This is a genomic window from Acinetobacter sp. TUM15064 (assembly GCF_008980265.1).
GTDB lineage: Bacteria > Pseudomonadota > Gammaproteobacteria > Pseudomonadales > Moraxellaceae > Acinetobacter.
Genome location: NZ_BKFU01000024.1, coordinates 1 through 48,712, shown reverse-complemented (window position 1 = coordinate 48,712; position 48,712 = coordinate 1). Strand labels below are relative to the sequence as shown.

Sequence of the window (48,712 nt, the reverse complement as noted above, 5' to 3'; positions counted from 1 at the left end):
TAATCTCTTTATACTCATTTTCTCTTAACTGCACCAACTCCTGTATTTTCTGCATATTATCAACAACAAATTTTAAACTTTCCATATTTGTTTCCAATAAATCATTAAAACTATCTAAATGTAATAAAAAGTCTCTTGCGAAGATTCCCCACTTATTTAAAGGATTCTGAACAATTTGAACACCAAGAGCTTGTTTTGTTTCAGCAGTAAGTTCTGAGTAAGAAGTACCAACCCAACAATCCTGTGAACACTCACCTAATGGACTCAGAATAACTGTTACTAACTGCTTTTGATCTTGCGAATCAGGCTGTGCTTTATTAATCATAGCAAGAGTTTTATTTCCCCAACTCACATAATCTTTAAATGGATTATTTTGTATATGATGAACTTTCACTTCAACAATGACTAAAGCCGTATCCGTCTCAAACCAAAGATCTATTCGGTTACCTTTATCAGTGCTTTGCTGTGTTACTACTCTTAAAATTTCACCAAATTCAAATTCCGAATATTTTTCATGATATTTAATTGCTTCAACAAAGCCATTATAAAAACTCGATCCCAACCCATGTTTTTCATTTGGATCTAGAAAAAAAGCTAATAGTTCTGTAATCGGATTCTCATGATGATTTTTTAAAGCAGTATCGAAAATCGTCATTTCTCGCTCAGGCATTTTATATTTCTGTGCCTTCAACAAGAGATTTTCATATTTATTTATTAACTGATCATCTAAGTCCTGCATATTCCCCCCTTCAAATGAACTAATTAAATTTGCCAATATAGTTAAAAAACTAAAGTATATTTATGCAAATATTACGCGTAACTAAGCATTTTCATATTACTGAAGGCTTTTTTTATATTGAACAGAATCCACAACACAGAGTACTTTCGTTGAGTGATGTGCGGTATGTGACCTAAACAACTCACTACATTTAATCTGTACTGATTTACCCTCATTCTTAAAAAGGGATAAATATCGAGGGTCACTATCAACCAACTGAATAAGTTTAGTTTTTACTAAACCTTCTGTACCATCAACATTAATTTGCTGATCTAAGGTCAAAGCAATTTGATTACCCCCAAACACTTCTTGATTTGGATGTAAGCTTTTAATTCTAAGTAATTTTCCAGTTATGATTGCAGGTTCATCATAATAAAAAGTTTGTGCTTGGCTAAACATTGGCACAAAAATGAGCAATGCCATTAAAAGCTTATTCATTTACTACTTCTCTATAGTTTTAAAGTGATTAATTTAGAAGTTGGACAACAATTGAATTTACTTTGAACTTTTAGATACTTCATATAACAGTTTCAATCGTTCAACAGTCATCGGTATACCATTTTCCTGTCGATGCAGCATTGCATGGCAATTTGGGCAGACTGGCATTAAATCAGTTTCAGGATTGACCTCGTAACTTTCGGAAATTTGATGTAATGGCGTGATGTGATGCACATGAATAAAATCTTTGGCGAAAGTGCCATAAGTTTCTGCAAAACTCATCTTACAAATTTCACAGCGTGTTCCATGAATTTCTAAACATTTAGCACGAGCTTCAGGATTACGTTCATAGCGATTAACTTGAACAGTTTGCTTTGCACCTTCAGGAAAGCTTTTATTTTCAGTATCAGCTTCATCTGGGTAATTTGTAACAATAAGCTCGTTATTAAACTCATTCACAATATGCGCTAAGAAGATGCGAATAGGGTCATTAGAGTCTTTATCTCGATCTGTACGGCGACCTTGAATTGGAGCATCACGGATTAATTTGTTCTCGACAAAGTAATCAAAAGATAAAGTAGCTTTATCGACTTTTTTCAATTTTTCAAAAACAGCATAGCCCTTAATGCTATTCAGCTGGGTTCTATCTTTCCAAAATGCTTTTTGTGCAAGAGGATATTCTGATGGATCAGCATGCCCAATCACTTTGAATTGATACAAAACTTTAGATATTGGTTGAGTCACATAGACATAAACAATATCGTTAATTTGTAGGCCTTTACCTTCAGTTGTTGCTGAGTTTTTCCAATAAATTTTAGGTAAAGCATCAAAGGCTTTTTCTAAATCAAATTCATCGTAATTAACAGTAACTAACCAATTCGCCATAACAATTCCCCTTACACAAACATCTGCTGCAACAAACCTTTTTCAAATGTTTTAGTTATGCAAATACTTTAACTAAATAGCTTTAATACTGAGCTTCACACTTAACTGCTTTCGCAGGTGTAATATTTTTTGCTGAAACCAGTTGGGTTAGACCAATATTTTTTCCCATTCGGATCGACTCGTAACGACAGGCCATTAATATCAGAAAGACGGTACTGTTTTTCCTGCGGCAGTGCTTTTTTACACATCACATCAGTAAGCGACATATCTTTGTCCCACATAATTAAACTTATTTAGTGGGTCAAATTGTCCCAATATTGACCCACACAAAGCAAAAATAGGGTCAAATCGCTTAGGACAGCACCGGACAACACAGCCAATAAAAAAGCCCTTAAACATTGAGTTTAAAGGCTTTTTTAGATTCCAATGGATTACTTCGGAAAGAATTTTGGTGGAGGTGGCGGGAGTTGAACCCGCGTCCGCCAGCACTACGCTCGAGAATACTACATGCTTAGATATCGTCTACTGTTTTAACTCTTTGTGACCCGACGAACAGGGTACAAATCGCGATCCTCTTAATTTAGTACAAAACCCCGAGGCTTGGTTTTATACGGACTTGTGTGCGTGCGCTTCAGTCGGACTCTCTAACCACAAGTATTCGGAGAGGCGGACAAGCTGCCCTTAGGCAGCTAGAGCGTATGATTCGTCGTTTGCGACTAAAAAATGCAAATTTGATTTACGAGAGAAAATGCGCTCTCGACATGCATCTATGAGTTTCATCACCAGCGTCGAAGCCAGAAACACCCCCAAAGTAGCGCCAATCATAGCATAGTTGCCAGAAAATACGATCTATTTTCTAAATAAACACACATATTGATGCGCTTAATTACATAATTGCGTTAATATTTTGGTTTTCAAGTCCAACAATAAAATAATTTATGAGCTACTTACTTGCACTCGACCAAGGAACCACTTCGAGTCGTGCCATTATTTTCAATGAACAAGGTCAAGTTCAGGCAACGGCACAACGCGAAACACGCATACACACCCCTCAATCTGGCTGGGTTGAACAAGATGCCCAAGAGATTTGGAGCTCACAAATTGCCGTTGTACAGCAAGCACTCGCCTCGGCTCGCATCCTTGCCAAAGACATTCAAGCCATTGGTCTCACCAACCAAAGAGAAACGACTGTCGTATGGGATAAACGCACAGGGCAACCACTTGCACCTGCCATTATTTGGCAAGATCGTCGTGCTTTTGAATGGTGCAACCAACTCCTTCAGCAAAACATGAGCCACAAAATTCAATCCAAAACAGGGCTTCGAATTGATCCTTATTTTAGTGCTGGAAAATTGGTATGGTTACTTGAACATGTCAACGGTCTCCGTAAATTGGCGACAGAAGGTCATGTAGCTTTTGGTACCATTGACAGTTGGCTCATTTGGAATCTGACTCAAGGCGCAAATCACGTCATCGAAGTTAGTAATGCATCTCGTACCATGCTGATGAATTTGAGTACCCAGCAGTGGGATGAAGAGCTATTAGAACTCTTTAATATTCCATCTACACTACTTCCTCAAATTATCAATTCAGATACCTATGTGGCCGATACTGCAACAGGACTACTTGGAGCCAATATTCCAATTACAGGGATTTTAGGTGACCAACAGTCTGCGCTGTTTGGCCAGTCTTGCTTTGAAAGTGGTACAGCTAAAAATACTTATGGCACGGGTTGTTTTATGTTGTTCAATACGGGGGACACTGTTCAGTACAGTAAAAATAAACTGCTTTCTACACTTGGCTGGAAAACGCAAAATCAAACCACTTATGCCTTAGAGGGTAGCGTATTTATGGCAGGAGCAATTGTGCAATGGCTACGAGATAATTTAGGCATTATTCAAAAAAGTGGCGATGTCGAAAAGCTGGCTTGTACAGTTAAGGATACCGATGGCGTTATCCTTGTCCCTGCTTTTACTGGACTTGGTGCGCCACATTGGGACAGTGAAGCTCGTGCATTACTATGTGGAATGTCACGTGGAACCAACAAAGCCCATATTGCACGTGCAGCTTTAGAATCTATTGCCTTCCAAGTCTCAGATGTACTGACCGCCATGCAAGCCGATATTCAGCAACCACTCAAAGAATTACGTGTCGATGGCGGTGCGAGTCAAAATGATATGCTTATGCAGTTTCAGGCAGACATTTTAAATGTGCCTGTTTTACGCCCTAAAATGCAAGAATCTACAGCATGGGGAGCTGCTGCCATGGCAGGTTTAAGGTCTGGTATCTTTTCTAACTTAGATGAAATTGCACAGTCTTGGCAACTTGAGCGTGCATTTGAACCCCAAATGAGCTCAGATCAACGTGATTTTCACTTACAGCAATGGCAGTCTGCATTAGAACGTGCAAAGTCTGAAATTTAATTCCTAATTCTATCGAATAAAATCTAGGGTTGAAAAAGAACATGCCAGTCAGTTCCTTAACTGACTGGCATGTTCTTTTTTAGGTGATTTTTTATGGTCTCAGTGTGCATGCCCTCCACCACCGACACCCAATTTAGGTTTAGGGCAAAGCCAAATAATGGCAGCAGCGAAAAGAAATACTAATGCTAAGATCAGAAAAATATAGTTTGCGGATAAGGTTAATGCTTCTTTATCGACTAGACTGGAAATATAAGCTAAAGCACTCTCCGAACTCATCCCCTGCTGTATTAACAGGGATTGGGTCTGGTCTGTATGTAAACTACCTACCATTTCACTACGTGCAACTTTAGTATGGTCATCCCAAATGGTAACAGCAACCGATGCCCCAATTGCCCCTGCCATAGTTCTTAAAAAGTTCATTAAACCTGCGGCAGATGCCATTTCATGTGGCAACACAGACGATAATGCCATATTCGACAGAGGAATAAAGAAGAAAGGCACAGCAAAACCTTGCAAGATTTGTGGTAATGCCAATGCGAAAAAGTCTGCATCTGTGGTCCAGAATGAACGCATCAGCGTCACCCCACCCAAAATACTCAAACCAAAACTCGCCAGTGCGCGTTGGTCATATTTGGTTGCTAGCTTTGCCACAACTGGCGACATGGTTAAACTACCAAACCCCATAGTTGCAGTTAAATAACCTGCCCAAGTTGCGGTATAACCCAAATTGATCTGTAGCCACTGTGGAATCAGCACAATACTGCCGAAAAAAGCACCAAAACCAAAGGCCAATGCTAAAACAGAAATAGTAAAACTACGGTATCTAAAGATTTGGATATTCACCACTGGATGTCGTTCGGTCAGCTCCCAAATGGTAAAGATCACCAGACCAATCACAGCGGTTAAAGCCAATACCACAATCACAGGGCTATTGAACCAGTCACGTTCATGCCCCAGATCGAGCATGAGTTGTAATGCCCCAATCCAAAGCACCAATAGCAATAAGCCCCCCATATCAATTTTCAGTTTTGCTGTTGCTGTTTCTGCTGGTTTTAATAAACGCATTGCTGCAAATGCACAGAAAATACCGACTGGAATATTGATAAAGAAAATCCAATGCCATGACATGTTGTCACTGATAGTTCCGCCTAAAATTGGACCCAGAATTGGACCAACCACTGTCGTCATTGCCCACATACCCATCGCTTGAGATTGTTTCTCAGGAGGGAAAATTCGCATCAGCAACATCTGACTAAGTGGCATGATCGGACCACCAAATAGACCTTGACCGATTCGGCAAAAAACCAACATTTCTAAACTGGTTGATAAACCACACAGTACTGAAAATACCGTGAAGCCTATTAGGCTTAAAATGAAAATTTTGACCCCACCGAAACGACCTGCAAGCCATCCCGTTAAAGGAACGCATATTGCCTCAGCCACAGCATAGGAGGTGATCACCCATGTCCCTTGCGAACTCGATACAGCAAGGCTTCCCGTAATATGAGGCACAGAGACATTGGCAATCGTCATATCTAGCACGACCATAAAGTTGGCCAAAGCAAGAACAAAGGCTGCCAGCATGAGGCGACCACCTTTTAAGTCGCCATAGGGAACGTAGCTATTCATAAGCAACTACTTCGATTTCAAGTCGATTTGAGCTTCCATAGATAAGCCAACACGTAAAGGATGCTCAGTCAGTTCTTTGGGGTCAAGTTGGATACGTACTGGCAAGCGCTGTACGACCTTGATCCAGTTTCCTGTCGCATTTTGAGCAGGAATCAATGCAAAGGCAGAGCCCGTACCGCCTGAAAAGCCCAAGACTGTGCCATGAAATTCAACCGAATCCCCATATAAGTCTGAGGTTAGAATAGCCTTTTGACCTGGACGTACATTTTCAAGCTGACTTTCTTTAAAATTCGCATCGACATATAACTGTGAAATAGGAACCAACATCATGAGCACTGAACCCGGTGCCACACGTTGTCCAACTTGGATTTTCCGGCTTGTCACCACACCATCAAAAGGCGCTTTTATTTCTGTACGTTCTAGGTCTAACAAAGCTTGTTTTAATTTTGCTTGTGCCACTAAAACATCAGGCATCGAGTTTTCATTGCTACCCTGAATTAAGGCTTCATTGGCAGCCAAATTGCTTTGCGCCGCTTTTTGGCTCGACTTTGCTTGAGCTAAACCAGCCTGTGCCAAGTTATAGCCGGCTTGTGCATTATTGAATGTGGCTTGTGCAGTACTCAACTCTTCTTTGGAAATTGCCCCTGTTGCACTCAACTGCTGGCGACGATTCAAGTCATCCTGTGCTTTATTTAGCTCAGCTTGGGCTTTAGCCACTTGCGCTTCAGCACTGTGAATGGCGTCATCACTTACAAAGACTTGCGAGTTTAAAGAGCTACTGTTGGCGGCACTTTGTTTATATTGGCGCTGTGCTTTAAGTAATTCAGCTTGAGCTTGGGCTACAGCAATTTCAGCATCACGATGATCCACTAAAACCAGCACATCACCTTTTTTCACATTCTGAGTATCACTGACCAAGACTTTTTCAACTTGACCTGTCACCATAGAGGTAATGGATGCCGTTTCTGCACCCACATAAGCATTGTCTGTAGAGACTGAATGTTGAAAAAACAGTTTCCAAACCAAGTATAAAACGGCAGCAATAATCAGAATTAGAGCAACAAAAGTTAAACTTTTCTTCCGTTTTGCTTTCAGTGTTTGATCACTAATTTGATTGGCTGTATCAGTATCTGGCAGTGTATTTGAGGCATCTGTCATTGATTTTTCCTAAATCTAACAGACTTGGTCAGCCGGCATCATCCCTTCTAAAGGGACATCAGACAAAAAACTTGTCTGCATTGGTGTCGATGAGAAAGTCACTATAAAATTTGATGCATTTTACGATTAGATAATCATATTTTGAGAATATAATTTGTAACTGCACAGTCTTTTTTAGTTTTTAGCACCCAACTTCCTGCTGAGTGCTATAAATTTCACTTAATTATTAATCATTTAGTCATATAGACCTAATATGCATACGAAGCAATAGCTGTTGCAATCGCTCGATCTTCATCATTCACCATAGTCATACGCATCGTACAACCTTTACGCCCCAATCTCAGGGTTTCAGCACGTGCAATAAAATATTTTCCACGTCCCGGCGCAAGATAATCAACCCGCATATCTACTGTCGCTAAACGTGATACTTTTTTGATGGTATCTGCAATCGTGTCAGGTTCGGCTTTTTTATACAGCTCCCCCATCGCCACAATACCACCAACACTATCCAAAATCGTTGCAGCCACGCCACCATGTAAAATTTGGAACGCGACATTACCAATTAAGTAATCCTGCATATCTATATAGGCTTCAATCTGTCCATTGACTACACGCATGCTCATACTGTTGTGCTTAAAAAATGGCGATGCATTAAAAGCCTTGACCAATTGCTCAAAAACCACATCAATATCCACTTTCGCTCCTAAGTGTATGCTGCCCGTCCAGCTTTTTTCACCACTATTCATAACACCCTGCTTTAGCATGCAAACAATAAAAACCTATCCAAATCTGCCCAAAACCACCAGATAGGTCTACAATACTGACCTAGTTTAATACTGATTATCGAGATTTTTATGACCTATACGTTCAATCGTCCCGCGTTTCCCGCTACTCGCATGCGTCGTATTCGTAAAAATGAACATCTGCGCTCTATGGTCCGTGAGACTCATTTAACGCCAGATCATCTCATCTATCCAGTATTTGTCCTGCCAGGACAGAAGCAAACCCAAGATATTCCCAGTATGCCAAATATTCAGCGCTTATCTGCTGACTTACTTGTCAAAAAGGCGGAGCGTTTACTTGAACTTGGTGTATCGAAACTCGCACTATTTCCAGTAACTCCTCAAGAAGATAAAAGCCTCAGTGCCGAAGCAGCATGGTGTGAAGATGGTTTGGTTCAAAACACGCTACGTCTGCTCAAAAAAGAATTGCCTGAAATGGTGCTGATTACCGATGGTGCACTTGATCCATATACCACGCATGGTCAAGATGGCATTATTGATGAAACAGGTTATGTACTCAATGACGAAACCGTTGCGGCACTGATTAAACAAGGCTTAAGCCACGCGGAAGCGGGTGCTGATATTTTCGCACCCAGTGACATGATGGATGGTCGTATCGGTGCCATCCGTCAAGCCTTTGAAGCCAATGGCCATATCTACACCTCGATCATGGCCTATTCAGCAAAATATGCATCAAGCTTCTATGGTCCTTTCCGCGATGCAGTCGGTTCATCGAGCAACCTTAAAGGTGGCAATAAATACAACTATCAAATGGATGTCGGCAACCGCGCAGAAGCCCTACATGAAATCGCCCTTGATATTCAAGAGGGCGCGGATATGGTAATTGTCAAACCGGGTATGCCGTATTTGGACATTGTTCGTGAAGTCAAAGACACTTTTGGCGTCCCGACTTTCGTTTACCAAGTCAGTGGTGAATATGCCATGCTTGCCGCAGCCATTCAAAATGGTTGGTTATCGGACAGCGTGATTATTGAATCACTGATGAGTTGCCGCCGCGCAGGTGCCGATGGCATCTGGACCTATTTTGCAGAAGAAGCGGCACTCAAACTGAAAGACATGAAGTAAAAGAAATACACCAGAAGGATTGAGTTGCAATGCATATTGCCATTATTGGTGCAGGTATCAGTGGATTACTGACAGCGCTTGAGCTGATTGAACACGGTTGTTCAGTGGAGATTTTTGACCAACAACAAGCAGGACAAGCGGCCTCATGGGCAGGTGGAGGTATTCTCTCTCCGATGTACCCGTGGCGCTATCCACAAAGTGTCAATGACCTCGCCAAATATGGCAAAAGCATGTATCAAGCATGGAATGAAAAAATTAGCCCCGTTTCAGGGATAGATTTTGAAATCCATGAAACAGGTATGCTAATTTTTGACGAAGCTGATTTTGATATTGGTCTAAATTATAAAGAACAACATCAGGAACCGATGCAGCAGTGTGAACTTTTACAACGCACGCAACTGGAACAGATCAATCCACGTATTTCAACGCGCTTTCAACAAGCCATCCATTTTCCACAGTTAGCTAACGTCCGCAATCCCCGACTGCTCAAGTCGATTGTGGAATATCTCAAACAATTATCACAAGTCACTTTCCATGAGCAAGCATGGGTACATAGGTTTGACATAGTCAATCAGCAAGTTCAAGGGGTAAAAACTGCTGATGGTCAAAGTTATCATGCAGATCATGTGGTGATTGCAACAGGCGCATGGTCACAGCACTGGTCCGAACAACTCCAATGCAGCATTCCAGTGAACCCTGTACAAGGGCAAATGTTGCTGTTTAAAACCCCTGAAAACTGGCTCCCAACAATGTGTATGAATCAGGTCATGTATCTGATTCCACGTTTAGACGGTCATATCGTTTGTGGCTCAAGCATGGCGGATGTCGGTTTTGACCAACGCCCCTCCCTACAAACCCAACAAAATATTTATAAAGCCTGCTTGGACATGGTGCCAGAACTGGCTGATTTCCCAATTGTGAAGCATTGGGCAGGTCTACGCCCAAGTTCACCAACAGGCGTCCCTTATATCGGAGCATTTCCTGAAATTTCCAATCTTTGGGCAAACTTCGGCCACTATCGAAATGGTCTGTGTATGGGACCCGCATCTGCACGGCTACTGCGTGAGTTAATGTTAGAGCACCCATTAACTGTTGATGCGACTGCCTATACTCCAGAACGTTTAGCACATTTTGCGTGATGATGACTTCACCACAATCACGCTTTGGGCTGAATGAGATGAAGCAATGCTTCTTTTAAAGTCGGATACTTAAACTCAAAGCCTTGATTGCTCAGCGCTTGCGGACGGACAAACTGACCATTTAACACCAGTTGAGACTGCTCGCCTAAGAGCAATTTCAACACAAAAGCAGGCAAAGAAAGTAAAGGTTTACGTTTTAGAATTTGAGCTGCGGTTTGTGCAAACGCCGACTGGGTGACTTTTTCTGGACTGACGACATTAAAGACCTGCTCAGTCGTTTCATGTAGCATCAAAAACTCGATCGCTCGCAACACGTCTTGAATATGCACCCACACCACAGGTTGTCGTCCTGAACCAATTCGAGCACACAGATTCATTTTAATCGGAAACAACATTTGCGGCAGAATGCCCGCCCCGCGTCCAAAGACCACCCCCAAGCGGATGATTTTGGTATTTTGCGTTGTGTTTTGCCGAGCAGATTGCTCCCACTTTTGACATAACTCCGACATAAAAATCGACTGCGGTGGAGACTGTTCTGTACAACGTTCTGTCCATTGTTCAGTCGGGTCAATACCATAATAGCCCACCGCTGAGCCTGAAATAATGCATTTCGGTTGGATATTTCTTTTGGCTAGATACTGATAGAGTGTTGTCGTCATTTCAACACGACTGGCAATCAGCTTTTGTTTGCGGGCATCTGTCCAACGCCCTTGAGCAATACTTTCCCCCGCCAGATTTACCACATAATCAATTCGATCATGTTTCAATTCATCCAACGTTTGAATCCAGATTAAATGTGGATGTATTTTTGAAAGATTCTTCTGCCGACTTAAACCAATGACTTCATAATCTTTTTCTAATAAATAATTAAGCAAGTTTGAACCAATAAAACCACTCGCTCCTGTCACCAATACACGTTCTTTTTGCATAGCGTGATCTCAAATGATACTTTTCATCAGACTATAGCATTTAGAAGAAAGCTTTACGATTAAGCGACAATTTTTGCCGCCATACGTTCTGCTTGTTTGCCATAGAACCAATAGGTCAGCAAACAAAGTGGAATGGCAACCAGTAAAAACATAATTACGATAATCGCGACAAACTGTGGCTGTTGTAGATAAAGCATAAAGTTTTGTCCCACTTCAGCATCAGCTTGGGCAAAAATGAATAAACCAAGCAAGAGAAACGCCAAGTTATAGCCCCAAAATATCAGACTAAAACCCAAAGTAAATTTTTTACGTTCAGCTTGGGTCGGTGCACGGCGCTGTTGTTTAATAAATTTTTGGAGCACCCAAATCATAGCCACCAAATACGGTACAGCTGTTAATACACCGCCCAAACCTGTAGGTAGCAGTGCTGCTAACACACCGCATACGCAGCTAAAAATAAAACACAAGAAAAAAAACCAAAGAAAATATCGTGTTAGTGATACCATAGCGCTGCTTACAACCTAGCTAAAAACTCATTATAAAAAAAATTCAATTTTTTTTCATTTTCATGTCAACCAATTGAAGTTGAGTTGCGTTAAATAGGGTACAAGGTCGCAGCAACCGTCAAAATATTGTACCGGCATCCACAATACGTACGGTGACCTTTCCTAGAGCAATAAGATTGGCTCCAAATTTAAATGTTGTTAGCAGCCAACATTTAAACGTGAAGCAGTTTTCTTTGACCGACGATTTCATCATCACTCGAATCGTCGGTCTTTATTTTTTGGGCAACTGATTTTTTAGAACTTCCCCACCATCAACAGATGAGGAAGCAAAGAATAGATTAATAATACGTTAAATGTTGAACAGCAGACTCATCTTGAATAACGTAGCCATTTCGTCCTTGTTCTTTAGCCAAGTATAAATTTCGATCTACTTCTTTTAAGAAGGTCATTTTGTCATGATTAAACATAGGCACAATTGTCTTTACTCCTAGACTGACGGATAAACGCTGATCTAATGGCGATGAACTGTGACAAATATCGGCTGTCCGAATACTCTGCAAAATACGTTCTACAATTTCAATGGCAGCATCTTGCGATGTATCAGGTAAAACCAAAATAAACTCTTCCCCACCAAAACGTGCAACTAAATCACGTGGACGCGACACATTTTTTTTCAACAATTGTGCAATTTGTTTGAGGCATGCATCCCCCAAAATATGACCATTATAATCGTTGTACTGTTTAAAATAGTCGATGTCTAATAACATTAATGTCAGTGGTTTCTGCTCACGCTGCGCATTAAGCCACTCACGTTGATAGCAATCTTCAAAGAACCGACGGTTTGCAATACCCGTAAGGCCATCTTGATACGAATATTCTTCCAATTGCTTTTTCAGCGTTTCTAACTCTTGTTCCTGTCTTTTGCGCTCAGAAATATCGAACATGAATCCGACCAGACTGTCCACTTCCCCATCGGGCTTTCTAACCACGTGAACCACATCGCGGATCCAAATATACTCCCCGTTAATGGTCAGCGCACGGTAATCTGCCTCATGGTCGACACCAGAAATCGACTGTGCCACGCAAAAATCAACCACCCATGCCCGGTCATTTTCATGCATACGCATTGCCCAGTCTTCAACAGTTCTCCATGAATCCTGTTTCCAACCTAATACTTTTTCAATTTGTGGGCCAATATAACTAAAAGTTTTGGTTTCCCAATCTATGCTCCAAGGAATAGCAAGTGTTGATTCAATCAGCGTCTTATACACCAGATCATTGACGATACGGGGCGAATTGAAAATAGAATCAGACATAGTTATTTTCTCCTTATACCCAGTCTTACTCGATAAATGATTTATTGTTTTTAACCTTCTTCATAAATCATTGTTATAAATTATTGAAATTGAATACTTAATCAATTTTTACATTTTTTTATGCATACGAAACGATATACAATTTCATTCAGATACATAATAGCTCATAAAAAGAACATTTTTTAATCATATTTAATCTTTTTACTATAGTGTTAATCAAACACATCCATCACTTTCCTTTTCACATAATAATCTCGCCATTTCTCGGTGTCATGCAACTTATAACTATCAGCCCAATCATCTACGTCAAGGTTTGACGTAGAGCTGATGATTATCCTTCGAAAAAGTTTGATTTATGTTAGCTTATAACTCTATTGCGTTTTGAGCTTGGGGCATCTATGGCTGTTCGTTTTTTTCATACATCGGATTGGCATCTGGGACAGTTCTTTTATAACCATTCCCGCCAGTATGAACATGAACAGTTTTTAGCATGGTTACTACAACAAATCAGTGAAAAACAACCGCATGCTTTACTTATTGCAGGAGACATTTTTGATGTCATCAATCCTGCATCCAGTGCACAGAAACAACTGTACCAGTTCTTAGCCGATGCGCATGCACGTGCCCCCCACATGCAAACGCTCATGATTGCAGGCAACCATGACTCAGGCTATCGCATTGAACAAGTTGAACCTTTACTGGCGAAATACAATGCCAAAGCAGTCGGTGTCATTCATAAAAATACTGAACAACAAATCGACCTTGAACATTTATTGGTGCCCATTTTAGATGAACAACAGAATATTGTGGCATGGTGTCTGAGCCTGCCCTTTTTACGCCCCGCTGAAATTACAGGCGTTAATGAACACACCACCAATAGCCAAAACGCGATTGCCTATTTGCATCAACAACTGATTGCCGAGGCCAAAGCCCGCAAAACAGCAGATCAAGCCCTGATTTTAATGTCTCATGCACATATGCAAGGTGGCGAAACCTCAGACTCTGAACGTCCGATTGTGATTGGTAATGAAGAAGCACTCTCAACAGCATTATTTGATGAAATCATTGACTATGTAGCACTCGGGCATTTACATAAACCGCAAAAAGTCAGTGAAGAGCATATCCGTTATAGCGGCTCACCTATCCCCCTGTCATTTAGTGAAATTAACTACAAACATCAAGTTCTTGAAGTGACACTTGACCCCGTACAGAAAGATGCCTCACGTTTCCAGTTAAATGTACTCGCTATACCACGTAGTATTCAACTGCATAAAATACGGGGGGAGTTAAATGAGGTGCTGGACAAACTCAAAGCCTTACCAGCAGGTGAAATTGAGCTGATTGATCAACGTGAATATGTCGATATTGAATATCATACAGCTGTTCCGCCTCAGCCCAATTTAAGACAACAGTTTGAAGATGCACTGCCTAAAAATCGTTATCGTTTAGTCCGTATTTCACGTCAGTACTTAGCTACGGAGCAAGACCCCAATGCCCCCGCTAAAGTAAGTTTAGAACCACCCACACCAGAAAAACTGTTTCAGCAAATTTGGGAAAAACAGGGTTATCAGCATGATACCGCTGTGCTACAGGATTTTATGAGTTTAATGCGTGAAGCTGAACAATCCCTTGAAGATGGATACGAGGCTTAAAGGTTTACTATGAATATTGTTTCCATTCGAATAAAAAACCTTGCTTCACTTTCTGGCGAACACTTGATTGATTTTGAAAGTGATCCTTTAGCCAGTGCAGGGCTTATTGCCATTATAGGGAAAACAGGTGCAGGCAAATCTACCATTTTAGATGCAATGTGTTTGGCACTGTTTAACCGTATTCCACGCCTCAAAGACAGCGATGGAAAAATTCAAGATGTCGATGGCTCAGAACTACTCACCAATTCCCCACTGACCGTACTGCGTCGTGGTACCGCGCATGGTTATGCTGAACTTTGCTTTATTGCACAAGACCAAAAACGCTATATCGCTCGATGGGAATTGAAACGTTCACGAGAAAAAGCTGACGGGAAACTACAAAACGTACAGCGCTATTTAAAATGTGTCACCGATGGTGTCGTTGTTGCGGATAAAGCCAAAGCCGTCGATGAAAACATCAAACGTATTACCCAGTTGAGCTTTGAACAATTCACGCGCGCTGTTCTACTGGCACAATCCGAAGTTACTGCTTTTTTAAAAGCACGAGACAATGAGCGCGGCGAATTATTGGAATATCTCACCAATTCGGCTATTTTTGGCAAAATTGGACAACTGGCTTATGAGAAAACCAAACTGGTCGCGACTCAGCGCAAAGAGCTAGAAAATGTATTGGGTCATATTGAACTGTTAACCGATGAGCAAGTTGCAGAACTATCCGCACAATTCCAACATAGTGACCACAGCTATCAACAACTCGAAGCCCAAAAGTCACAACTGCAAAAACAACAGCAATGGTTTGAAAGCAAGCAGAAACTCGACAGTGAAATCATCATTAAACAACAACTGGTCGAAGCACAGTATAAGTTACAACAGGAATTAAACCCTGAGCGTGAACGCTTGGCTCGTTTAGAGATCTTCGCTGAAGTTCGACCTATGCTGTTCCAACAACAACAGCTACTTCAAACCAAACAACAACTGCTGCCCCGCCTGAAAAAACAACAACAGTTATTTGATCATTTACTCACGCAATTTGAGACTGAAAAAGCTCAATTCATGCAAGCTGAAACGGCAGTGAATGAACTACAACAGTTTGAAAGTACCCATCATGATGCATTGAATGATGTACGTAAATGTATTCAAGAACGTGATTTTATCGGGGCTGAGTTTAAGAAAGCTCAGGAAAAATTGCAGGCTTTAGAACAGTCTAAACTGCCCCTAACCCAGCAACAACAAAAGCTTGAACAGCAGATTCAGCACATTGAGCGTCAGCAAACCGAGTGTAAGCAGCAACTGGAAAGTTCACAACAGTTTACAAGCTTAGACCAAGGCCTCAGCGCCCATGTCCAACAACTCGAACAGTTTATTCAACAATACCAAAACATTGAATATCAACTCGGGCAACAAGCTCAAGTAGAACAGCAACTGTCAGCACAAAAGGTAAAATTACAACAGTCCATACAACAGTTTGGTCACATCGAAGAACTGGAAGTTAAAATTGCGCAAGCACAGCAGCAACGAGAGTTGAAGATCAATCAGCTCAGTCAAATTGAGCAAATTCAGCAAAAAGTTCAACAGTTTTTTGAATTGAAGACTGATATTGCACAACAGCAAGAACAGCTCAACAGTGCTCAAACTCAGCAACAAGCCTTACAACAGCATACGCTGCAAGCGGATCAGGCTTTTCAATCAACCAAAAGTGAACGCATCCAACTACAACAAGTTTTACAACAGCAACGGCTTTTAAATGCTGAGAATGTTGAACATTTACGTGCTGAACTCCAAGAGGGCGAACCTTGTCTTGTCTGTGGAAGTACATCACATCCTTATAAAATGGAAGATACTGCGCTCTCCAAAGCCCTGTTTGAGCTTCAACAACAGCAGGAACAACAAGCAAACCAAAAAGAGCTCGAAAGCTTTCAAGCTTGGCAGCAAGCACAGCAACAACTCACCAAACTCAATGCAGAAATAGAACAACGCAAAACACTAATCCAGCAACTTTCTGAAAAAATCAGCCCATTACAAAGCGTGCTGATTGCACACGGTAAAACAGCAGATATTGCACTCGACCTGACACAAACAAAATCAGAAATAAACATGCAATTTGAGCAGATCATTCAGCAACATACGCTCGATCTACAGCAACTCAAACAGCAATCTGAGCAGTGCCAACATAATATTAAAACCCAGCAATACTGCATCCAAAACATTCAACAGACTGAACACTTGCTACACACAGCAAATAGTTTGCAAAACCAAGTTCAACACATTGCCCAGTATTTATCTGATGCTGAAAAAACAGTTTGGCAACAACAGACTAGCTTGGCTGCACAGCAACTGTTAGTACGTCTAAAGACTCGTGCACAGCAACTAGAACAACTGGAACAATGGCGTCAGCAACTCGATCAGACCAATCAACAGTTCAAGACCAATCAACAGAATCTTGATCACACGAGCCAACACATCAGAGAAACCGCTGAACGGCTTAGTGAGATCAAACAAAAAGGACAGCAGAATACAGAAATAGCCAATCAATTGATCCAACAGATGACAGGCTTAACGGGTATTAAAGCCAACGAATGGCTTATTCAACACGATCATCGGCGCCAACAGACACAAAGCCATTACCAACAGATCAAGCAACATTTTGAGCAATTACGTCATCAATTTGAGCAAGACAAAAGTCAGCTAGAACAACTTCAAGCACAATTACAGCAAAACCAAAGTAGTGCAGATGATGTGGAAAATACAATCCAGCACTGGCTCAAAGAACATCCTGAGTTTGAACTGCAAGACTTAAAAACGCTTGCTGAAATTAACCCTGCACAAGTGCAACAGATCCGTCAAAAATTACAGCATGCTGAACGCCTACTGAATGAAGCCGATGCTGCTTTGAAAACCATACAAGAACAATTGCAAGAACATCTCAAGTATCAACCTGAGATTGATCCACTACAGTTAGAGCAACACATGCAGGAGCATCAGTCTGCACTCAATAATCAACTTGAAATACGCGATCAGCTCAAACTGAAACTTGAGTTACATCAGCAAAATGTGGTGAAACAAAAACAATTTGTCGATCAAATTCAAAACATTCAACAAGAAGAACATCGTTGGGGGAAAATATCAGGTCTGATGGGCGATGCTACGGGCAAGAAATTCCGTGATTATGCGCAGCAATATAACCTTGATATTTTACTGGAACATGCGAACCAACAGCTCAACCAACTCTCACAGCGTTATACCTTAAAGCGTTTGGATCACTCGCTCAGTCTAGCTATTATTGATCATGACATGGATGGAGAAACCCGCTCCGTTGCATCACTCTCAGGAGGCGAGTCTTTCTTGACTGCCCTTGCCCTATCTCTTGCCATCGCCAATATGGCCTCGGGCTCAATGAAAATCGAATCGCTGTTCATTGATGAAGGCTTTGGGACTTTAGATGCATCATCGCTACACATGGTCATGAATGCTCTCGATCAACTACAAAACCAAGGCCGTAAGGTGGTGCTGATTTCACACATCCAAGAAATGCATGAACGTATTCCTGTCCAAATCCAAGTTAAAGCTCTAGGCGCAGGTGCCAGTACCATTGAGGTGGTGGGATAATTTCAACTTTTTTAATGATCAAAGTTTGATCTTTTTTTTAAGATACAGTTCCCTGCTAAAAATAATAGGAGCATCCTACTTAATGTAAGTGCTCCCACTAAACGCCATTTTCAATAGAGAAAGCAGAACGCCAACTTTTAATCCGCTGGGAATGCTTTTGGTGGTGGTGCATATTTAGATGCATCAGTTGCCTTGTCCACTGCCGTAGCAGACTCTAACGGATAAATGACTGTACCAATCACACCTGTGTTTTGGATTGAACCGTGGTCTGAGTTTGCCGCATAAGCATCTTCAGGTCGACTAAAGGTAAAAGATGCCACCGCGGAGTCGCTCTTACGGAAACCTTCAATGATCAGCTCACCCTGTGGACGAAGCACATAACCTGAGTTGCTACGAGATGCCGAACGCCCATTAATCACATCTAAACCATCTACACTGGCAACCACTTCAAAGGTGCTATTGCTATGGTTTTGGTATTTGAGTTGATAACTTTGTCCATCTTTGCCAGATAAATAATACTGCTGACCATCTCGAAATAAAGGCAGTGGACGCTGTGCATCATTTATAATTGAAAAACTGATTTTTCCGGCCGCCAAAGAAATACTATTCACCGCTTTGCCTGTATATGTTTTACTGGCATAGCGAACTTGTGATTCAGCAATTGGACTGCTGGATAAACGTTTTAAATTCACTTCTGTTACGTTTGAACGAAGCTCATCACCCCATTTCGTACCCAATTTTTCAGCTCGAGAAACCGTCGCGTTTAATGCTGTTGGTTCCGCTGTCACTTCCTCCATGTGAGTATTTGTACTACTACACGCTGCCAAAAATAAACTCAGCATCAGAGAGAGAAATAAATAAATTTTTTCCATTTTTGGTTTCATCCTAAATGCAGTTTTTATCATTGTCAGAGTGTCTGTTCCAATAACTCAGTAACTTAAATCTACAAGCAATTCAATCAGTTTAAATGAAGCCTATTTTTTCAGCAGCGTTTTAGTTTTATAAAATTGTAAGTTAAGTCTTCTCAGCATATTTGAATACCAAGAAGCTTTTTTGACCTTAATGCCTCAACAACTCAATGTCGTGAATAGTCTCTCGCCCCAAACAAAGCTGTTCCAACACGCACCATGGTTGAACCCGCAGCGATTGCCTCATTCATATCTGCCGACATCCCCATACTAAGCGTATCCCAGTCTTCTGGATGTGCATGCTGTGCTTTCACTTGCTCAAATAGCACTTTCGCCGCCGTAAAAGCCTGCACATTGTTTGGTGCTGGAATGACCATCAAACCACGCAGTTTGATGTGAGGCAACTGACTAATGCTTTGTACCAGCTCAGCAACCTCGTTAGGTTGACAGCCATCTTTGCTGTCCTGACCATCAATGTTAACCTGTAGACAAATATTTAAGGCTGCTTGGGTGGCAAGTCGCTGAGTCGATAACCGCTCAGCAATAATTAAACGATCTACCCCATGCACCCATGCAAATTTTTCAGCCAAATGTTTGGTTTTATTGCGTTGTACATGTCCTATAAAATGCCATTCAATATCTAAATCCTGTAACACCTCAATCTTCTGCAGAGCCTCTTGCAGATAGTTCTCACCAAAGGCACGTTGACCGCAAACGTACATGTCTCGTAACACTTCACTTGGATGTGTTTTCGAAACGGCTAAAAGCTGCACAGATTGCACATCACGCCCTGAAACCTCACAGGCCTGCTGAATTTGGGATAACACATGTTGACGTGAGTTTTGCAGGATATTCATTGACGAGGGTCTCATTTCAGTCATCTTTTTTGCTTTGCCTTTCAACAAACTGTTGGTTAAGTTGTTTGAAAGCCTTATTATTCTATCAAAATAATTAGCATTTATATGATCTCGGGGAAATTATGGATATCACAGAATTACTAGCCTTTGCTGCTAAGAACGGGGCGTCAGATTTACACTTATCTGCGGGTATGCCACCGATGATTCGTGTCGATGGTGAGGTTCGTCGAATTAATTTACCAGCTTTAGAACACAAAGAAGTGCATAAGTTGGTTTATGACATCATGAATGACAAACAACGTCGTGATTTTGAAGAATTATTAGAAACAGACTTTTCCTTTGAAGTCCCGGGCATTGCACGTTTCCGTGTGAATGCATTCAACCAAAACCGCGGTGCTGGTGCTGTATTCCGTACTATTCCATCCAAAGTTCTGACTATCGAAGACTTGGGTATGGGACAAATCTTTAAAGATATTTGTGAATTTCCGCGTGGTATCGTACTGGTAACAGGTCCGACTGGTTCGGGTAAATCAACTACACTGGCCGCTATGGTTGACTACATTAACGACAACCGTTATGACCATATTTTAACCGTTGAAGACCCCATCGAATTTGTGCACCAATCAAAAAAATGTCTCGTGAACCAACGTGAAGTGCACCGTGACACACATGGCTTTAATGAAGCACTACGTTCTGCTCTGCGTGAAGACCCTGATATTATTCTCGTAGGGGAGATGCGTGACCTTGAAACCATTCGTTTGGCTCTCACAGCAGCTGAAACAGGTCACTTGGTCTTTGGTACATTACATACCACCTCTGCTGCAAAAACGATTGACCGTGTGATTGACGTATTCCCTGCTGAAGAAAAAGACATGGTTCGTGCCATGCTATCTGAATCGCTACAGGCCGTCATTTCTCAAACCTTACTCAAGAAAAATGGCGGTGGACGTGTTGCCGCGCATGAAATCATGATTGGTATTCCTGCCATTCGTAACTTAATTCGTGAAAACAAAGTGGCACAGATGTATTCTGCTATTCAGACTGGTGCAAACTACGGTATGACCACACTGGATCAAAGTTTGAAAAACTTAGTCACTAAAGGGGTGATTAGTCCACAGACCGCACGTACTGCTGCTAAACAACCTGAAACATTCTTATAAGAAAACAATGGATTTGGGGTAGAGATATGGATTTTAACGACTTACTCAATTATATGATTCAACAAAAAGCGTCAGATTTATTTATCACCGCTGATGTTGAACCTTCAATGAAAATTAACGGTCAAATTGTGCCTGTAGCTAAAGGCAAACTGACAGGTGATGTCGCAGGACAACTGCTGAACTCCATCATGAGCGAGAAGCAGCGTAAAGAATTTGCGGATACACGTGAGTGTAACTTCGCGATTATGAATCGTGATAAAACTGCGCGTTTTCGTGTCAGTGCCTTTCAACAACGTGATATGCCTGGTATGGTTTTGCGTCGAATTGAGACCAAGATTCCAACCATGGACGAGTTAAAACTTCCACCTGTACTCAAAGAACTAGCGATGACCAAACGTGGCATCATCATCTTTGTGGGTGCAACAGGTACAGGTAAATCAACCTCGTTGGCTTCAATTATTGGGTATCGTAACCAGAATTCGAAAGGTCATATCATTACCATTGAAGATCCAATTGAATTTATTCATGAACATGCAGGCTGTATTATTACCCAGCGTGAAGTCGGCATTGATACGGACTCTTTTGAAATCGCGCTGAAAAACACCTTGCGTCAGGCACCTGATGTGATCCTGATTGGTGAGATTCGTTCCCGTGAAACCATGGATTATGCAATTGCCTTCGCGGAAACGGGGCACTTGGTATTTGCAACACTGCACGCCAACAACGCCAACCAAGCCATCGACCGGATTATTCACTTCTTTGAAGCAGACCGTCATAGCCAATTGTTTATGGACTTATCTTTAAATCTTAAAGCGATGGTTGCTCAGCAGTTGATTCCAACACCTGACGGTAATTCACGTCGTGCTGCCATTGAAATTTTGATTAACTCACCGTTAATTTCCGATTTGATCCGTAAAGGCGAAATCCACGAAATTAAAGACTTGATGAAACGTTCTCGTGAACTTGGTATGCAAACCTTTGACCAAGCCTTGTTTGATTTGTACAAAGCCAAGCAGATTACCTATAAAGATGCGCTGAAACACGCTGACTCACCAAACGACTTACGTTTACAAATCAAATTATCAGAAGAAGGCGGCGATCGTCTATTGCATGCCAGTGCAAATATCACGTTTGATGGACAAGCTTAATTTTATTCCTTCAAACTAAAAAAAGGGCTTCTCATGAAGCCCTTTTTTATATCTTAGATGAACATCTTACTTTTTACGTAGCGCGTCTTGGCATTCAGTAGCATCACAATAACCGTACAGGTTCAACGAGTGTCCCGTTAAAGTAAAGCCATGTTTTTCAGCAACTTCATGCTGCTCGTGCTCAATCACTTCATTCGTAAATTCAACCACTTTGTTGCAGTTTTGACACACAATATGATCATGATGATCATCTTGCATAATTTCAAAAACAGAGTGGTTATTTTCAAAGTGATGGCGCTGAATAATACCCGCTGCTTCAAATTGCGTTAACACGCGGTAAACAGTTGCTAAACCGACATCTTCACCTTGTTCAAGTAAAGTCTTATAAATATCTTCCGCACTTAAATGGTGTTGTTTTGAATTTTCTAATAGTTCTAATATTTTAATTCGTGGAAGTGTAACTTTAAGTCCAGCTTTGCGTAGATCTTGATTTGAAATTGGCATGTAAAAAGGTCTCTCAACAAATTTAAAGTTAGAATATGCAACAAAGTGTAGATGCAGTATGATCTATCCGTGGCTCAATTGCATCATAATTAATTTGGGATAGTGTAGCAAAATGCAAAAAATCATGTTGACGTTATTCGTCACTTCACTGCTCGCAGGTTGTTCGACCTTGGGCGTTTATAAAGTTGATATTCCTCAAGGTACACCATTAACTCAAGCACAAGCGTCAAAAATACAAGTTGGCATGAGCCATCAACAAGTTCGCTTTTTACTTGGCAGCCCTACGCTTTCAGATCCAATGAATCCACTACGTTGGGACTACATCTACAATTATACCCCAGGAACCTATGCTAAAAAAGCCAAGATTCCTGCTGCGCATGGGCAACACCTGCAAATCTACTTTGACTCAAATGGTATTGTCCAAAAAATTGAAGGCTTAGAAAGCATCCCTGAATCTCAGCCAGGCTTACCAGCATCGAAAGAAGCGATTCTAAACGCGCCCCCACTATAAAGCCTTATAATAAAAAAGAAACCCCTCAACTGAGGGGTTTTTCATATCACTTCGATTGTTTTAAGCGATTGCCTTTGGCAAAGCGCCCCACAGGGTTATTTTCTGCACGTATCCGACGAATATCTTTAGGATTAATGCTTAAAGCTCGATAAATTTCAACGCGATCCCCAGCTTGTAATATCTGCGCATGCTCTTTCAAACGAACACCAAAAATACCCAGTTGTAATGGCTCTGGTAATTCAACTTGAGAACAAATACCGCTCAGTTGAATCGCATCCAATGCCGTCATCCCCTCAGCAAACGGAACCCGGAGATGAAACTGCTGGTTTGCTGTTGCATAAGCAACCCAGACGTAGTGAAGCTGGCTCATTAGATCAATTTTCCAAGCACAGCCACAATAGCCAATACAATAGAAACGGGTAAGATCACACGCACCGCAATACGCCAAATATTATAAAAAGCTTCATTGCTAAAGTTCATTGACTTACGTAAATGGCTAATTTTCATAATCCAACCAGCAAAAATGGCATAAATCAAACAAATCACTAAGCCCCAAAGCATCAGTAAGATGTTAAAAATCGGACCAGTCGCTGGAATCAACCAAACCAATGTCGCAGCCAGAAGTATCAACCATTGAATGACCACATTCAGTTGACGCTGTGCCAACTGTTCACGTGCCATCTGCAACAACACGGCCGCCGCTGCAACTGCAGTCAACGCAATGGCATACGCAGGTAATGCTGCTTGTACTGCAAAAAATGCAAAAGCAACCACGGCTAAAATTTGTGCAATCCAAATGGGTAGAACCGTCTTGCTTGCAGCATCTTGCTGTTGAACCTGTAGCAGGCTATTTTGCCAGTACAGACCGAGTCCTAAACCACTTGCCACTAATGCCAATACCGTAGCACTGCCCCATTCTGAGAATTCAACAGGCGTCACTTGCCATTCAGCCGTACTTACTCCAGAGACATTGGCTACGACTAATGAAACGATTACACCAATAGCCGTTAAGGCTAAAATTAGCTTCCGTGGTGCAAAAGACAAAGCGATGGCAACCACAGCCAAACCACCAAAAATCACGGGTGATGTACTATCTGGCAGTGCATATTGATTCAGGAGCTGTGCAGCATTAGAGAGCATGCCACCTGCCAAGAAAGGAATAAAGACAACTGCAAGCCAACCCACAAGACGCCAAGTTTGTGATGCATCTGCATCACGGGTTAAACTTGATAATGCGTTTAATGCCGTAGTTTTTGAACGCTTTGCTAAGGCAATTTCTAAATAACACACAGGTAAAGCCAAGATCAGCATGGTAAATAACCAGAGCAACCAAAAGTCGAGCTGACGTTCAACCTGAATTCCCACCAAGGGTGCAAGTGTGGCAATAATAATAAATGATAAACAAAATGCCATCAGCGGCGATAACCATCGTGACATAGCATTGTCTTGCATGATGCGTTCCTTCAATAAGTCTTGCGCTATTTTGCCTTGCTCTCTTATGAAAATCAAAAACAAAAAGCAAACCACCAAAACTGATGATTTGCTGCGCTAAATAGAATTAAAATTTATTGTTTTTATCCCTTGTTATGCTCACTTATGAAAAGAAGCGAGCAAACCAGTTTTTCCCTTTTTTCTTTTCTTTTTCTTTGATGATCCCCATCATGTTTTCTTTCACTGCCCCGACATAGTCAGCATCATCGTGTTGAATATGATTAATCAGCCATTTCGACAATACTTCATGTAACTCAGCTTCAATCGACTGTCCTAACTCAAAACGGTCACGATAAGATTCAATTTTTTTAATAAATAAATCATGCACACGCTTATGTGGTACACGGTATTTATAACCCGCCTCTTCTTGAAGAGATTCTTCAAAAGTAAAATGAGATTGTGTGTAATCAATAATATTTTCTAGAATTTGCTTTACACGTGCACGATCAGTATCAACATCAATTGCTTCAATTTCATTAATGTAATCTAAAATACGACGGTGCTGATCGTCAATCACATCGATACCAGTATTATATTCTGGAACCCACTTCATTATCATTCCGACCACCCAATAAAAATTAATAGATTAATTACATGAATTAATCATATCGGTTAGTGATGAAAATAAAAGTGAATCAATTTAGTAGGGTTTCTGATATTAGCATCATATTCAACATAAGTGATTATTTTATATCAAAATATTAATTTAAACCCGAGCAAAAGAATAAGTTATTTTTTAACCAATTTATTATTTTTAATACACAAAAAATAATAAAAACATGCTTAACATTATTATCAGCATGCTTTTATATTTTATCTATTTTGGAATAATTTAATATTGATCTGCTTTGGTCACTCTTTTTAATGATGGGTCTTTAGCTTCCCGGACTAAGCGTTCTACATGCGTCATTTCATGCCGTATCGCTTTGCCATATTGAAATAAAATCATTTCCCCTGGTGCAAAGGCCGTCCATGCTTCATTTTGAGTTAAAGGCTCTGTAGTAATCACAGCGACTCGATCCTCTGCAGTAGTGACTTGACTAAAATCCACTTCAACATCAAGGTCAATCAATTGCGCGGGTTTAAATGGGTACTCTCGCACCAACCAATGCAGTTTGGTAATAGCGTAACTAAAAAGTGCCTGCCCATTAGACAAACAAAAATTGAACGTACCATGTTCCGCAATCCGTGGAGAAATATCGGTTAATAAATCAAAAACTTGATCTAAACTTGGCTCAACATAACCAAATTTGTTCACTAACTGATCTAGCAAATAACAAAATGCACGTTCACTGTCAGTATTCCCCACAGGGGTAAAACGTCCTGACAGCACAGGATCAAAGTCATGCAAATCGCCATTATGCGCAAAAATCCACTGTCGCCCCCATAGCTCACGGCTAAATGGATGTGAGTTTTCTAAGTTAATTTTTCCCTGCGTCGCTTTGCGGATATGGGCAATCACATTGCGTGATTTGATCGGATAGTTCCGAATTAATTCAGCAATCGGTGACTCAACTGCAGATTGATTATCAACAAACAAACGACAGGCTTTATTCTCAAAAAAAGCAATTCCAAAACCATCACAATGATCTGAGGTAATCCCCGCCCGCTGCGAAAAGCCTCGAAATGAAAAGGTAATATCAGTCGGTGTTGCACAATTCATTCCGAGCAGTTGGCACATAATCTTGATCTTATTTCAAACATATTTATTTATGATGGTTTTATTGTGCATGAGTCCTGACTGGCTTGCAATTCACAATGCTTCATAACCCGAACACATTCGGGCATAAAACCATATTTATAAAACGTATAGGCTTAAAAAAAGCCTCCGAGGAGGCTTTCAAAATACTTAGTGTTTACTGCGGTTGGTAATCAATGTACCCACACCATGATCGGTGAAAATCTCCAACAGTGTTGCATGTGGCACACGACCATCCACAATATGCGCGCTCACCACACCACCTTTCACCGCATCTAGTGCACAGCCCACTTTCGGAATCATCCCGCCGTAGATCACGCCCGTTTCAATGAGACGGTCAACTTCTTGAGTGGTTAAACCCGTAAGTAGGTTTTTATTTTCATCTAAAACACCTGAAATATTGGTCAACAAAATCAGCTTTTCAGCACCAAGGGCTTCAGCTACTTTTCCAGCCACCAAATCTGCGTTGATGTTGTAGGTATTGCCCTCTTCATCCACACCTAAGGGTGCAATCACAGGAATAAAATCACCACTGCTAAACATCTCCAATACATCAGTTTTAACACTGGTCACTTCACCGACTAGGCCAAGATCAATTTTTTGTACTGTGCCATCTTCCGCAGTTTTTTCCATCAGTAACTTTTGTGCACGCAATAAATTACCATCTTTACCCGTTAAACCAATGGCACGACCGCCATGTTGGTTAATCAAGTTCACGATAGATTTATTCACACTACCACCCAACACCATTTCAACCACTTCCATGGTCGCTGGATCGGTCACACGCATACCATCAATACGGTCAGACTCACGTCCCAACTGCTTTAAAAACGAGTCGACTTGTGGACCTCCGCCATGGACTACAATTGGGTTCAATCCAACGGTTTTTAACAAAACGATGTCACGTGCAAACGAGCTCTCAAGCTCAGGATCGGTCATTGCATTGCCACCATACTTTACAACTAGCGTTTTTCCAGCAAAACGTTGAATGTACGGCAAAGCTTCAGTCAGAACCTGTGCTTTGTCGAGGCCAGTATGTTGATGTGGCATGTGCCTCTCCTTAATGGGCGTCTAATATGTCTTGTGCAATCTGCGGATAATCTGCCGTCAGCATGTGCACAAAGCTATGGCGAATTTGATTGAGCCGCTGATCACTGTCCGCGTCGAAACGCACGGTAAAATACTCGCCCGTATTCGATGCTCGAATAATGCCAAATCCGTCCTCAAAATCAAGTCTTACACCATCAATTTTACTGATTTCTGCTTGAAAGTGCTGACTTTGTTTTTCCACATTTTCTAAAACCAGCGCAGGTGAAATTTGATGGGTACTGATATAAATATCTTCAGTACTCGAACGTTCTGGGTAATCTGCCAGAGCTTCTGATAAAGTTAGCTGATGTAAGTTTAAATATTCCAATACTCGTAGTGCAGCATACAAACCATCGTCATAACCGAAACCACGCCCATCATTAAACACATAATGCCCAGCATACTCACCGCCAAAGATAGCTTGTCCTTTAGACTGCGCCAAATACTTACGTAGAAATGAACTACCTGTGCGAATCATTTTGGGAGTTCCCTGATGAGCCAGTACTGTGTTGCGAACCATCGTGGAGCATTTCACATCGAACACGACTTCATGCTCGGGATGTTGAGACAAACACATTTGCGCAAACAGTGACAGTAACCGATCAGCTGAAATAATCACTCCGTTTTCATCAATTAAAACAACACGGTCTCCATCTCCATCAAAGGCAATACCGATATCCGCATGCTGCTGTTGCACGGCGTGACGCAGCAGTTCTAGATGTTTGGCTTGAGATGGATCAGGGGCATGTTCAGGAAATTCACCATTGGCCTCGCAGCGTAAAGGGTGAACCACACAACCTAACTTTTTTAGAACCAAGACTGCACAACGCCCCGCAGATCCGTGTAGCCCATCTACCACCACCTTAAATGGTCGAGCTTGGGGCTGCAGTTGGATATCACTCAATAATGCATCTTGATAAGCTAAACAATATTCAGGCACGACCTCATGTGGCAACATCTGCCAGTTCATTTCTGCATGACGATCCAAGCACGCATTTGTATCGTATGCCACTTGCTGAATTGTTTCAGGTAAAGGAGGTTCACTCTGCACAATCCATTTAATACCATTATCCGACTTCGGGTTATGGCTGGCTGTCACCATAATGCCATTGCCGTCAAACTGACGCGCTGCAAAATACAATACAGGGCTGGCGCAACAGCCTATATCATGTGCTTCTAGCCCCTGTTTAATACATTCTTGATAAATAATTTCTGCAAATGCGGGACTGCTTAGCCTAGCATCATAACCAATCGCTAAACGGGTTTGGCCAGCATTTAAATATTGCATCGCTAGCGCCTGCGCAATGGCACGAATCAACTCAGCACTCATGACATCCAATTTGCCACGAATATCATAGGCGCGGAAAATATGTGCAGGGAAATTCGGCTGATAATGCATAGTTCTAACTTCTAATCTGTTCATTTCGAGCAGCTCATTTTCAACTGCCCTTGTTTTTATGGCTTTGTGCTTTTTTTAATTTTACTCAGGATTCAAAAACGAGGTGTAACTTTTTATGAACTAAAAATGAGCACTCAGCATAGAAACAATAAAAGCCCCTCAGATGAGAGGCTTTTTTACATTTTCACGGACCGTTTAGTTTTGACCTGTATGTCCAAAACCACCTGCACCGCGTTCTGTCGCTTCAAATTCTTCTACAATATCAAACTGTGCCTGCATCACAGGTACAAGTACATACTGTGCAAGTCGCTCGCCTGGTTCTAAACTGAATGCCGTTTGACTACGGTTCCAAACTGAAACCATCAATTCACCTTGGTAGTCCGAATCAATTAAACCCACCAAGTTACCTAAAACAATACCGTGTTTATGACCTAAACCTGAACGCGGTAAAATTAAACCTGCAAAATGTGGATCTTCAATATAAATAGATAAACCCGTTTTGACCAAAACCGTTTGTCCCGGTTCAATGACAGTCGCAACATCTACACATGCACGAAGGTCTAAACCTGCTGAACCCGTTGTCGCATAAGTTGGCATTGGCCATTCATTGCCTAAACGTGAATCCAACACTTTAACCTGAACTTTCATTCTATTCTTCCTCGTACAATAAATTTCAAAAATAAAAAAATTAGCGTTTAATCAACGCACGTAAATTGTCTAAATAGTGCTGCGCTTGTAATTTCGGATCGACATTGCCCGCCAGTTTCTTTTTCCGCCCTAGCCATTCCAACTCATCTTGCGGCAACTCATCCAAGAAACGACTTGGTGTCATTTGCTTCATCTGCCCGCCCGCTTTGCGTTGTTCTGCCAGCGTAATAGTTAAACCCTGACGCGCACGAGTAATACCCACGTACATCAGGCGACGCTCTTCCTCAACCGTATCTGCGGCAATCGAGTTTTTATGCGGCAGCAATTCTTCCTCAAGACCAATCAGATACACATATGGAAACTCAAGACCTTTGGATGCATGTAACGTCAACAAGTTTACTTTGTCGGTGTCTTCTTCTTCTTGTTGCTGCTCTAACATATCCAGCAACACCATTTTACGAATCACACTTTCAATGTTTTTCTCATCAACATCTTCAGCACGGTTAATCAAACTTTGAATACTGCTATACAGTACTTCAATATTATCTAGCTTGGTTTTTTCCTGTGCAGGCGTCGCCGCAGACTCTTTGACATAGTCGATATAACCCGCTTCAACCATCATCTTGCGGATAATCGGCACTGGTTCATCATCCTCAAGCAACTCACGAGTGAAGGTGGTAATGAAGTCTGCAAACTCCGCCAACTGCGTGGTGGCTTTTTTAGGAATCACCATGGTGAGACGCTGATCACCCGCTGCTGAAAGCAAAGACAAATGATTTTCTTGAGCAAATAAACCCAGTTTTTCTAAAGTCACAGGGCCAATGGCGCGTTTAGGCGTATTGATGATCCGTAAAAATGCACTGTCATCTTCTGGGTTAATAATGACACGCAAATAACTCATCACGTCTTTGATTTCAGCACGCGCAAAGAACGACTGACCGCCTGATAACTTATATGGAATTTGCATCTGACGCAGTTGTGTTTCCAGTGCACGTGCTTGGAAATTACCCCGATACAAAATGGCATAATCTTTCCAATTTTTGCCATTCATCAATTTATGCGTAATCAAGTCTTTCACCACGCGCTCTGACTCATCGTCATCATTGCGACACGTAATCACGCGAATGACTTCACCATGGCCTTTATCTGACCACAGTTTTTTATCAAAAATATGTGGATTATTACCAATCACGGTATTGGCCGCTTTTAAAATGCGACTGGTCGAACGATAGTTCTGCTCCAGTTTAATCACTTTTAAATTGTGAAAGTCTTCTTTGAGCAAAGCCATGTTTTCAGGCTTAGCCCCACGCCATGCATAGATGGATTGGTCATCATCGCCCACTGCGGTGAACTGCCCCATCACCCCCACCAGTAATTTCACCAAAATATACTGTGCAGTGTTGGTATCTTGATATTCATCGACCAATAAATAGCGAATGCGATTTTGCCAGCGTTCACGAACTTCTGCATTTTCCTGTAAAAGACGCGTCGGCATCACAATCAAGTCATCAAAATCGACCGCATTATAAGCACGTAAATTACGTTCATATAGTTGATACAAATGCGCAAACTGAACATCTTCAGCAGTTTCACAAGTGGTGTGTGCTTGCTCAGGTGGAATCAGATCGTTTTTCCAATCTGAAATCATCTTCATGGCTTTCGCAATCAGCTCTTTACTTTCCGCACCAGATAAATTGTCACGGTGCATCAAGTCCATCAAAATACGCTTACAGTCGTCTGCATCTAAAATAGAAAAATTATTTTTTAATGGTGTGTGTTTCAACTCTAAACGCAACATGTTTAGGCCGAAGGTATGGAAAGTCGAAACTGAAAGGCCTTTTGCCTCTTCGCGTGAAAGTAATTTAGTGACACGTTCTTTCATTTCGCGTGCTGCTTTATTGGTAAACGTCATCGCTGTGATGCGATACGCTGGAATACCGCAGTGTTTCACCAAGTAAGCAACCTTACGGGTAATCACCGAAGTTTTACCTGAACCAGCCCCTGCAAGTACTAACAAGGGTCCTTGAGTATATTTCATGGCTTCAAGTTGCTTGTCGTTTAACTGACTTGCCAGTGACATAGTCTTTCCTCTATTTCATTCCGAGCTCGATTATAGTCATCTCCACTCAAGATGCATAATGCAAATTCACATTTTAATCGTCATAAAAAAACCACCCGAAGGTGGTTTTTCAGTCTTCAATAAAAATTATTGAATTGCGTAGATGCTGATTTCTACACGACGGTTTTGCTCACGGCCTTCAGCAGTTGCGTTAGACGCGATTGGGTTTGCTGAACCTTGACCTTGCGCATTAATACGTGTTGTAGAAACACCTTGAGATGCCAAGTAGCTTGCTACAGATTGCGCACGCGCTTGAGACAGCGGAATGTTGATTGAGTCATTACCTGTACTGTCGGTATAACCTGTTACAAGAATACCGCTCTTGTTATCTTCAGTTAAAGTTTGCGCAACTTTGTTCAACGTTGAATAGAAGTTTGGCTTGATGTTCGATTTGTTGGTATCAAACGTAATGTTACCCGGCATGATTAAACCTACAGAGCCATCTGGATTACGGTTAACTTCTACACCAGTACCCGCCATTTGTTGACGAAGTTTTTTCTCTTTATTGTCAAGGTAAACGCCCGTTGCACCACCTAATACAGCACCAATCGCTGCAGCACGGTTGTTTTGACGGCTACTATTCGCATTACCTTTAGAAATACCATAACCCGCAGCAGCACCAATTAAAGTACCTAAAGCAGCTTTATCGTATTCTACACCACCAATGTTATTGCCAGTGCTTTGACAACCTGTAAGAACCATTGCCCCAACGACTGCGGAAATTGCTAGTGCACGCATCGCATGCCTCCTTCTTTGTGTGTTTTGTTTATAGAACAAATATTGTCGTAAAACGATAAACTAGACCATTGATTTTTTGTTAATAATAAAGCCTTTATTTACAATATGTAATAAAAAATTTCCTTTTCAAGGCTTTCTTCGTCACATTTCCTACACAGTTAATGTTTGGTGCTTTTCTATTTGATCATCCCGTACTATATTGACCTTTAGAAAATAGAACGAGTTGTAAAACACATTAGATTTCAGGGTTTATTTTTATGTCATCGCCAAACCAAAAACAACCTTTATTAAAAAAAATCACACGTGGTTTAACTGTTGGTTCAGTCATTACAGGAAGTACTTTTTTTCACGGCCCACCCGTACTGGCACTTGGTCTCACAAAACTGTTTAAACAATCAAAAAAAGTAGATGAAACCAATATTCAAATTACCAACAGCTGGCTAGGAGTGAACAATTATTTAATTGATCACATTTTACCTGATACCCAATGGGATATTTCAGTCGATGAAGATCTTGAGCTAAGTATGCAAGGTCGTTATCTGATGACCTGTAACCACCAAAGTTGGGTCGATACCACAGTCAATCAGTACTTCGGCTTAACCCGTATGCCCCTCACTCGCTTCTTTACCAAGTGGGAACTTATTTTTATTCCATTTGTCGGACAAGCCTTTAAAATTCTAGGTTTTCCAATGATGAAAAGGCATAGTAAAGAACAAATTGCGAAAAATCCTGCATTAAAAACACGCGATATGATTGAAGCGCGCAAGTCTTGTGAACAATTACTGAGTCAACCATTTACCCTATTAAATTATTTGGAAGGTACACGCTTTACCCAAGAAAAACATGACCAGCAACAATCCCCTTATCAACATTTGCTCAAACCCAAAGCAGGCGGTTTAGCTTTGGCCTTAGGGATTTTGGGTAAGGAGATTGATGCGTTGGTGGACATGACCATTGTCTATCCCGATGGTGTGCCTGGCTATAGTGAATTTTGGCTTGGCGAAGTCCCACGGATTGCAGTTAATTTGCGTAAAATTGACATCCCTGCGTGGGTACTTTCTGGAAACTATGAAGACGATGCTCGCTTTCGTGAACAGTTTCAACAATGGGTTGACCAACTTTGGGCTGAAAAAGACCAATTGATTGAACAAATGAAAACCAAATATTCACCTTCCCACTCAACCCAGTAAGGGTCTATGCATGATGCAGAATAACCAAGCCAAAAAATCAAAATATCATCAGGTCGATCCACAAAGTTTGTATTTCAAACTGTTTTTGATCTATGACATTTTTATGGTGTTTCTCATCATTTTTAACTTGTTTTGCTTGTGCGCTAATTTTTTTATCATGAGCAATATTGGTGGATGGTTTTTCCATGCCATTCATCTTGAAAATGTTTTAGCGTTTTATCGCGAACATTTGCACCCGTGGGTCATTACCACCGAGGCTGGGTTTATTCTGTTCTTGATTGCTGAATTACTGGTACGTTGGGGTATTGCTATTATTTATAAGCACCATCGTCGCTGGTTTTTCTTCCCTTTCATCCATTGGTACGAAATTTTAGCCATTATTCCTCATTTACGCTTTTTAAGGTTATTCCGCGCGGGAGTGATTGCTTTTCGCCTGCACGAATTAGGCTATAACGTCATTCCTCAATCGGTACAAGCTAAGGGCAAATTTTACTACCGCGTGGTGATGGAGGAACTGTCTGACCGCGTCGTGATTACCGTATTGGATGGGGTTAAGCACGAATTAAATACCAGCTCGACCCATAAAAAAATTATCCATGACCTTGTCGATCATCATCGGACTTTATTTGCACAAGCATTGGCCGAAATTCTACAAGAATCTCTCGCGACTGAACTGAAACAGCGTCAGTATTTTATTGCACAAAATGTCGGTCTGATTGTGAACCGTGCGATTGAAGATACCCCCGAACTCACCCAATTACTGCGTTTAATTCCAATTGTGGGAGGACGAATTGAACAGCAAATTCAAAGTATCGGGCAACGTCTCGGTGAAAATATCACTCAAGGCTTATTAGAACCGATGGTTACGGGAAACCCAGCACAACCCAATGCGACCTACCGCTTAATTGCGGAAAAGGTCAGTGATTTAAAAATTGACAATCAGTCATTGGAGCAATTGGTTGAGTCTGTGGTCTATGAAAGTTTGGATGCAATTCGTAAGCAAGTTAAAGTGAAACAATGGCTAGAAGAGCTAGAAAAAGATGATCAAGCCAAAGAATAAGCATTAAGCTAAAAATATTACAAACGTAGCTAGTGCAATCCTTCATTTTGTTCTAGGATTTGCTCTATTTACAACATCACTTCTTTAGTAAAAAATAAATCTGAGAAGTCTTAAGGAAAAATTATGGCTGATATCCGGATAACCGGCAGAATGGTCAATGCAATTCGCATTACCCTTGACACCAATGATCATGATGCAATCCGACAGCAGTTAACTAAAACATTACAAAGTGCATCAACTGCTGGAGCTTTGGTGGTTCTAGAAAGTACTGTTGAGCAAGAGTTAATTTCGCTCATCCAATTACTGCTTGATCTGGATGTTCAACCAATGGCCGTACAAGATGGGATTTTGGCTGAACAAGCACGTGCCATTCAGTTCCCCGTAATTCCAGCCCAAGGTCATGCGGTAGGTGCACAGCTACAAGAAGTTAAAGCAACCAAAGAGCAAGTGGTTGAAGCCCCTGCTCCTGTTGCCACACCGTCTGCCAATGCTCCAGTTGCGGCAGCCTCTGTGATTCGTCATGCGACCTCATACCATGACGAAATTTTACGTACGGGTCAGTGCTTGGTTCAAAATCAAGGCGATATCATTATTACCGCGGGCATTAACAGTGGCTCGGAAGTAATTGCTTCAGGAAATATACATATTTATGGCAGTGCTCGTGGTAGAGTCATTGCCGGCGCGGGTGGAAACACTGCTGCACGTATCTTTTGCCATGCTTTAGAAGCTGAGTTGGTTTCAATTGCAGGAACCTATTGTGTCGCAGATGATATTCCAGCGCAGCATTTAAAACGCCCAACACATATTTACTTAAATGATCAACAAGAGCTTGTATTTGAAGCGCTTGAATTTTAATGTATAAATAAACACCAAAAGCCCCAAATGATAAATAAGGGGATTTAAACCATAACAGGAGTGGATTCGGTGGCGAAAATTGTTGTCGTAACATCAGGCAAAGGTGGCGTAGGCAAAACTACGACAAGTGCATCTTTTGCAACAGGTTTAGCCCTACGTGGTCACAAAACTGTTGTGATCGATTTTGACGTAGGTTTACGTAACCTTGATTTGATCATGGGTTGTGAACGCCGCGTTGTCTATGATTTTGTCAATGTCTTAAATAACGAAGCTCGATTACAACAAGCGCTTATCCGCGATAAAGATATCGAGAACTTATATATTTTACCTGCGTCGCAAACCCGTGATAAAGATGCCTTAACTGATGAAGGCGTAGCGCGTGTTATGGATGAGTTGTCACAAGAGTTTGACTACATTATTTGTGACTCACCCGCAGGGATCGAGCGTGGTGCGATTTTAGCAATGTACCATGCCGACGAAGCAATTATTGTGACAAACCCTGAAATTTCATCTGTACGTGACTCAGACCGTATTATTGGGATGCTCGATAGCAAAACCAAGAAAGTGGAAATGAACGAAGGTCGTATTCGTAAACACTTGTGTATCACACGTTTCAACCCTGAGCGCGCAGATAAACAAGAAATGTTAACTATTGACGACATTTCTAAAGATATTTTACGTGTGCCGACTTTGGGTGTTATTCCTGAATGTAAGAGCGTTTTACAAGCATCGAACGAAGGTAAACCAGTGATTCTCTTCACTGAAGAATCAGCAGGCCAAGCCTATGATGACCTTGTAGCACGTTTCTTAGGTGAAGAACGTCCTTATCGTCACATTACCGTGAAACCTAAAGGTTGGTTAGCACGATTATTTGGAGCGTAGACATGGCAGGATTTTGGAGTAAGCTTTTTAGTAATGATGAAAAACCGTCTAGTGCACAAACAGCAAAAGATCGTTTGAAAGTTATCGTAGCGTCTGAAAGTGGTTTAGGTAAACGTCTTAGCCAAGAAAAAATCGACCAAATGAAGAAAGAAATCATGCAAGTGGTGAATCGCTATGTTCGCGGTGTAGATGAACAGCACATTCAAATGGCTGTTCGTTCTGAAGCGAATATTGAAATGCTTGAAATGAATATCAATTTGCCTGAAGAACGTTAATCTGATTTTTGATTAGTCAAGCAAATTGAATCAAGGCAGAATATGCGCAGACACAAAAAAGTATTTTTTGTCTCCCATATTTTGCCTTTTTTAATGATTAAACCAGCAAGGAGATTGCTATGGCATTATCTCAGCCAGCAACGTTCAATGAAGAATGGTCAGATGAGCGTGTATTTGCCTATTTAACTCAGCTTCCTCCTGAAGGTGTGAATGGCGACTTTCATGTGTTGTACCATGCATTTAAACACATGCGCCCAAGTGATTATGAGCGTCTGCTCACCCAATTTAAAACGGATGGTCGCGATATTAACGCAACCAATCCAGAAGGTCAGCGCATTCATGACGTGATTGCCGCTTATCCACGTCAAGCGGCACCATTTTTAGAGGTCTTGGCTAAATTTGCCTAACTCTTCAAAAACAGCCATTTTAAAATGCCAGTTCAGCACAATGGAACTGGCATTTTTTTATACATGCAAAAACCACATCCACAGTGGAAAAGTCAGACCAAAACAAATGGTTTGTAAACTAATCACAGCAGCCATGAGCTGACTGTCACCTTGGAAGTATTTAGTGAGGACATAGGCTGCTGATGCCGTTGGGAGCGAGAAAAACACCACTACAATCATGGTTTCAAATGAGGCTAAACCCATTAAACGACAGCCAATATAAGCCAGAATCGGCACAAGGATTAAACGCCCGAAGGTATTTAAAATCAAAGCACGCCCAGCATGCCTCAACGCATTAAACTGTAATGCCGCACCAACACACAACAAACCAAGTGGAAGACTCATTCCCGCCACCAGTTTTAAGGATTGACTAATGCTTTCAGCTAAGTGCATACCTGAGAAATTAAACATAATCCCCACGATACACGCCAAAATTAGTGGATTCTTCGCAACCGACCACGCAATGTTTTTATAAGACAGCCCCTGCCCTTGAGAAAAACTCAGTACCGACAGCACATTCACCAAAGGAATCACAAAGGCAATAATCATGGCAAAGACTTGCATCCCTGCAGCACCAAAAATCAGTGCCATACTGGTCAAGCCAATATAGGTATTGAAACGAATCTGGCTTTGTAAATACACACCAAACTGAGCGACAGGAAAGTGAAAGATTGCTTTAAGTATCCACAGAACTAAACTAATCAGCAAAGTCACTGCAAAAACAACCGCTAGCGGAGGCAAAACTTGTCCGATATCAAAATGAACTGTAGCTAAACTTGTAAAAAGTAGAACAGGAAATAGAATCCAATAGTTTAGCCTTTCAGCACCTTGCCAAAATTCCACCGTTAAAAAGCGATAACGCTTTAATACATATCCCATTGCGATCAGTGCCACCAATGGAATTAATGCATCAATAATTTGCATGACTATGCCTAAACTGAATGATTAAGAAAAAGCCTGCTATCCGCAGGCTGACTTTTCTAAACTAAAATTTCTCGTTTACCGTTCGCACCTTGTGCACTTACGATTCCGTTTTCTTCCATTTGGTCAACAATCCGTGCCGCACGGTTATAACCCAAACTAAATTTACGTTGTAGCGAAGATACCGAAACTTTGCGTGTTTCCAATACAAAGGACACACACTGATCATACAGCGCATCACGGTTTGGATCACCATCCCCATCTTCAAAGCCACGAGAACTTGGCTCTTCATCAAATGGCGTCAAAATTTCATCGACATAGTCTGGTGAGCCTCGTTCACGCCACGCATCACAAATGCGGTTCACTTCGTCATCGGCAATAAAGGCACCATGTACACGTTCAGGCTCAATTTTACCGGGCCCTAAAAACAACATATCACCATGACCGAGTAAGTCTTCTGCACCACCCGCATCCAAAATCGTACGTGAGTCAATTTTTGAGTTCACACGCAAAGCCACACGTGTTGGAATATTAGCTTTAATTAAACCTGTAATCACATCCACCGATGGACGCTGTGTTGCAAGCAATAAGTGAATCCCTGCGGCACGTGATTTTTGCGCCAAACGAGTAATCATTTCTTCTGCTTTTTTTCCGACCTGCATAATCATGTCAGCAAACTCATCGGCCACAATCACAATCGAAGGTAAGGGTTGTAAACGTGGTGCTCGCTCACCTGCAACAGAGTCGCTGGCTTTCCATGTCGGATCAATCAGGTCTTCACCATTAGCAATAGCCTCTTCCACCTTACGGTTGTAGTCTGCAAGCTTACGGATCTTTAAGAAAGACATCAGCTTATAACGACGTTCCATTTCATTCACACACCAATTCAAGGCACTGACCGCATCTTTCATATCAGTCACAACTGGGGTAAGTAAATGTGGGATATCGTTATAGTTTGCAAGTTCTAACTGTTTTGGATCAATCAGAATCAGGCGCAGTTGCTCTGGCTTATATTTTAACAGCATCGACAAAATCATCGAGTTCACTGCAACGGACTTACCTGAACCTGTAGTTCCCGCAACTAACATATGCGGTGCTTTGCCCAGATCAGTAATCACCGGATTACCTGAAATGTCTTTACCCATTGCCATAGACAGTAAGCCAGCAGGATCTTCAAAGGCTGGGGTTTTTAACAATTCAATCAAACGCACCATTTCACGGCTGCTATTTGGCACTTCAATCCCAATATACGGTTTACCCGGAATAACTTCGACCACACGTACGGAAGCCATGGACATTGAACGTGCCAAATCTCGCGAGATATTGGTGACTTTAGAGGCTTTTACACCTGGAGCCAAATCTAACTCAAATCGAGTTACCACAGGTCCTGGTTGCGCCTCAACCACTTTAGCTTTGACATTAAATTCTTGTAGCTTAATTTCAAGCAATTCAGATAACCGAGCTAACTGTTCCGCGGTGAAATTGACTTTTTTATTCAGATCAACTTCATCGAGCAAATCTAACCCCGGGAGTGGTGATAGATCACGACGACGTTCGACCACTTGCATTGCCAAAGACATCGGACGACCAGAGGCATCCGTCAGTGGCGCATCAAAATCAAACTCGTCTTCATCCTGCGGTTTGCCTGCGGTATCTTGCCATGCTTCAATAAATGCTTCTTTAGATAAAACTTCTTTGACCGCAGCAGGTGTAGCATGAGTGCTCACCGTATTTTGATGTTGAATCGGGGCTTGGACAAAGGCTGAAGACTGAGCATAACTGCTAGTGGTGCGTACTTCAGGTGAAGCCTCTTTACGCTCTTCCCAGTCTTCGGCTAAGAAGTCATCAATATCATCCAATGTATCTAATGGGGCTATTTGTCCAGTCTGGATTGACCGTTGTGATGCTGCCTGAGTCACAGCAGTACTTATTGTTGCCACTGCAACAGGATCTTCAACGACATGTAAATGAGACACAGGTTCAGGCATATTGAATGGGCTATGAACATCCGTTGCTGTTTTGCCGTTAGGTACGGCAGCAAGCAACTCATCAAAGATTTCATCATCATCCCAATCGACATTTTTCTTCTGCGCAGGAGCATTGTCTTGGAAGTAATTTGGATCAGCAATGGGTGCTGTATGATCTTGCACCACTGCTTGAAAATGTTGTTCTGGGCTAAATGGGCGATCTTCTTCGGCAGCACGAAGTAAAGCATCAATATCATTTTTATGACGTTGATCCTCACCTGAGTTTAATGCACGCCAAACCTCACCTGTCGCCACGACACGTTGGCTGTCTTGTTCTAATTGATGTGCTTTTTCAAGGGTTCGCTCAAGCTCTGCCTCATCATCCACATCCACCTGTTGTTCTTGGACACGGTGTTCTTTCGCAACCATATCATTAAACAAATGCTCTGCTGAATAGTCGCGCTGAGGTGCTTTCACCGATGCCTCTTGCACAGCTGGCGCCTCTGCCAATTCCGTTGCATCAATACCCTTTTTCGGTGCTGTTGCAATCACTTCTTTTTTTACACTTGGCGCCGTCCGATCAAAGGCAGACTCGCTTTCAGGCACGTTACGATAAAATAGATCTTGTAAATAAGCTGGGGTTGCCTTAAGTGTAGCGAAAGTACGATTCCATTTAATCCCAAAAGCCAAGGTTAGCAAAACTAAAGTAAAAACAACCAAAAATAAAGTTGCACCATAAATACTTAAAATTTGCGACAAACTTTGTCCAAGTTCGTAGCCAATAATCCCGCCCGAGGCATTATCTAAAGTATCTGCGGGAACTTGCCAAAACAAGAACAGTAAGCTGGCCGTTGCAAGCAAAATAAAAAACTGGGCAGCATAACGAAATGGGCGGTTTAAAAAGCTATGTGGCCACCACACTTGAATGGCTTCAATAAACAAAAACACAGGAATAAGTAAACTTGCCCACCCCAAAAAGCCGAACAACAAATCAGCAATCCATGCCCCTGCAACACCACTGGCATTCGAAACTTGTAAGGTATCACTTGATATATGCATCCAGCCCGGATCAAATGGGGTATAGGTCACGGTAGCAAGGAACAAATAAATGCCAAACGAGACTAAAAATAATGTCATTAATAAGCGCTGTGCATAAGCACCCGACACCTCAGTCATATACTGTCCTGTAACAAATTCTTCATTAATGTTTTTGTTCGAAACCTAAAGCAAAAGTTTCACAATAAACGTCATATTATGCACCTCTTCTCTATAAAAAGATGCACTATTCTTAAATGCTTTATGTATAGCGAGTAGATGATTTATCCACTTTTACCCGCTCTACACCGCATATTTCTTCTATATAGCTCAAAACGATTTATATGATCAATAATATCGACATTGAACACACACAACTGTTATAGAGTTTCACGTATAATTCCACAAATTTCTAAATAAAAAAAGGATTCTACGTATGAGCGCTCGTCACTCACGTTTGATTATTCTCGGTTCAGGCCCTGCAGGTTACAGCGCTGCGGTATATGCTGCGCGTGCCAACTTAAAGCCTACATTGATTGCAGGTATCCAACTCGGTGGTCAGCTCACCACAACGACTGAAGTGGATAACTGGCCGGGTGACCCTGAAGGCTTAACAGGCCCTGCACTCATGGAACGTATGCAAGCACATGCGGAACGTTTTGGTACTGAAATCATCTACGATCATATCAATGAAGTCGATCTTTCTGTACGTCCATTCGTCCTTAAAGGTGATATGGATGAGTTCACTTGTGATGCACTAATTATTGCCACAGGTGCGACCGCTCAGTACTTAGGTCTTGAATCTGAAGCTGCTTTTATGGGCCAAGGCGTGAGCGCATGTGCAACCTGTGATGGTTTCTTCTACAAAAACCAAAAAGTCATGGTTGTGGGTGGAGGCAATACTGCCGTCGAAGAGGCGCTGTATTTGTCTAACATTGCATCGCATGTGACTTTGGTTCACCGTCGTGATTCATTGCGTTCTGAAAAAATCCTTCAAGATCATTTATTTGAAAAAGAAAAAGAAGGAAAAATCAGCATCATTTGGAATCACCAAGTCGATGAAGTGTTAGGTGACAACACGGGCGTAACCGCAGTTCGCTTAAAATCAACTCAAGACGAATCTACCCAAAACATTGATGTACAAGGTTTATTTGTTGCAATTGGTCACAAACCAAACAGTTCAATGTTTGATGGTCAATTGAACTTACGTGATGGCTATATCCAAGTTCAAAGCGGTACATCTGGTAATGCCACCGCTGCTTCTGTCGCAGGTGTATTCGCAGCAGGTGATATTGCAGATAGTGTTTATCGTCAAGCAATCACTTCAGCAGGTTCAGGCTGTATGGCTGCACTAGATGCGGAAAAATATTTGGATGCGTTAGGCGAATAATCTAAGCCTTTAAAAAAGACCGCCCACAATGGGCGGTTTTTTTATGTATGATCTAAGGGTCATTTTTTATCATGTTTCGACTTTACTATGCAGCAGTTACCGCCTTCTGAGTATATCTTTCCCGATCCGCTTGAAGTTGACCCCGAGGGTGAAGGCTTAATTTGTATCGGTGCAGACCTCTCCCCGTCTACCCTGTTTGAGGCTTATAGCCATGGTCTCTTTCCATGGTTCTCCGCAGGTGAACCCATTTGCTGGTGGAGCCCTGAACCACGTTGCATCATCCGACCGCAGGATTATCAGCCCAGTAAAACCCTACTTCGTAGCATGAAAAAGCAAGATTATCGCATCACCATCAATCAAGCTTTTGAACGGGTGATCCGTGCCTGTTCACTGCCACGTAGCTATGCCAATGACACATGGATCAGTGAAGATATTATTGAGGGTTATTGTGACATGTTTGATGCAGGCTATGGCTATAGTGTCGAGGTTTGGGATCAAACACGCTTAGTCGGAGGGCTTTATGGTGTCAGCATCGGCAAAGGTTGTTTTGGGGAGTCTATGTTCAGTACCGAAACTGATGTTTCAAAAATGGCATTTTATACACTGATGTTGATTGGACGTGAAAATGAACTACCTTGGATCGACTGCCAATTGGTCAATGATCATCTGTTGAGCCTCGGTGCTTGTACACTTTCTCGGCAAACCTACTTAAAATCGTTACAAGATGTTGTAAATCAACCTGCTATTGATTGGAAAATATATCAGGAGGGTGTATTTTCAAGTAAAACAATAGCGCAGAATGCGCGACTGATTGAATAAAGAATAATAGAGGGATTTACTATGAATTCGTATCACCCGAAGTCCCTACTGAATGATTTACAGTATTACATTACCCCACCGCATGACTGTAGCTATCTAGAAAAAAAGTCAGCTCGGATGGTGTTCCTCGATCCAGCACATCGTATTGATGTGGTTACACTGTCCGAACTTTCTCGTGTCGGTTTCCGTCGCAGTGGAGATTTTGTCTACCGCCCAGAGTGTCATCTGTGTCGACAGTGTTTGTCTAGCCGTGTACCTGTGCGCGAATTTAAAATGAACAGCAGTCAAAAAAAGGCATGGAAACGCAACCAAGACCTTACTTTAAAGATTACTCGCACGGCAGATGCCACTAAAAAGCATTATGACTTATATGAGCGTTATATCTTTAAACGCCATGCCGATGGAGATATGTTCCCACCGAGTCGTGACCAATTTGATAAATTTCTCGTGCACAGCTGTACTGATAGCTTTTTCCTAGAACTATGGAAAGAAGACCGTCTCATCTGTGTTTCGACTTGTGACCCTTTAGATGATGGCTTGTCTGCGGTCTACACGTTTTTTGACCCCGATGAAAGCAAACGCTCATTGGGGGCTTTTGCCATCTTAAAACAAATTGAGCTTGCTAAAGCACGTGCTTTACAGTTTGTGTACTTGGGTTACTGGGTACCACACTCAGAAAAAATGAACTACAAATCGCAATATTTGCCTTTAGAGCTACTCATTGATGGCCAATGGCGTCGACTCAACCACAGTCTCAGTACAGAAGAAGTCGAGCAATTGGGAAACTCATTAATGACCACCCTGCCTTCAGGCTGGAATAATGCCATTATTAAATAGTCATCGTATTCAATTCAACTTTTCGATTATTTAAACAGTTCGGCAAAGTCATCACTGCACGATTTCACCATAATAATGGCATGCTCACGAGTCCCATCGGGTTTAGGATAATAATTTTTCCGCAGATCAATCTGATGAAAGCCCGACTTTTCATACAATGCAATGGCCGCCTGATTGCTCTCACGGACTTCTAAAAAGACTTGTAGTGGGTTGTTTTTGAGTTGTGCCAATGAAGCATCGAGCAGTTGATAACCCAGCCCTTTGCCTTGCTGACTCGGATGAATAGCCATCAACAGTAAATTGGCTTCATCAAGTACAGGTTGCAGGATACAAAATCCGACCACCTGCCCCGCCTGTTCAATCACGGTACTATGATAAGACTGGATTGACTCTTGAAACTGTTGCAAGCTCCAAGGATGGGTTTGAACTAAACGCTCAATCTGAACGACTTGATCTAAGTCCGCAGTGTGCATTAAACGAATCATCTTCGTTTATCTTTCTAAAATAAGGATGCAGCATTATAAAAAATTTGTAGCTAAAATCGAATACAAAAATGAGCGATTTATATCGCTCAAAGTGTCAATACAACTTAAAAACCTAACTTTGCTTTCCACTTTTCCAGTAAAGCATCGGTATCGTGGTCATTGGGGTGAAAACCGGGTTTGAAATACATCATCATTTCACGCCCCATCCCCGTTATAATGCCTTTCGATGGGCTATATCCATAGGTATAAATATCTTTTAATGCCGCCATGTTCAACAGTTTGTCTTGTTGCAATAACCGAAATACGAAATACGACTGTACAAGGAACAGAATTGCCATTGCTGCAACCAAAGAGCTGGTTCTTAAAAGATATGCTTTTAAGCCTTTACCAAAAATACCTTCAAAAACATCATAAGCCACTGCTTTATGTTCATTTTCTTCAATCGCATGCCATAACCACATGGTTTTCATGGTTTCATCTGTCATAAGTTCTTGGATGTGTTTATTGACCAACAGTTGAGAGGCAATCGTTGCAGTAAAATGCTCTAACGCTGTAGTTGCGGTTAAATCGACCATTTCTTGAGTAATGCCCACAGGTTTACCTAAAAAAGCAAATACTTTACGCGTGGTCTGAATCGCACGATCAGTATAGTGATCAAGGGTTGCCACATCATGTCCATATTTTTGTGCTGATGCATTAAAGCCTTCATGCTCTTGCGTATGCATCGCCTCTTGACCAATAAACGCTGAAATTTCCTTTTGCAGTTCAGCATTGTCTTTGATTGCTGGATGCTGGCGTACGGCACGGACACTGTCGATAAAAAACATCTCACCTGCCGGAAAGAGTGCCGATAAAGCTGTCATAAAATGGGTCAGCCCTGCCGAACCATTCATCCAATATTCAGGCACATTTTCAAACTCAAAGTTCATTCGACGTACAGGGAAACTCGCACCTGCGCGATTGGTAATTTTTACCTTGGCATTCATCTTTCGGCTCCTATGAACATCCGATAAAGATATTCAATCCTTATATTTATTCTGTCTTTTTATCTTACGTGATTAGGCTCTGCCCATAAGTGCAGTTAAGGTCAGCAAAATATCAGTTTAGGACAGTTTTAGAGCTAAATTGTTAGACAATTCACCTACACCCAGATCCACCTGAAGATAGAAAGTTAGTACAAACAAAGATGATGAGCATAAAAAATAAGGCACTAGGCCTCATTTTTTATGCTGCTACATGCACCAAATGCACGGGAACTTTTTCCTTTAAAAAGCCGATTTGCAAAGCAATATTCTTTTCAAAAACTTCACCTGAGCAAAGTTCAAAATGATTACTTTGCAGCATGTAATAGCGTGCATTTGGCATTTTATGGACCGCCACACGCATTGCTGTTTCTGGAATGACTGTATCGTTTTGCCCTGAAATCACCAAAATTGGCATATTCAATTTATGCACGGAACGAATCGGGTTATATAATGGTACCTCTAAGAAGATACGGGCCCGAGTTTTTGTTTTCCCAGTTCGCATTCTCGGGAAGTTGCGACAGATAACCCTCCCATGCATCTGCTGTGGTCATGGCCGCATCATCCTGCACATGCCCAACAATTGGACGATAAACGGGTTTATTGAGCAAGCCACCCATCAAGTCACAAAGACCAACAACACTCAAACGGGCCAATTTTGCCAGTGGAACACCTTTCAAACTGGATAAACCACTGACAAGCGCTGCTTGAAGTAATACTGCACAAATTTCTGGATGATTGGCTGCAGTTTGAATCGCATGCCCACCCGAGAAAGAATACCCCCACCACTCATAAAACTTAATTGTTTTATATTCATGCCCATATTCCCTTTTCGGCAATTAATTTTGGCGCATGTCTTCATCTACAGCATACGCCAAAGCCTTCCCCAACTTATGCTGCCTTCACTTTTCCTTTAGGCTTCTCTAAAACAACTGACCAAACCAGATTCGGACTATCAACGGATTGGTTAAACATTTCTGTATCTTTTTCAAGATTATGGCTAACAAACCATTCGGAAGACTTTCCTTGACGTGGCAAGACCCAATCCCCTCGTTGTACATAACCCGATTGCATGCCATATACGATACTATGCTCTGTCTTCTCATTGATTGGCGCAACCGCTTTAACAGCAGCCATTTGACGAATATCCAACTCATTGATTAAGCGACAAATATAATCACACGCTAAATCAATTTTGAGTGTCCAAGGCGCATTGGTATAACCAAATAAGTACGCAAAATTAGGAACATCCTGAATTAATGTTCCTTTATAACTCATTTTTTCATTCGGTTTAATCTGCTCTTGATCGACCGAAATTTGAATCCCCCCAAGCATCTGTAACTCAAGGCCTGTAGCACTTACAATAATATCTGCATCAAGCATTTCACCTGATTTCAACAAAATACCCTTTTCGCTAAAACACTCAATATGATCTGTTACAACAGAAGCTTTACCTTCGCGAATTACAGCAAATAAATCATTATCTGGAATAGCACAAAGACGCTCATCCCAAGGCATATATTTCGGTGTGAAGTGGGACATATCATAGTGCTCACCCAACGCTTTTTGCGCATTTGACAGCAAGAATGAGCGCATTTTATTCGGGAAACGACGTGATAATTTATAAATACCACGCTGCATAAAGATATTACGCTTACGGAAAATTTTATACACCAACTCTTCAGATAAGACTTTTCGGCAGGCATCAACCAATTTGTCGGTATTTGGCACATTAATCACATAACTTGGAGAACGCTGCAACATCGTGATATGCGCCGTCTCATTTGCCATCGCAGGAATTAAAGTCACCGCAGTTGCGCCACTGCCAATCACCACCACACGTTTGTTTTTATAATCTAAGTTCTCTGGCCAGTGCTGCGGATGCACAAATTGCCCTTTAAAATTTTCCAAACCTTGATACTTTGGCGTATAACCTTGATCGTGGTTATAATAACCTGTAGCGGTGATCAGATAATTACAACCAAATTGACATACTTCGCCCGTTGCCTCATCTATCGCATCTACCGTCCAACGATTGGTTCGAGTGGAAAAATTTGCTGAGTTAATTTTAATACCGTACTGAATTTTCTGATCAATACCAAATTTTTCAGCTGTGTCTTTTAAATAGCTTTTTATGGACTCTCCAGCAGCTAAAACTTGATTACTATTCCAAGGGCTGAACTTAAAGCCAAAACTAATCACATCTGAGTCAGAGCGGATTCCAGGATAACGAAAAAGATCCCACGTCCCGCCTAAAGCCTGACGACGTTCTAAAATAGTAAATGATTTGTGCGGGCTTTGTTGAGTTAATTGGCATCCCATACCAATACCCGAAAGTCCTGCTCCGATGATGACGACATCATATTCCTTTTGCATTTTGCATCTCCTTGTCGCTTTTGTATTTTTCTTCCATTTATACTAATTCTTATGAAAATTAAAACTTGACATAATGAGACAGATATTTAACTCTAGGAGACAGGCTTAATAAGGGATAAGAATTGAATTTACTTCTTCTTTACAGCACATAAGCAACTAATTTATATAATTTTTATTAAAAAAAATCGTAAAACAAAACCATCTTATTACTAAATAAGGTTCATAAAAGCTTATCAATATTGCACTGTGGCAATAACTAACAATCCAACAAACAAAACATCTAACTAGACGCCATAAAAAAAGCGCCCCAAAGGGGCGCTTTTTCACACAATCAGATGATTATGCAGTTACTTTAGCAACTACACCAGCACCAACTGTACGACCACCTTCACGGATCGCAAAACGTAGACCTGGGTCCATTGCGATTGGGTGGATTAATTCTACTGACATCTCAACGTTGTCACCAGGCATTACCATTTCTACGCCATCTTGTAGTTTGATCGCGCCAGTTACGTCAGTTGTACGGAAGTAGAACTGTGGACGGTAACCGTTAA

Annotated in this window: 45 protein-coding genes, 1 other RNA gene and 2 pseudogenes; 17 read left to right on the top strand and 31 right to left on the bottom strand. The window is 41.5% G+C overall.

What is annotated here, in order from left to right:
- The 5 genes and pseudogenes from GBI16_RS09285 to ssrA all read right to left on the bottom strand — a co-directional run.
- Positions 1-739: PD-(D/E)XK nuclease family protein (locus GBI16_RS09285; protein WP_151706951.1), on the bottom strand; the 739-nt coding region annotated here is incomplete at its 3' end.
- A 96-nt stretch (positions 740-835) separates the two neighbouring features.
- A complete protein-coding gene (locus GBI16_RS09280; RefSeq protein ID WP_151706950.1) occupies positions 836-1,216 on the bottom strand; it encodes a DUF4431 domain-containing protein in 381 nt (126 codons plus the stop codon).
- Positions 1,217-1,273: 57 nt separating this feature from the next.
- Positions 1,274-2,101, bottom strand: coding sequence for an HNH endonuclease (locus GBI16_RS09275; RefSeq protein ID WP_151706949.1), 828 nt, complete (start codon positions 2,099-2,101; stop codon positions 1,274-1,276).
- 149 nt (positions 2,102-2,250) lie between these two features.
- Positions 2,251-2,367, bottom strand: a pseudogene (locus GBI16_RS18935) (Arm DNA-binding domain-containing protein); the annotation flags it as partial.
- 183 nt (positions 2,368-2,550) lie between these two features.
- Positions 2,551-2,909: a transfer-messenger RNA gene (gene ssrA, locus GBI16_RS09265) on the bottom strand.
- Positions 2,910-3,039: 130 nt separating this feature from the next.
- Between ssrA and glpK the strand changes: the two genes are divergently transcribed.
- Positions 3,040-4,524 (top strand): glycerol kinase GlpK, encoded by a 1,485-nt coding sequence (glpK, locus tag GBI16_RS09260; RefSeq protein WP_119064987.1) that lies wholly within the window; start codon positions 3,040-3,042, stop codon positions 4,522-4,524.
- A 99-nt stretch (positions 4,525-4,623) separates the two neighbouring features.
- Here the strand turns inward: glpK and GBI16_RS09255 are convergent, their stop codons facing one another.
- From GBI16_RS09255 to GBI16_RS09245, 3 genes are all read right to left on the bottom strand, one after another.
- The gene (locus GBI16_RS09255; RefSeq protein ID WP_110974859.1) at positions 4,624-6,153 is read right to left on the bottom strand and encodes a DHA2 family efflux MFS transporter permease subunit; all 1,530 of its coding nucleotides are present in this window, start codon (positions 6,151-6,153) and stop codon (positions 4,624-4,626) included.
- A gap of 6 nt (positions 6,154-6,159) precedes the next feature.
- Positions 6,160-7,311 carry an efflux RND transporter periplasmic adaptor subunit gene (locus GBI16_RS09250; protein WP_110974858.1) on the bottom strand — a complete coding sequence of 384 codons (1,152 nt, stop codon included), beginning with the start codon at positions 7,309-7,311 and terminating at the stop codon, positions 6,160-6,162.
- Positions 7,312-7,559: 248 nt separating this feature from the next.
- On the bottom strand, positions 7,560-8,057 hold the full coding sequence (locus GBI16_RS09245; protein ID WP_086208187.1) for a thioesterase family protein: 498 nt from the start codon (positions 8,055-8,057) through the stop codon (positions 7,560-7,562).
- Between the two features lie 108 nt (positions 8,058-8,165).
- Here GBI16_RS09245 and hemB point away from each other — a divergent pair, with 108 nt between their 5' ends.
- Both hemB and thiO read left to right on the top strand, forming a co-directional pair.
- Positions 8,166-9,179, top strand: coding sequence for a porphobilinogen synthase (gene hemB / locus GBI16_RS09240; RefSeq protein WP_086208188.1), 1,014 nt, complete (start codon positions 8,166-8,168; stop codon positions 9,177-9,179).
- Between the two features lie 29 nt (positions 9,180-9,208).
- The gene (gene thiO, locus GBI16_RS09235; protein WP_086208189.1) at positions 9,209-10,318 is read left to right on the top strand and encodes a glycine oxidase ThiO; all 1,110 of its coding nucleotides are present in this window, start codon (positions 9,209-9,211) and stop codon (positions 10,316-10,318) included.
- A gap of 17 nt (positions 10,319-10,335) precedes the next feature.
- Here the strand turns inward: thiO and GBI16_RS09230 are convergent, their stop codons facing one another.
- The 3 genes from GBI16_RS09230 to GBI16_RS09220 form a co-directional block, all read right to left on the bottom strand.
- A complete protein-coding gene (locus GBI16_RS09230; protein ID WP_086208190.1) occupies positions 10,336-11,247 on the bottom strand; it encodes a TIGR01777 family oxidoreductase in 912 nt (303 codons plus the stop codon).
- Between the two features lie 59 nt (positions 11,248-11,306).
- Positions 11,307-11,753, bottom strand: a complete 447-nt coding sequence (locus GBI16_RS09225) for an ABZJ_00895 family protein (RefSeq protein ID WP_086208191.1) — start codon at positions 11,751-11,753, stop codon at positions 11,307-11,309.
- Between the two features lie 338 nt (positions 11,754-12,091).
- Entirely contained in the window at positions 12,092-13,069 is a 978-nt protein-coding gene (locus tag GBI16_RS09220) for a sensor domain-containing diguanylate cyclase (RefSeq protein ID WP_086208192.1), read from the bottom strand.
- A gap of 398 nt (positions 13,070-13,467) precedes the next feature.
- On the opposite strand from GBI16_RS09220, the gene GBI16_RS09215 reads away from it, so the two are divergent.
- Positions 13,468-14,721, top strand: a complete 1,254-nt coding sequence (locus GBI16_RS09215) for an exonuclease SbcCD subunit D C-terminal domain-containing protein (protein ID WP_086208193.1) — start codon at positions 13,468-13,470, stop codon at positions 14,719-14,721.
- 9 nt (positions 14,722-14,730) lie between these two features.
- Complete coding sequence (locus GBI16_RS09210; protein ID WP_151706948.1) at positions 14,731-18,327, top strand: AAA family ATPase; 3,597 nt, start codon at positions 14,731-14,733, stop codon at positions 18,325-18,327.
- A 137-nt stretch (positions 18,328-18,464) separates the two neighbouring features.
- On the opposite strand, the gene GBI16_RS09205 is transcribed toward GBI16_RS09210, so the two are convergent.
- Together GBI16_RS09205 and GBI16_RS09200 are read right to left on the bottom strand one after the other, a co-directional pair.
- On the bottom strand, positions 18,465-19,199 hold the full coding sequence (locus tag GBI16_RS09205) for a hypothetical protein (RefSeq protein WP_086208195.1): 735 nt from the start codon (positions 19,197-19,199) through the stop codon (positions 18,465-18,467).
- A 203-nt stretch (positions 19,200-19,402) separates the two neighbouring features.
- Positions 19,403-20,092 carry a YggS family pyridoxal phosphate-dependent enzyme gene (locus tag GBI16_RS09200; RefSeq protein ID WP_086208196.1) on the bottom strand — a complete coding sequence of 230 codons (690 nt, stop codon included), beginning with the start codon at positions 20,090-20,092 and terminating at the stop codon, positions 19,403-19,405.
- A gap of 122 nt (positions 20,093-20,214) precedes the next feature.
- Between GBI16_RS09200 and GBI16_RS09195 the strand changes: the two genes are divergently transcribed.
- Together GBI16_RS09195 and GBI16_RS09190 are read left to right on the top strand one after the other, a co-directional pair.
- Positions 20,215-21,252, top strand: a complete 1,038-nt coding sequence (locus GBI16_RS09195) for a type IV pilus twitching motility protein PilT (RefSeq protein ID WP_086208197.1) — start codon at positions 20,215-20,217, stop codon at positions 21,250-21,252.
- Positions 21,253-21,278: 26 nt separating this feature from the next.
- The gene (locus tag GBI16_RS09190) at positions 21,279-22,400 is read left to right on the top strand and encodes a PilT/PilU family type 4a pilus ATPase (protein ID WP_086208198.1); all 1,122 of its coding nucleotides are present in this window, start codon (positions 21,279-21,281) and stop codon (positions 22,398-22,400) included.
- A 66-nt stretch (positions 22,401-22,466) separates the two neighbouring features.
- On the opposite strand, the gene fur is transcribed toward GBI16_RS09190, so the two are convergent.
- Positions 22,467-22,904, bottom strand: a complete 438-nt coding sequence (gene fur / locus GBI16_RS09185) for a ferric iron uptake transcriptional regulator (protein ID WP_086208199.1) — start codon at positions 22,902-22,904, stop codon at positions 22,467-22,469.
- A 112-nt stretch (positions 22,905-23,016) separates the two neighbouring features.
- Between fur and GBI16_RS09180 the strand changes: the two genes are divergently transcribed.
- Entirely contained in the window at positions 23,017-23,415 is a 399-nt protein-coding gene (locus GBI16_RS09180) for an outer membrane protein assembly factor BamE (RefSeq protein WP_086208200.1), read from the top strand.
- Between the two features lie 46 nt (positions 23,416-23,461).
- Here GBI16_RS09180 and GBI16_RS09175 read toward each other — a convergent pair whose 3' ends face one another.
- From GBI16_RS09175 to GBI16_RS09135, 9 genes are all read right to left on the bottom strand, one after another.
- Positions 23,462-23,785: an RnfH family protein gene (locus GBI16_RS09175; RefSeq protein WP_086208201.1), complete on the bottom strand. Its 324-nt coding sequence runs from the start codon at positions 23,783-23,785 to the stop codon at positions 23,462-23,464.
- Positions 23,785-24,867: a hypothetical protein gene (locus GBI16_RS09170; RefSeq protein WP_151706947.1), complete on the bottom strand. Its 1,083-nt coding sequence runs from the start codon at positions 24,865-24,867 to the stop codon at positions 23,785-23,787. The genes GBI16_RS09175 and GBI16_RS09170 overlap by 1 nt, the downstream gene beginning before the upstream one ends.
- Positions 24,868-25,009: 142 nt before the next feature.
- Positions 25,010-25,465, bottom strand: a complete 456-nt coding sequence (locus tag GBI16_RS09165; protein ID WP_086208203.1) for a bacteriohemerythrin — start codon at positions 25,463-25,465, stop codon at positions 25,010-25,012.
- Between the two features lie 273 nt (positions 25,466-25,738).
- Complete coding sequence (locus GBI16_RS09160) at positions 25,739-26,587, bottom strand: class II glutamine amidotransferase (protein ID WP_086208204.1); 849 nt, start codon at positions 26,585-26,587, stop codon at positions 25,739-25,741.
- Between the two features lie 168 nt (positions 26,588-26,755).
- Positions 26,756-27,655, bottom strand: coding sequence for an acetylglutamate kinase (gene argB, locus GBI16_RS09155; protein ID WP_086208205.1), 900 nt, complete (start codon positions 27,653-27,655; stop codon positions 26,756-26,758).
- 10 nt (positions 27,656-27,665) lie between these two features.
- On the bottom strand, positions 27,666-29,093 hold the full coding sequence (locus tag GBI16_RS09150; RefSeq protein WP_151706953.1) for a phosphomannomutase/phosphoglucomutase: 1,428 nt from the start codon (positions 29,091-29,093) through the stop codon (positions 27,666-27,668).
- Positions 29,094-29,288: 195 nt separating this feature from the next.
- Positions 29,289-29,741 carry a dUTP diphosphatase gene (dut, locus tag GBI16_RS09145; RefSeq protein WP_086208207.1) on the bottom strand — a complete coding sequence of 151 codons (453 nt, stop codon included), beginning with the start codon at positions 29,739-29,741 and terminating at the stop codon, positions 29,289-29,291.
- A gap of 40 nt (positions 29,742-29,781) precedes the next feature.
- Entirely contained in the window at positions 29,782-31,821 is a 2,040-nt protein-coding gene (locus GBI16_RS09140) for a UvrD-helicase domain-containing protein (RefSeq protein WP_086208208.1), read from the bottom strand.
- Positions 31,822-31,947: 126 nt separating this feature from the next.
- Complete coding sequence (locus GBI16_RS09135; RefSeq protein WP_086208209.1) at positions 31,948-32,598, bottom strand: OmpA family protein; 651 nt, start codon at positions 32,596-32,598, stop codon at positions 31,948-31,950.
- A gap of 257 nt (positions 32,599-32,855) precedes the next feature.
- On the opposite strand from GBI16_RS09135, the gene GBI16_RS09130 reads away from it, so the two are divergent.
- The 6 genes from GBI16_RS09130 to GBI16_RS09105 all read left to right on the top strand — a co-directional run bounded on the left by GBI16_RS09130 (position 32,856) and on the right by GBI16_RS09105 (position 37,267).
- The gene (locus GBI16_RS09130) at positions 32,856-33,788 is read left to right on the top strand and encodes an acyltransferase (protein ID WP_086208210.1); all 933 of its coding nucleotides are present in this window, start codon (positions 32,856-32,858) and stop codon (positions 33,786-33,788) included.
- Positions 33,789-33,798: 10 nt separating this feature from the next.
- Positions 33,799-34,848 (top strand): preprotein translocase subunit SecA, encoded by a 1,050-nt coding sequence (locus GBI16_RS09125; protein ID WP_404814593.1) that lies wholly within the window; start codon positions 33,799-33,801, stop codon positions 34,846-34,848.
- Between the two features lie 123 nt (positions 34,849-34,971).
- Complete coding sequence (minC, locus tag GBI16_RS09120) at positions 34,972-35,703, top strand: septum site-determining protein MinC (RefSeq protein ID WP_110974842.1); 732 nt, start codon at positions 34,972-34,974, stop codon at positions 35,701-35,703.
- Positions 35,704-35,772: 69 nt separating this feature from the next.
- Positions 35,773-36,585: a septum site-determining protein MinD gene (gene minD / locus GBI16_RS09115; RefSeq protein WP_004694902.1), complete on the top strand. Its 813-nt coding sequence runs from the start codon at positions 35,773-35,775 to the stop codon at positions 36,583-36,585.
- A 2-nt stretch (positions 36,586-36,587) separates the two neighbouring features.
- Positions 36,588-36,860, top strand: coding sequence for a cell division topological specificity factor MinE (gene minE / locus GBI16_RS09110; protein ID WP_086208212.1), 273 nt, complete (start codon positions 36,588-36,590; stop codon positions 36,858-36,860).
- Positions 36,861-36,979: 119 nt separating this feature from the next.
- Positions 36,980-37,267 (top strand): PA4642 family protein, encoded by a 288-nt coding sequence (locus GBI16_RS09105; protein ID WP_004694907.1) that lies wholly within the window; start codon positions 36,980-36,982, stop codon positions 37,265-37,267.
- Positions 37,268-37,324: 57 nt separating this feature from the next.
- Here the strand turns inward: GBI16_RS09105 and GBI16_RS09100 are convergent, their stop codons facing one another.
- Positions 37,325-38,230, bottom strand: a complete 906-nt coding sequence (locus tag GBI16_RS09100; protein WP_086208213.1) for an AEC family transporter — start codon at positions 38,228-38,230, stop codon at positions 37,325-37,327.
- 56 nt (positions 38,231-38,286) lie between these two features.
- On the bottom strand, positions 38,287-41,370 hold the full coding sequence (locus tag GBI16_RS09095) for a DNA translocase FtsK (RefSeq protein WP_151706946.1): 3,084 nt from the start codon (positions 41,368-41,370) through the stop codon (positions 38,287-38,289).
- A gap of 295 nt (positions 41,371-41,665) precedes the next feature.
- On the opposite strand from GBI16_RS09095, the gene trxB reads away from it, so the two are divergent.
- The 3 genes from trxB (at position 41,666) to GBI16_RS09080 (ending at position 44,275) form a co-directional block, all read left to right on the top strand.
- Positions 41,666-42,619 carry a thioredoxin-disulfide reductase gene (trxB, locus tag GBI16_RS09090; RefSeq protein ID WP_086208215.1) on the top strand — a complete coding sequence of 318 codons (954 nt, stop codon included), beginning with the start codon at positions 41,666-41,668 and terminating at the stop codon, positions 42,617-42,619.
- An 87-nt stretch (positions 42,620-42,706) separates the two neighbouring features.
- Positions 42,707-43,438 (top strand): leucyl/phenylalanyl-tRNA--protein transferase, encoded by a 732-nt coding sequence (gene aat / locus GBI16_RS09085; RefSeq protein ID WP_086208216.1) that lies wholly within the window; start codon positions 42,707-42,709, stop codon positions 43,436-43,438.
- A gap of 21 nt (positions 43,439-43,459) precedes the next feature.
- Complete coding sequence (locus tag GBI16_RS09080; protein ID WP_086208217.1) at positions 43,460-44,275, top strand: arginyltransferase; 816 nt, start codon at positions 43,460-43,462, stop codon at positions 44,273-44,275.
- Positions 44,276-44,301: 26 nt separating this feature from the next.
- On the opposite strand, the gene rimI is transcribed toward GBI16_RS09080, so the two are convergent.
- The 6 genes and pseudogenes from rimI to GBI16_RS09050 all read right to left on the bottom strand — a co-directional run.
- Positions 44,302-44,760 carry a ribosomal protein S18-alanine N-acetyltransferase gene (gene rimI / locus GBI16_RS09075; protein ID WP_086208218.1) on the bottom strand — a complete coding sequence of 153 codons (459 nt, stop codon included), beginning with the start codon at positions 44,758-44,760 and terminating at the stop codon, positions 44,302-44,304.
- Between the two features lie 104 nt (positions 44,761-44,864).
- Positions 44,865-45,746 (bottom strand): metal-dependent hydrolase, encoded by an 882-nt coding sequence (locus GBI16_RS09070; protein ID WP_086208219.1) that lies wholly within the window; start codon positions 45,744-45,746, stop codon positions 44,865-44,867.
- A 238-nt stretch (positions 45,747-45,984) separates the two neighbouring features.
- Positions 45,985-46,215: an alpha/beta fold hydrolase gene (locus GBI16_RS09065; protein ID WP_139841343.1), complete on the bottom strand. Its 231-nt coding sequence runs from the start codon at positions 46,213-46,215 to the stop codon at positions 45,985-45,987.
- A gap of 13 nt (positions 46,216-46,228) precedes the next feature.
- Positions 46,229-46,621: a hypothetical protein gene (locus tag GBI16_RS09060; RefSeq protein WP_086208221.1), complete on the bottom strand. Its 393-nt coding sequence runs from the start codon at positions 46,619-46,621 to the stop codon at positions 46,229-46,231.
- A gap of 52 nt (positions 46,622-46,673) precedes the next feature.
- Positions 46,674-48,158 carry an NAD(P)/FAD-dependent oxidoreductase gene (locus tag GBI16_RS09055; protein WP_151706945.1) on the bottom strand — a complete coding sequence of 495 codons (1,485 nt, stop codon included), beginning with the start codon at positions 48,156-48,158 and terminating at the stop codon, positions 46,674-46,676.
- Between the two features lie 339 nt (positions 48,159-48,497).
- A pseudogene (locus GBI16_RS09050) lies at positions 48,498-48,712 on the bottom strand (elongation factor Tu); the annotation flags it as partial.

What these genes read in the sequence shown, in the direction of transcription:
- GBI16_RS09280 (WP_151706950.1), bottom strand. Translation starts at nt 1,216, where the DNA reads ATGAATAAGCTTTTAATGGCATTGCTCATTTTTGTGCCAATGTTTAGC.
- GBI16_RS09275 (WP_151706949.1), bottom strand. Translation starts at nt 2,101, where the DNA reads ATGGCGAATTGGTTAGTTACTGTTAATTACGATGAATTTGATTTAGAA.
- glpK (WP_119064987.1), top strand. Translation starts at nt 3,040, where the DNA reads ATGAGCTACTTACTTGCACTCGACCAAGGAACCACTTCGAGTCGTGCC.
- GBI16_RS09255 (WP_110974859.1), bottom strand. Translation starts at nt 6,153, where the DNA reads ATGAATAGCTACGTTCCCTATGGCGACTTAAAAGGTGGTCGCCTCATG.
- GBI16_RS09250 (WP_110974858.1), bottom strand. Translation starts at nt 7,311, where the DNA reads ATGACAGATGCCTCAAATACACTGCCAGATACTGATACAGCCAATCAA.
- GBI16_RS09245 (WP_086208187.1), bottom strand. Translation starts at nt 8,057, where the DNA reads ATGAATAGTGGTGAAAAAAGCTGGACGGGCAGCATACACTTAGGAGCG.
- hemB (WP_086208188.1), top strand. Translation starts at nt 8,166, where the DNA reads ATGACCTATACGTTCAATCGTCCCGCGTTTCCCGCTACTCGCATGCGT.
- thiO (WP_086208189.1), top strand. Translation starts at nt 9,209, where the DNA reads ATGCATATTGCCATTATTGGTGCAGGTATCAGTGGATTACTGACAGCG.
- GBI16_RS09230 (WP_086208190.1), bottom strand. Translation starts at nt 11,247, where the DNA reads ATGCAAAAAGAACGTGTATTGGTGACAGGAGCGAGTGGTTTTATTGGT.
- GBI16_RS09225 (WP_086208191.1), bottom strand. Translation starts at nt 11,753, where the DNA reads ATGGTATCACTAACACGATATTTTCTTTGGTTTTTTTTCTTGTGTTTT.
- GBI16_RS09220 (WP_086208192.1), bottom strand. Translation starts at nt 13,069, where the DNA reads ATGTCTGATTCTATTTTCAATTCGCCCCGTATCGTCAATGATCTGGTG.
- GBI16_RS09215 (WP_086208193.1), top strand. Translation starts at nt 13,468, where the DNA reads ATGGCTGTTCGTTTTTTTCATACATCGGATTGGCATCTGGGACAGTTC.
- GBI16_RS09210 (WP_151706948.1), top strand. Translation starts at nt 14,731, where the DNA reads ATGAATATTGTTTCCATTCGAATAAAAAACCTTGCTTCACTTTCTGGC.
- GBI16_RS09205 (WP_086208195.1), bottom strand. Translation starts at nt 19,199, where the DNA reads ATGGAAAAAATTTATTTATTTCTCTCTCTGATGCTGAGTTTATTTTTG.
- GBI16_RS09200 (WP_086208196.1), bottom strand. Translation starts at nt 20,092, where the DNA reads ATGAATATCCTGCAAAACTCACGTCAACATGTGTTATCCCAAATTCAG.
- GBI16_RS09195 (WP_086208197.1), top strand. Translation starts at nt 20,215, where the DNA reads ATGGATATCACAGAATTACTAGCCTTTGCTGCTAAGAACGGGGCGTCA.
- GBI16_RS09190 (WP_086208198.1), top strand. Translation starts at nt 21,279, where the DNA reads ATGGATTTTAACGACTTACTCAATTATATGATTCAACAAAAAGCGTCA.
- fur (WP_086208199.1), bottom strand. Translation starts at nt 22,904, where the DNA reads ATGCCAATTTCAAATCAAGATCTACGCAAAGCTGGACTTAAAGTTACA.
- GBI16_RS09180 (WP_086208200.1), top strand. Translation starts at nt 23,017, where the DNA reads ATGCAAAAAATCATGTTGACGTTATTCGTCACTTCACTGCTCGCAGGT.
- GBI16_RS09175 (WP_086208201.1), bottom strand. Translation starts at nt 23,785, where the DNA reads ATGAGCCAGCTTCACTACGTCTGGGTTGCTTATGCAACAGCAAACCAG.
- GBI16_RS09170 (WP_151706947.1), bottom strand. Translation starts at nt 24,867, where the DNA reads ATGCAAGACAATGCTATGTCACGATGGTTATCGCCGCTGATGGCATTT.
- GBI16_RS09165 (WP_086208203.1), bottom strand. Translation starts at nt 25,465, where the DNA reads ATGATAATGAAGTGGGTTCCAGAATATAATACTGGTATCGATGTGATT.
- GBI16_RS09160 (WP_086208204.1), bottom strand. Translation starts at nt 26,587, where the DNA reads ATGTGCCAACTGCTCGGAATGAATTGTGCAACACCGACTGATATTACC.
- argB (WP_086208205.1), bottom strand. Translation starts at nt 27,655, where the DNA reads ATGCCACATCAACATACTGGCCTCGACAAAGCACAGGTTCTGACTGAA.
- GBI16_RS09150 (WP_151706953.1), bottom strand. Translation starts at nt 29,093, where the DNA reads ATGCATTATCAGCCGAATTTCCCTGCACATATTTTCCGCGCCTATGAT.
- dut (WP_086208207.1), bottom strand. Translation starts at nt 29,741, where the DNA reads ATGAAAGTTCAGGTTAAAGTGTTGGATTCACGTTTAGGCAATGAATGG.
- GBI16_RS09140 (WP_086208208.1), bottom strand. Translation starts at nt 31,821, where the DNA reads ATGTCACTGGCAAGTCAGTTAAACGACAAGCAACTTGAAGCCATGAAA.
- GBI16_RS09135 (WP_086208209.1), bottom strand. Translation starts at nt 32,598, where the DNA reads ATGCGTGCACTAGCAATTTCCGCAGTCGTTGGGGCAATGGTTCTTACA.
- GBI16_RS09130 (WP_086208210.1), top strand. Translation starts at nt 32,856, where the DNA reads ATGTCATCGCCAAACCAAAAACAACCTTTATTAAAAAAAATCACACGT.
- GBI16_RS09125 (WP_404814593.1), top strand. Translation starts at nt 33,799, where the DNA reads ATGATGCAGAATAACCAAGCCAAAAAATCAAAATATCATCAGGTCGAT.
- minC (WP_110974842.1), top strand. Translation starts at nt 34,972, where the DNA reads ATGGCTGATATCCGGATAACCGGCAGAATGGTCAATGCAATTCGCATT.
- minE (WP_086208212.1), top strand. Translation starts at nt 36,588, where the DNA reads ATGGCAGGATTTTGGAGTAAGCTTTTTAGTAATGATGAAAAACCGTCT.
- GBI16_RS09105 (WP_004694907.1), top strand. Translation starts at nt 36,980, where the DNA reads ATGGCATTATCTCAGCCAGCAACGTTCAATGAAGAATGGTCAGATGAG.
- GBI16_RS09100 (WP_086208213.1), bottom strand. Translation starts at nt 38,230, where the DNA reads ATGCAAATTATTGATGCATTAATTCCATTGGTGGCACTGATCGCAATG.
- GBI16_RS09095 (WP_151706946.1), bottom strand. Translation starts at nt 41,370, where the DNA reads ATGACTGAGGTGTCGGGTGCTTATGCACAGCGCTTATTAATGACATTA.
- trxB (WP_086208215.1), top strand. Translation starts at nt 41,666, where the DNA reads ATGAGCGCTCGTCACTCACGTTTGATTATTCTCGGTTCAGGCCCTGCA.
- aat (WP_086208216.1), top strand. Translation starts at nt 42,707, where the DNA reads ATGCAGCAGTTACCGCCTTCTGAGTATATCTTTCCCGATCCGCTTGAA.
- GBI16_RS09080 (WP_086208217.1), top strand. Translation starts at nt 43,460, where the DNA reads ATGAATTCGTATCACCCGAAGTCCCTACTGAATGATTTACAGTATTAC.
- rimI (WP_086208218.1), bottom strand. Translation starts at nt 44,760, where the DNA reads ATGATTCGTTTAATGCACACTGCGGACTTAGATCAAGTCGTTCAGATT.
- GBI16_RS09070 (WP_086208219.1), bottom strand. Translation starts at nt 45,746, where the DNA reads ATGAATGCCAAGGTAAAAATTACCAATCGCGCAGGTGCGAGTTTCCCT.
- GBI16_RS09055 (WP_151706945.1), bottom strand. Translation starts at nt 48,158, where the DNA reads ATGCAAAAGGAATATGATGTCGTCATCATCGGAGCAGGACTTTCGGGT.